The 52,039-nt window shown below is 34.5% G+C and carries 40 protein-coding genes and 4 tRNA genes; 11 read left to right on the top strand and 33 right to left on the bottom strand.

The window, feature by feature from the left end; genetic code table 11:
• Positions 1-195 precede the first annotated feature (195 nt).
• Positions 196-705, top strand: coding sequence for a DinB family protein (locus tag ASU02_RS23210; protein ID WP_057767799.1), 510 nt, complete (start codon positions 196-198; stop codon positions 703-705).
• A gap of 238 nt (positions 706-943) precedes the next feature.
• Here the strand turns inward: ASU02_RS23210 and ASU02_RS23205 are convergent, their stop codons facing one another.
• Entirely contained in the window at positions 944-1,405 is a 462-nt protein-coding gene (locus tag ASU02_RS23205) for a VOC family protein (protein ID WP_057767798.1), read from the bottom strand.
• A gap of 477 nt (positions 1,406-1,882) precedes the next feature.
• Between ASU02_RS23205 and ASU02_RS23200 the strand changes: the two genes are divergently transcribed.
• On the top strand, positions 1,883-2,164 hold the full coding sequence (locus tag ASU02_RS23200) for a helix-turn-helix domain-containing protein (RefSeq protein WP_057767797.1): 282 nt from the start codon (positions 1,883-1,885) through the stop codon (positions 2,162-2,164).
• Positions 2,165-2,224: 60 nt separating this feature from the next.
• Positions 2,225-2,662, top strand: a complete 438-nt coding sequence (locus tag ASU02_RS27455; protein WP_082631918.1) for an IS3 family transposase — start codon at positions 2,225-2,227, stop codon at positions 2,660-2,662.
• A gap of 499 nt (positions 2,663-3,161) precedes the next feature.
• Here the strand turns inward: ASU02_RS27455 and ASU02_RS23195 are convergent, their stop codons facing one another.
• The 7 genes from ASU02_RS23195 to ASU02_RS23165 form a co-directional block, all read right to left on the bottom strand.
• On the bottom strand, positions 3,162-3,881 hold the full coding sequence (locus tag ASU02_RS23195; protein WP_057767796.1) for a VOC family protein: 720 nt from the start codon (positions 3,879-3,881) through the stop codon (positions 3,162-3,164).
• Between the two features lie 4 nt (positions 3,882-3,885).
• Positions 3,886-4,731, bottom strand: coding sequence for an AraC family transcriptional regulator (locus ASU02_RS23190; protein ID WP_057767795.1), 846 nt, complete (start codon positions 4,729-4,731; stop codon positions 3,886-3,888).
• 763 nt (positions 4,732-5,494) lie between these two features.
• A complete protein-coding gene (locus ASU02_RS23185; RefSeq protein WP_057767794.1) occupies positions 5,495-7,249 on the bottom strand; it encodes a type I restriction-modification system subunit M in 1,755 nt (584 codons plus the stop codon).
• An 11-nt stretch (positions 7,250-7,260) separates the two neighbouring features.
• Positions 7,261-8,376 (bottom strand): AAA family ATPase, encoded by a 1,116-nt coding sequence (locus ASU02_RS23180; protein ID WP_198317483.1) that lies wholly within the window; start codon positions 8,374-8,376, stop codon positions 7,261-7,263.
• Positions 8,373-9,599: a restriction endonuclease subunit S gene (locus tag ASU02_RS23175; RefSeq protein ID WP_057767793.1), complete on the bottom strand. Its 1,227-nt coding sequence runs from the start codon at positions 9,597-9,599 to the stop codon at positions 8,373-8,375. Before ASU02_RS23175 ends, ASU02_RS23180 begins: the two co-directional genes overlap by 4 nt.
• Complete coding sequence (locus ASU02_RS23170; RefSeq protein ID WP_057767792.1) at positions 9,592-12,600, bottom strand: type I restriction endonuclease subunit R; 3,009 nt, start codon at positions 12,598-12,600, stop codon at positions 9,592-9,594. Before ASU02_RS23170 ends, ASU02_RS23175 begins: the two co-directional genes overlap by 8 nt.
• A gap of 64 nt (positions 12,601-12,664) precedes the next feature.
• Positions 12,665-12,880 carry a helix-turn-helix domain-containing protein gene (locus ASU02_RS23165; protein ID WP_057767791.1) on the bottom strand — a complete coding sequence of 72 codons (216 nt, stop codon included), beginning with the start codon at positions 12,878-12,880 and terminating at the stop codon, positions 12,665-12,667.
• 287 nt (positions 12,881-13,167) lie between these two features.
• Between ASU02_RS23165 and ASU02_RS23160 the strand changes: the two genes are divergently transcribed.
• Entirely contained in the window at positions 13,168-13,662 is a 495-nt protein-coding gene (locus ASU02_RS23160; protein ID WP_057767790.1) for a hypothetical protein, read from the top strand.
• Positions 13,663-14,196: 534 nt separating this feature from the next.
• Here the strand turns inward: ASU02_RS23160 and ASU02_RS26570 are convergent.
• From ASU02_RS26570 to ASU02_RS23115, 10 genes are all read right to left on the bottom strand, one after another.
• Positions 14,197-14,346, bottom strand: coding sequence for a hypothetical protein (locus ASU02_RS26570; RefSeq protein ID WP_157684560.1), 150 nt, complete (start codon positions 14,344-14,346; stop codon positions 14,197-14,199).
• 136 nt (positions 14,347-14,482) lie between these two features.
• Positions 14,483-16,393 carry a TnsD family Tn7-like transposition protein gene (locus tag ASU02_RS23155; protein WP_057767789.1) on the bottom strand — a complete coding sequence of 637 codons (1,911 nt, stop codon included), beginning with the start codon at positions 16,391-16,393 and terminating at the stop codon, positions 14,483-14,485.
• A 104-nt stretch (positions 16,394-16,497) separates the two neighbouring features.
• On the bottom strand, positions 16,498-18,369 hold the full coding sequence (locus tag ASU02_RS23150) for a TnsD family Tn7-like transposition protein (protein ID WP_057767788.1): 1,872 nt from the start codon (positions 18,367-18,369) through the stop codon (positions 16,498-16,500).
• A gap of 8 nt (positions 18,370-18,377) precedes the next feature.
• Positions 18,378-20,045, bottom strand: coding sequence for an ATP-binding protein (locus ASU02_RS23145; protein WP_232426328.1), 1,668 nt, complete (start codon positions 20,043-20,045; stop codon positions 18,378-18,380).
• A 7-nt stretch (positions 20,046-20,052) separates the two neighbouring features.
• Positions 20,053-22,227, bottom strand: coding sequence for a Mu transposase C-terminal domain-containing protein (locus tag ASU02_RS23140; RefSeq protein ID WP_057767786.1), 2,175 nt, complete (start codon positions 22,225-22,227; stop codon positions 20,053-20,055).
• Between the two features lie 4 nt (positions 22,228-22,231).
• Positions 22,232-23,071 (bottom strand): heteromeric transposase endonuclease subunit TnsA, encoded by an 840-nt coding sequence (locus ASU02_RS23135; RefSeq protein WP_057767785.1) that lies wholly within the window; start codon positions 23,069-23,071, stop codon positions 22,232-22,234.
• A 422-nt stretch (positions 23,072-23,493) separates the two neighbouring features.
• Complete coding sequence (locus ASU02_RS23130) at positions 23,494-25,188, bottom strand: TnsD family Tn7-like transposition protein (protein ID WP_057767784.1); 1,695 nt, start codon at positions 25,186-25,188, stop codon at positions 23,494-23,496.
• A gap of 41 nt (positions 25,189-25,229) precedes the next feature.
• A complete protein-coding gene (locus ASU02_RS23125) occupies positions 25,230-26,873 on the bottom strand; it encodes an ATP-binding protein (RefSeq protein WP_057767783.1) in 1,644 nt (547 codons plus the stop codon).
• A complete protein-coding gene (locus ASU02_RS23120) occupies positions 26,863-29,001 on the bottom strand; it encodes a Mu transposase C-terminal domain-containing protein (protein WP_057767782.1) in 2,139 nt (712 codons plus the stop codon). The genes ASU02_RS23125 and ASU02_RS23120 overlap by 11 nt, the downstream gene beginning before the upstream one ends.
• On the bottom strand, positions 28,976-29,815 hold the full coding sequence (locus tag ASU02_RS23115) for a heteromeric transposase endonuclease subunit TnsA (RefSeq protein ID WP_057767781.1): 840 nt from the start codon (positions 29,813-29,815) through the stop codon (positions 28,976-28,978). The genes ASU02_RS23120 and ASU02_RS23115 overlap by 26 nt, the downstream gene beginning before the upstream one ends.
• A gap of 157 nt (positions 29,816-29,972) precedes the next feature.
• Between ASU02_RS23115 and ASU02_RS23110 the strand changes: the two genes are divergently transcribed.
• Positions 29,973-30,173 (top strand): helix-turn-helix domain-containing protein, encoded by a 201-nt coding sequence (locus ASU02_RS23110; RefSeq protein ID WP_082631916.1) that lies wholly within the window; start codon positions 29,973-29,975, stop codon positions 30,171-30,173.
• Positions 30,174-30,262: 89 nt separating this feature from the next.
• Positions 30,263-32,140 carry a TnsD family Tn7-like transposition protein gene (locus ASU02_RS23105; RefSeq protein WP_057767779.1) on the top strand — a complete coding sequence of 626 codons (1,878 nt, stop codon included), beginning with the start codon at positions 30,263-30,265 and terminating at the stop codon, positions 32,138-32,140.
• An 82-nt stretch (positions 32,141-32,222) separates the two neighbouring features.
• Here ASU02_RS23105 and ASU02_RS23100 read toward each other — a convergent pair whose 3' ends face one another.
• Positions 32,223-34,709 (bottom strand): DEAD/DEAH box helicase family protein, encoded by a 2,487-nt coding sequence (locus ASU02_RS23100; RefSeq protein WP_057767778.1) that lies wholly within the window; start codon positions 34,707-34,709, stop codon positions 32,223-32,225.
• Positions 34,710-35,055: 346 nt separating this feature from the next.
• Here ASU02_RS23100 and ASU02_RS23095 point away from each other — a divergent pair, with 346 nt between their 5' ends.
• Both ASU02_RS23095 and ASU02_RS23090 read left to right on the top strand, forming a co-directional pair.
• Complete coding sequence (locus ASU02_RS23095; RefSeq protein WP_057767777.1) at positions 35,056-36,192, top strand: hypothetical protein; 1,137 nt, start codon at positions 35,056-35,058, stop codon at positions 36,190-36,192.
• Positions 36,170-37,132: a hypothetical protein gene (locus ASU02_RS23090; protein WP_057767776.1), complete on the top strand. Its 963-nt coding sequence runs from the start codon at positions 36,170-36,172 to the stop codon at positions 37,130-37,132. The genes ASU02_RS23095 and ASU02_RS23090 overlap by 23 nt, the downstream gene beginning before the upstream one ends.
• 314 nt (positions 37,133-37,446) lie before the next feature.
• Here the strand turns inward: ASU02_RS23090 and ASU02_RS23085 are convergent, their stop codons facing one another.
• Together ASU02_RS23085 and ASU02_RS23080 are read right to left on the bottom strand one after the other, a co-directional pair.
• The gene (locus ASU02_RS23085) at positions 37,447-37,902 is read right to left on the bottom strand and encodes a hypothetical protein (RefSeq protein WP_057767775.1); all 456 of its coding nucleotides are present in this window, start codon (positions 37,900-37,902) and stop codon (positions 37,447-37,449) included.
• Positions 37,903-37,928: 26 nt separating this feature from the next.
• Positions 37,929-38,933: a DUF3231 family protein gene (locus ASU02_RS23080; protein WP_057767774.1), complete on the bottom strand. Its 1,005-nt coding sequence runs from the start codon at positions 38,931-38,933 to the stop codon at positions 37,929-37,931.
• 352 nt (positions 38,934-39,285) lie between these two features.
• Here ASU02_RS23080 and ASU02_RS23075 point away from each other — a divergent pair, with 352 nt between their 5' ends.
• From ASU02_RS23075 to ASU02_RS23065, 3 genes are all read left to right on the top strand, one after another.
• A complete protein-coding gene (locus ASU02_RS23075) occupies positions 39,286-39,576 on the top strand; it encodes a hypothetical protein (RefSeq protein WP_131238100.1) in 291 nt (96 codons plus the stop codon).
• Positions 39,577-39,773: 197 nt separating this feature from the next.
• Positions 39,774-40,718, top strand: coding sequence for an acetyl-CoA carboxylase carboxyltransferase subunit alpha (locus tag ASU02_RS23070; RefSeq protein WP_057767800.1), 945 nt, complete (start codon positions 39,774-39,776; stop codon positions 40,716-40,718).
• Positions 40,719-40,912: 194 nt separating this feature from the next.
• Positions 40,913-41,128, top strand: a complete 216-nt coding sequence (locus ASU02_RS23065) for a hypothetical protein (protein WP_057767772.1) — start codon at positions 40,913-40,915, stop codon at positions 41,126-41,128.
• 232 nt (positions 41,129-41,360) lie between these two features.
• Here the strand turns inward: ASU02_RS23065 and ASU02_RS23060 are convergent, their stop codons facing one another.
• From ASU02_RS23060 to ASU02_RS23005, 12 genes are all read right to left on the bottom strand, one after another.
• Entirely contained in the window at positions 41,361-42,599 is a 1,239-nt protein-coding gene (locus tag ASU02_RS23060) for an IS110 family RNA-guided transposase (RefSeq protein ID WP_057767771.1), read from the bottom strand.
• A gap of 447 nt (positions 42,600-43,046) precedes the next feature.
• On the bottom strand, positions 43,047-44,849 hold the full coding sequence (gene glmS, locus ASU02_RS23055; protein WP_057767770.1) for a glutamine--fructose-6-phosphate transaminase (isomerizing): 1,803 nt from the start codon (positions 44,847-44,849) through the stop codon (positions 43,047-43,049).
• Positions 44,850-45,330: 481 nt separating this feature from the next.
• The gene (glmM, locus tag ASU02_RS23050) at positions 45,331-46,683 is read right to left on the bottom strand and encodes a phosphoglucosamine mutase (protein WP_057767769.1); all 1,353 of its coding nucleotides are present in this window, start codon (positions 46,681-46,683) and stop codon (positions 45,331-45,333) included.
• A gap of 32 nt (positions 46,684-46,715) precedes the next feature.
• Positions 46,716-47,990, bottom strand: a complete 1,275-nt coding sequence (locus tag ASU02_RS23045; protein ID WP_057767768.1) for a CdaR family protein — start codon at positions 47,988-47,990, stop codon at positions 46,716-46,718.
• Positions 47,983-48,813, bottom strand: a complete 831-nt coding sequence (gene cdaA / locus ASU02_RS23040; RefSeq protein ID WP_057767767.1) for a diadenylate cyclase CdaA — start codon at positions 48,811-48,813, stop codon at positions 47,983-47,985. The genes ASU02_RS23045 and cdaA overlap by 8 nt, the downstream gene beginning before the upstream one ends.
• Before the next feature lie 210 nt (positions 48,814-49,023).
• Complete coding sequence (locus ASU02_RS23035) at positions 49,024-49,659, bottom strand: anti-sigma factor family protein (RefSeq protein ID WP_057767766.1); 636 nt, start codon at positions 49,657-49,659, stop codon at positions 49,024-49,026.
• Between the two features lie 18 nt (positions 49,660-49,677).
• Positions 49,678-50,241 carry an RNA polymerase sigma factor SigW gene (gene sigW / locus ASU02_RS23030; protein ID WP_053477963.1) on the bottom strand — a complete coding sequence of 188 codons (564 nt, stop codon included), beginning with the start codon at positions 50,239-50,241 and terminating at the stop codon, positions 49,678-49,680.
• Positions 50,242-50,458: 217 nt separating this feature from the next.
• The gene (gene rocF / locus ASU02_RS23025; RefSeq protein ID WP_057767765.1) at positions 50,459-51,355 is read right to left on the bottom strand and encodes an arginase; all 897 of its coding nucleotides are present in this window, start codon (positions 51,353-51,355) and stop codon (positions 50,459-50,461) included.
• Between the two features lie 260 nt (positions 51,356-51,615).
• Positions 51,616-51,688: transfer RNA gene (locus tag ASU02_RS23020), tRNA-Lys, on the bottom strand.
• Between the two features lies 1 nt (position 51,689).
• Positions 51,690-51,764: transfer RNA gene (locus ASU02_RS23015), tRNA-Gln, on the bottom strand.
• A gap of 99 nt (positions 51,765-51,863) precedes the next feature.
• Positions 51,864-51,947, bottom strand: a tRNA-Tyr gene (locus ASU02_RS23010).
• Positions 51,948-51,956: 9 nt separating this feature from the next.
• A tRNA-Thr gene (locus ASU02_RS23005) sits at positions 51,957-52,029 on the bottom strand.
• Positions 52,030-52,039 lie beyond the last annotated feature (10 nt).

The following is a 52,039-nucleotide window of genomic DNA, read 5'->3' as shown; positions in this document are numbered from 1 at the left end:
TAAAGCATAACCCATATAAAATAGGCCAACCAGTAATCACTACTAGTTGACCTTATAATACGAAAGCGCCCGATTGTTGAATCGCGTTTTCCGAATAACGGTAATGAAATTGAATATCAAAAAAAGGAAATATCTTTTTGCCAGTCGAATATTAGCCTAGAACCATAATTAACTATTCCGATGAGGAGGATTCTTGTGCGTCCACGACCATTATTTATTGAAAATCCAGAGCATGATAGGTATGTTAGTCTTGTGCCAGATGGAGATATTGTAGAAATACTTAGTAAGCAACGAACTAAGACCATTACTCTCTTAAGCAGCGTATCAGAGGAGTCAGCAAGGAAGGCGTACGCACCAGGGAAATGGACTTTAAAAGAAGTGATTGGGCATATGACCGACTCGGAGCGTGTGATGGCGTATCGAATACTTGCCATTGCACGAAATGAAAGTACACCACTCCCAGCAATGGATCAGGATCAATACGTTTCTGCGGCAAACTTCAACAAATTATCCTGGGAGCAGTTACTAGCTGGTTTAGACACGGTACGCTCCAACACGTTAAGCCTTATTTCAACCATTGATGATGCAGCGTGGGTTCGTAATGGAACTGTAATGAACAGCCCCGTTTCGGTAGGTACCATTGCATATGGCATTGTCGGGCACGAGTTACACCATATGAAAGTGATTAGAGATAAATATTTATAAGTCTTTTTCTATTAATGAAAAAAACCTAATTTCTTATTTAATGCTGAGAATTTAGGATTTTTAATATTGAAACTTCCTTAGCGTTGTAAATCAGCGTTTATCTTAACTTTAAAGTGAGAACTATTGAAATATCAATGGTTCTCACTTCATTTACATGTTTTCAATGTAAAGGTTTAAATAAGTTTGACTATTTATGGTGCCTTAAAAAAATTAATGCCCCCATTAGCTTGAAAAACAACTATTTATTTGAATTTAATTTTTCCCACTCACTTAAATACATCCGTTTTGTTATTTTTTTAGGATTTTCGAGTTTACAAATCAATTCCAAACTATTACCATCAGGGTCATTAAAATGAATTTTAGCGTGGGCATAGTTATCATGTGCCATTACAAAAGGTTCTACTGGCTCAAAGCCAAAAGCCTCTCTTGGTTCATATCCTTTACTTTTGAGCCAACTAACTGAATTTTTTAATCCTTCTAACGATACTTGAAATGCTATGTGTCTTATTGAAGGATGATATTCTAGTTCTACTTTATCGGTTTCCCATAAGCCCAACCAACTTTTATCTTTTTCAATCCATAAAAATGCCAATCTATCATCTACACTGTGGTCAAACTCTAAACCAAGTTCTTTATAAAATTCGATAGACCTTTTCAAATTACTTACTGGTAAATGTGCTTCGTATAATCCTTTAATCATTAATAAAACCCCCTTGTATTAATAATACAACCATATAAATTTATCGCCTCAGAGAATAGTTGTAAGATCTCTACAACTTTATGTGTAGAATAAAGAATGTTTATATTTTACTCAACAAAACGGCATCCGTTAGCACACTAAGAATAACCGATACAATAGTAAAATTCTTTATTCTCAAAATTTGTAAAAAACTATACCACGTAATTTCAATAATTCATCCTTCAGCCGTTTATTTTTTTCTTCAAGTTTTTTAATTCGGTTATTTTTAGCTGCGATAAGTGCATTTTTACTGGCATCCGTTATGGATGGTTAAGATAACCGCATTTTCCTGACGCTACCCCTATTTTTTATTTTCTTATTCAATTATATGGCACTTTACATAAAGAAAGAGCGTAATTCTTGCTGTGGTATGCTCCCCTTATAGTAGACACATTTAAAAAGGCGCATTAATCTGTCTACTAGGAGGGGGTATTTTTTATGGAGAAAAAAGCAGAGACTTATGATATATCGTTTAAGAAAAAAGCGGTGGATTTATATCATCAAAGGAAGAATTATTCAGCTGTTTCCAGAGAATTGAACATTCATCGAAAAAACATACAACGGTGGGTTAAACAGTTTAATGAAGATGGAATTGTTGGTCTTAGAGAGAAACGCGGAAGAAAAAGTGGGTCTGGTAAAGTCTCTTCATCTACTAGTGAAAATCCTCAAAAGAAAATAATGCGATTAGAAGCTGAGAACGAACTATTAAAAAGCTTTTAAAGATGTGAAAGGGGGACTTGATTTAGAACCTAGTATTCTATTTCAAATCATTGATGATTTATCAAATTATTCTATACAGCTGCTCTGCCATCAAAGACTTATATAATAACGAAGTTTGCTGCGTACCAAATTAGTAGACGCAATGATTATAAACTAGTCTTGGATACTCTAAAAAAAGCTATTAAAGGAAGGAATGTAAAGGGAATCCTTCTCCATAGTGATCAAGGATACCAATACACGTCCCATAACTATAATCAGCTACTTACAAGAAATAAAATGAAAGCTAGTATATCTAGAAAGGGCAACTGTTGGGATAACGCTAGTATGGAAAATTTTTTTAGTCATTTAAAAACAGAGTGTTTTAACCTGCATTCTTTTAAAACTTCACAAGAGGTTAGAAGGGCTATTAAAGACTATATTCTCTTTTATAGCCACGAAAGATTTCAAAACAAGCTAAACAACCTGACTCCTATCGAATATAGAAGTCAGGCTTTTTAACTGCGCTTATTTTTTGTGTTTACTTGACAGGGGTCAGATCACTTCAAGAATTGCGCCCTTTTGTTGAAGAATTCTATTTTGTAAATTTATGATTCGGTTCACCCTAGCCTAATTAAACGGTGAAAAAGGGACTCGCGGTATCTGTAGCTCTTACGGCGTATACGAAGCCCTACTCGCTTTCCGTGGGTCGGAATGTCCAAACAAAGCTACTCTCTGCTTTCGTGCTTATAGAGGTTCGCTATGCAACTACAATGAGGGCAAGCTAAAGACCGAAGAGTTCGCCTCCACCCGAATTTGTAAGTCTTATTCATTCTCGGCAACGTTCAGCATGTTGAATTTTGGTAGTTTCAAGATGTCCATATATTTGACCTCGTATTGTTCTTCTGGGAAACCTGCTCGACCTCGTAAGCCATTAAGTTAAATCGGAGCTTCCTAAGTCAACCATCGTCTTAAACCGGAGCAAATCGAACAACGTTTCACCAACACAACTATTTCCTAGCTATTCGCCTGACTCGATTCCAGCCCAACTTCGAAGGTGGTGAGATGCTCTTAGTTCCTCTTCAATTCTTTGGAGATCCGAGTCTTGTAGATGAATGCGGGAGACCTTGTCCTCCAAATTGGAGGCGAGATCCAATTCTCCCATAGCGACAGCGATCTCGCCACGAGCTGCCAGCAGTCTTGCATGCCCGATGCCGGATTCGTCCTTCACTTCTTTCAAAGCGCGGTCTAGCGTTTTGGCTGCCACACAATCATTAGCGTAAATATCGCGCAGGAACCAAACCTGATTGAGGATTTCCTCCGTGTGATCTTGGGCTTCAAGGTACAGAGGAGGCGCGTAATACTTGTCCATGTAAACGAGCATGTTGCCAAACGGGTCGAAGACTCGAAACTGACTCCCATCCCGCGAGCGGCGCGTAAGACGGGGGAAGCCACTAAGCGGTACAATTCCGAGGTTGTTCCTAAGATTAACCGCAAAACGATTATGGAATTTTTCCAATTCCGCCACGTTAACGATAAAGGCACCAAATGCTTTCTTGCCCCCGAATTGGGCATAGTTAGACGTCATAAGCCAAAGATCCCCATCTCGAACTTCTGCGAAACGGTATGGAAACATCTCATCACGGACAATTTCAAAACCAAGGGACCTGTAGAAAGCGACGCTTTCGTCAACGCTTTCGCTGGGTAACATAGGTTCTATACTTATTGAAGATTGCTCCATCCCTTTAGTTCCTCCTTTTCACAGGAATCCAGATTTGATTTGCCGAGAGATCTGTTGGATCATTCAAATCACGGACAAATTCGATTGACTCTGCAAGCTCATAGCCTGACGAAGGTAACCATTCCGCATAAATTCGCTCCCAAGTCTTCAACATCGTTTCAGGCTGTGGACCTGAAGTTTTGAAAACAACCCAAGTCACCGCAGGAATCTCTAACGTCGTAAACTCGTGTGTAGCATCCTTTGTTGTTGCAACCGCAATATAATAATCCCGGCTGTTGGCTTTAATATTTGCACTCACGTGCAGAATTTCTGGAAAATCAGTATTTGAGAAGCATTGCAGTCTGTTTAGAAGATCATCATTCTCAAGTTTATTCCAAATCTCAGGATAGAATTCGCCATCCGTTGTATCCACTATCTCCTTGACCCCAACAATTTTGAATGCTTTCTTTTCCACAAAGTGAAAATTCATCTCAGCACCGCCTTTGATTGTTAGTTGGAAGGTCATTGGCGGATACGCTTTTAGCAGACTGCCGTTTTCCTTTGCCATCGAGGGCGTTATTCCGTGTAAATTTTGAAAAGATCTCGAAAAGGAATCTGGCGAACTATAACCGTATTTAATAGCCACATCAATTACTTTAACATCGTTGGTATGAAGCTCTATCGCCGCCAAAGTAAGACGTCTATTCCGAATATACTCCGCTAAGCCAATTCCAGCTAAGAAAGAGAACAATCGATTGAATTGATGTTCCGAACAACACGCAATTCTCGCCACTAACTGAAAGTCGATTTCATCGTCAAGATTGGCCTCAATATAGGCTAATGCTCTGTTCATGTTTTGAATAGAATCCACCTCAATGACCTCCCATCTATTTTATCTTAGCAGGTAGAGAAATTCTTACCCGACAAACTCTGAACTAGTTTTGCAGGGGAATTACCCAGTTACTCATGGTTGGGTTTACCACTATTTATCCTTTACCTTTTGTAAAATCAGCAACTCTTCCTCCACATGTGGAATAAGAAAAAATCCCGCATATCAACACAGGATTTTAAATCAAACTCTATTAAAAATTATTAATCTTTGTTTTATATGATCAATCTTTTTTATAAAACCACAAATATTACAGTAGTTACCAACTTTACTGTATATTTACCAATAATTTTGTTTAGTTACCGACATTAATGTATAGTTACTAACATTAATGTCGGTGAACATCAATTTGTACAGGCAAAAAATAATTGGAATCGTTTAATGTGCTTTTTTCAATAATTGCAATCGACAAATAAACAACTGAAAATAATAAAGTTGGAAACAGACATGATCTCACAAAAATATTTAATACAAAAAAAGTGAGAAACAACATCTTCGCAGTGAGGCCTTTACTTTGAAATGCAGGTTCCCCCCTTATTCAGACCATAGGTTTGCCGCCTGCTTCCTTCAGATTCCACTTCGCTTTAACTCAAATCTATCCTGTGCTACGATGGCACAGATTAATTCCTTGTCGTCAAAGAATCGCAGCAGGGAAAGAAGAGAATAGCTACCATTTTTGATAAGTCCATACTAATATCAAATTTTTCAAATGGCTTTCAGATATAACTGACACAACATTCTTACTTTATGGCAACTCAGGCAAATCAAGCTCTTTTAAAAATTGGTTGTGCTTAGCCTTAGCCTTGCAAATAGTATCTTCTATTGTATCCAAACTCTTTTTTACATCTGCAAGGTCAACAATTTCTTCTTCCGCAGTAGTGCTAACATATCTTGAAATGTTTAAGTTGAAATCATTTTTTTCAATTTCTACCATAGATACACGGCGAGAGTATTTTTTGTCATCTTCTTTTCGATATTGATATGTGTCAACTATTTTGTCGATATGCTCTTGCAATAGGACATTTTGACGTTTACCTCTGATGTAATAATCACTTGCGTTGATAAACAGCACGTCATCAAATTTTTTGCATTTTTTAAGCACAAGAATACAAACCGGAATACCTGTTGAGAAAAACATGTTAGCCGGTAAACCAATAATGGTGTCAATATTCCCATCCTTGAGTAGCTTTGTTCTGATTTTTTCCTCCGCACCACCACGGAACAGAACACCATGAGGCAGGATGATTGCCATTGTTCCCTCATCACTTAAAAAGTGGAACCCATGAAGTAAGAATGCAAAGTCGGCTGCTGATTTTGGTGCAATGCCGTAGCTTTTAAAGCGGAAATCCTCTGCCAGAGTATCGTTAGGCTCCCAGCGGTAGCTGAACGGTGGATTGGCTACTACTGCATCACATTCCAACTTTTTTGCTGGGTTCATTTCAGTGAGAATGTCCCAATCATTTAGCAGTGAATCTCCGTGAAATATTTTAAACTCGGAATCTTTAAGCCCATGTAGAAGCATATTCATACGAGCAAGGTTGTAAGTTGTGATATTCTTTTCCTGTCCGTATATCTGACCGATACTATTAGCACCAAGCTGCTTTCTAACATTAATTAGAAGCGAGCCAGAACCACACGCAAAGTCAAGCACGTTTTTGAGTTGCTTCTTTTTGCCTGTGCTTGGGTCTTGGCTATCAAGCGTGACTATTCTAGAAAGGATGGTTGAAATTTGCTGGGGCGTATAAAACTCTCCTGCTTTTTTGCCTGAGCCCGCCGCAAATTGCCCTATTAAGTATTCATATGCATCACCCAAAATGTCACTTTCATTGGGGAACTCCGATAATTCTTCTGCAATAGCAGTTATTATTGAGCACAGCGTTGTATTGCGTAATTCATAATTCTTTCCAAGTTTATCAGAGTCAAGGTTAACCTCTGAGAATAATCCGCGAAACGTGCTGTCAAAGGATTCGTTTTCTATAAATTTGAAGCCTGCTTGCAAGTTTTTCAAAAGATACTTATTTTGTGTGCGGGCCAATTCATATATATTACTCCAGAGATAGTGTGGCTTAATTACAAAATGAACCTTACGGCGCATTTGCTTTTCAAACGTAGCCACTTGATCTAAATTGTTGATATACCAAACAACGAGAGGGGTCAACTTTTTGCTTTCCAACAACACCTCATGTTCTTCAATTACAGTGTTTTTTTCCTTGCTATCTAATTGCTGTTTATTAAAATAGTCTGTTATCTGTTCTTTCAATACGTTAATAACATCATCCTGATTGGCAGCAACGGTGATTTTTTTTATTTCTTCTTCACATTGTAAATAATCTCTGCCAAGTTCTTTCTTTGCTGCTTCTTCATAATTATCCGAAAGGTAGCGCAGGAATAGGAAAGACAGCATATAATCACGGAAGTCATCCGCATTCATGGCCCCGCGCAATTTGTCAGCAATTCCCCAAAGTGTTGCGCCTAATTGTTTTTGTTGTGTATCATTCATTGTTTTACCCTCTATTCTTCGCTAAATAGGTCAGGATTAAATCGATATAATTCCATGTAACCCTTTAAAATTTTCCTAAAAACCTCTTTATTATCTTCAACCATTTCAATAGGCTCAAACAACGAATAGTTTCCATGGCTTAATATGTTCACATATCTTGCAAATGTGATTCCATCCGGGTCATCTTCATCGCGTTTAATACATTTGGTGAAGTCATCGAATCCATGAAACGATGCTGCCTTTTCAAGAATATTTCGCAAAATATTGAAGTGATAAGTATAGAGCCTACCTGTGTTCGCTGCTTTGCTTAGCTCTTTTATTAATGCAACATGGTTGAAAAATGGAGTATCTTTAGTTTCTTGAATGAGGTATTCGTCTGTTTCCTTATTCTTTGATAAGAGATAGTCCTTTCCTCTTGCCCTTTTAAACTCATTATACATTACATTGAAAAACAACGAATGATGTGAAGATATGACTACTTTTATATCCTCTTGGCTCTTTAGCATCTGCGCTAAATGGCTTGCTACTGCAATGGCGTTATTATCATCCAGTGATGAAATGGGATCATCGATATAGATGTACTTAACCCAACTGTAGGCCGGTTGTTGGTCAACAACTAATTGAACAACCGCGAGAAAAAAACACCATACAAATATATTTTCTTCGCCACGAGAAATCTTTATGTTATCTAGTTTTTCAGTTCCATCATCTTTTCTAACTTCCCGTGAAAAACTAATCGTCCAATTTCCGTAATCAATTGAAAAATCAAAATCAGCATACCGACTTAAAAACGGACGAATACGACTTTCCATTTCAAGCTCTCTTAGGCCATCAAAAAAACGGGAATTTTTATTAATATACAAAATTCTATTGGTGTCTCCCTCTAAGTCGTTATCCCAAGTGAATAAATCTTCTGTGAAAGCATTGTAATATAGTGTATCTCGCGTCTTTTCTTCAGTTTCTGGAATAGGATGCTTTCCTAAGTCCTTAAACACACCTGAAAGTCTTGTTTTGCCTGTTCCATTGTAGGCAAAAAGAAGAACATACTTCTTGCTATGAAGAACCGTTCTAAAATGGGTAGCCAACGCATTTAAATCAGAAAAAGAAGTCATCGGTTGAGAACTCATTCACTCACCTCCTCAATAGAAGGGAACAGCCCTTGCATCAAGCCTTTTTTGTGTAATTTCAGAGTTTTAATTTTTTCTCCTTGTGCGGTTATGAGAGTGTCTATAGCAGAAAGACAGTCAGCAATTTTTTGTTGTTCTTTTTCCTTAGGAAGCGGAATAGGTATAATATCCAGTTTTGCTCTGTTTAGTTTAGGTTGTGCCATACCTGTAAGAAACTCGCCCAAGTCAATGTTATTCAAATAGCTTTCCACTAAAATTTGCGTAAAGTTATTTTCAAATTTAAGCACATGGGCATGATTGTTTACCCAAGTCCTTCCTGAAATGCTAAATGCAATAGGATATGTGCGAGCAACTAAGTTTGCTCCATCTTCCGACACACACAACAATATTTCGTCAAAAATAAAACCATCAACATAATCGATAATACCCGATGCACCAAAATAAGGCGTGGAGCCTTTTTTCCTATCTTTTTCTGCTATTGGAATCCTTTTTGAATCTAAGTTTTCGCACACTTCACTTAATGGGCTGATTTCCCACTCGCCACTACCCCTAAACTCAGGAAATCGCCATTCGGGCACAGTCTCACCTTCTACAGGAAACAACTTTTGCATTAAGCCTTTTTTGTGTGCTTTGAGAGCTACAAACTTTTTATCTTCTGCAGTGATAATGTCATCAAGGGAGGACAGGCAATCAGCAATTTTTTGTTGTTCTTCCTCTGAATGGTGAGGTAAGGGCATTTTCGTAAAATCACCAATTGAAATGCTCATACGATCATGTCTTGCACCAGTATTTGAGACTCTTTTTAAATACGAATGCCACAGATTTGTTTTGAAATACTGCTCATAAAAATCATTATTAGGATTCTCAAACCTGAACACTGTATATAACGGAGACATGACACCTCTTCCGACTTTATTTTTAGATATCGGGCCAACTGGAGCATTTACAGATATACGAGGATTATAAACATAGTCCCCTTCATCTATCACAAAATAATTCTCAAGATTATTTTGGTTTGCAACTTCTCTGTCAAAATAATCACTTTGGTCTACAACTCCCTCAACAGCTGAGTTTGTAAGAACACGATTTATTAAATTATTTTTATTTCTTACTGTTATTTTGCTTGCTAAATTACTTAGCGTACTTATTTTCCATTCTCCCGTTGAGCGAAACTCCGGAAACCTTAGCCTCGGCACCAAAGTCGCTTTCTCTTTTTTATTCATACGCATTCAGCCCCACAATCACACGTCCACCTGCAAGCTTTTTAAGCAGCGGGATTAAATCGTCCATCAATTCTAGTTCCTTTTTTGTCCTGTCTCTCCAGCCAAGATCTAGCGGCTCTAACAAATCGCTTAGTTTTTCACCGTCAAAAATCATGCGCCCTATAATTTCATCTACAAAGGCTTGCAACGATGCAAGTTCAATACCGTGTTTGTTTGCAATCGATTCCATTTCTTTTACGGCCTTTTCTTCCTTGAATTTTTGGTATACAGCTTTTATTGCCTTTTCATCCAACCCTTTTCCAGATTCCAATGTGCTGATATAAGCAATAATATCTTCACGTTCTTCCATCATATTTGAATTGGAACAAAGTAAACTAATGAGCTGCTCACGGCTCATTTTTTCTTTTTTAGGTACATCGGGTTGTGTATATCTCGAAATTAGTGACATAATGTAGTCATAATCAATAATTGCTGAGGAGAATAGAACGAACTCAAAATCGAGCTGTTCAATCACCGGATCTTTATCCCTAATATCTTTGCCTTGCTGTGCTTTTAACATTTGGGCAGTTTCAATATAGACACCACGGAACGCACGCAAAGTGTCTTCCGGCAACAGTTCTTCAATTTTTGCCGCTTGTTCTTCTTTGATATCTGTATATTGATCAAGCTGTGTTTTAAGGCGCTGCACTTCCTTAAACTTATTGATAAATTCACCTCGTGCGGCATCGCCCTTAAGGTTACTTACTTGCTCTGGCTTACATTCTAACCCTTGTGATTCCATAAATTTCTCAAGATTGGCAACTGCTATATCCAGCTTTTCAACCACAACAGGAGCGGGGTCAACAAGCCAAATTTCTTTTGCCCTGCTACTGTTTTCTTTTCCAGAGAACAGCGCAATTGCTTCATCTACATCTTTTTCTTGCCCTCTAAAGTCAAGAATATTTCCGTAGGGCTTTGTGTCGTTCAAAACACGGTTTGTTCTTGAAAATGCTTGAATTAAGCCATGTTGCTTTAAGTTTTTATCAACATACAAGGTGTTTAGATACTTGGAATCAAATCCTGTTAAAAGCATATCCACCACAATAGTTATATCAATTTTGTTTACATGCGGATAGTCGGAATTAGGGTACTTTTGGTCTTTGATGCGTTTTTGCACATCTTGATAGTATAAATCGAATTCGTTTATGCTGTGATTTGTGCCATACTGCAAGTTATAATCATCAATGATGCTTTTAAGTGCAGCCTTTTTCTTATCGGGCTCTTGTTGGTTATCGGCTTTTTCTTGCTGTAGGTCTTCTTGCAATTGCTTAACATCTTTGTTTCCTTCAGCCGGTGGAGAGAACACACAGGCAATATTTAGTTGTCTAAAGTTTTCGCCTTCATTCTTTTTGCGTTCCTCTTTTAACAACTTGAAGATCTCAAAGTATTCTATTGCATCGTTGATAGAAGCTGTGGCAAAAATTGCATTGTATCGTCTACCATTAGTAACGGTATCGTGTTTTGCTAGTATTGCTTCGGCGATCGCTTTTTTACTGACAGTGTCAGAGGCTTTTGCTGCTCTTTTGACATCTTCCGGCTTAAAGTAATCGATGTGGAAGCGAAGCACATTTCGATCATCAATGGCATTCGTAATGGTATAAGCATGCAGCTCTTTTTCAAAAACATCTTTTGTTGTGATATAAGAACCAACCGTGCCATCAATTTGCTTATATGTCGCATTTTCTTCAAATATTGGTGTTCCGGTAAAGCCGAAAAGCTGTGCTTTCGGGAAAAAATTTTTAATTGCTTCATGATTATCGCCAAACTGTGAGCGATGGCATTCGTCAAAAATAATAGCAATACGCTTATCGGCGAGCTTTGCCAAGCGGTCTTTATAGGTAGGTTCGCCCCTTTTCTTTTTCTCTTGGTTGCGTCTGCTATCTTCATCAAGAGCGAGCCCAAGCTTTTGAATTGTGGTAACAATAACTTTGTCACGATAATCATCCGAAGTAAGCCGTTTAACTAAACTTTCTGTGTTTGTATTCTCTTCAACGCAGCCTTCTTGAAATTTATTAAACTCCAATCGAGTTTGTCTATCAAGGTCTTTTCTGTCAACTACAAATAAACACTTCTCAATTTCAGGATTGTCCTTCAAAAGTGTTGATGTTTTAAATGATGTCAGTGTTTTTCCACTTCCGGTCGTATGCCAAATATACCCATTTCCTCGATTCTGATCGATACAGTCCATTATTGCCTTAACAGCGTAAATCTGATAGGGACGCATAATCATCAATTTCTGCTCACTTACCACAAGTACCATATAACGGCTTATAAGTTCCGCAAGAGTGCATTTTGGCAAAAAATTATCAGAAAAATCATGAAGATGGGTAATTTTGTTATTGTCCTCGTCTGCCATCTGATAAATTGGCAAAAAGCGTTCGTCTGCATTAAAACAAAAGTGCTCCTTGTGATTGTTGGCAAAATAATATGTGTTACTTTCGTTGCTCACAATAAAAAGCTGCATAAAGCAGAGCAAAGAGTTTGCATAACCATTGCCGTGGTCGTTTTTATATTCTACAATTTGCTCCATTGCTTTTTTAGGTGTGATTTGCAGTGACTTCAGCTCAACCTGAACAACTGGAATACCATTAATGAGGATAATAACATCATAACGATGGTTGCTGTTATCTGTGTTTATGCGTAGTTGGTTTATAACTTCAAATTCATTTTTACACCAGTCTTTAATATTAACAAGGGTGTATTGCAGCGGAGTGTCATCATCACGCTTGAAGGTGTTGATTTCTCGTAAAGTTCTTGCAGCAGTGAACACATCTGCAGTGATAATACTATCCCTGAGGCGTGCAAATTCAGAATCGCTTAACTTCACACGATTCAGTCTTTCAAAATGTTCTTTGAAATTAGCTTCAAGTGTCGCCTTATCACGAATTTCTTCCCGATATTTGTATTTTAAATCTCCAAGCTTTTCAATAAACTCTACCTCTATTTGCTTTTCGGATTTCATACATAAATCTCCTCATACTATAAAATAGTAATAGCCAAATCCCTTTTTAAAAACTATGAAACATCTACTTCGTTTTTATGAGCAACTCAATCAATTCAGGACTAATGTTTCTATTCTTACAATACTCTATTAAAGCATGACGGGCTATTTGATTCGGCTTTGTATGATTGTTCTCCCATCGGTTTACAGATGTAAATCCAACATGAAGTTCACGGGCAAGCCCCTCTTGAGACAAACACAATTCCAAACGCACTTTTTTAATCGCTTCGCCTAACTCCATTTAGCATCACCTCGTTATTGTACAGCTAATCATAAAATATTATATCATAAGCTATAGCGTTTATACGAAAAGCTATTGACATATGCACTATAGAAAAACACGCCTTAGGCTTTTTATCTATGGCGTGTTTTCCGTATTCAGCTTGCATTGCTTAAATTGTCCCCGTGAAACCGTACAAACTTTTAAAAAACATTTTTTAGAAAAGTTATTTTATAAAATCTAGTTCTAACTTTTCACACCATAACATATAAATAAAATATATTCTTTATGCTAGGGGGAGCAAAGATATGATTAAAGCAGAAAAAAAATTGGCTGTAGTAGCACTCGGAAATAAAAACGCCGGCAAATCGAATACTTGGTATAAAATATTTAATCAAGAAAACATACCCACCATTAGACGTCTACGTCAACTTCATTTTAATAAAAAAGAATATGTTCATGTATTTCTTTTAAATGGCTCGATGGAAGAACGCAAGAGAGAAATTGATGAGGAATTAATTGATTGTGATATCCTACTATGTTCAGTTCAATACAACGAAAAAGGTAAAAAGACAATTGAATATCTCCATAAACAGGGATATCAATGGTTAAATCCTGGTTGCGAAGATAAACAGCAATATACAGATTATCTTTCTATCATTCAAATGATTAATTCTTACCCGAACTCAACTGTGAAACAGTGTAAAGCTATTAAAGATGACTCGGATACAAAGGTACGTAGCGATGAAATCATACAATTTATCTATGAATGGGCACGTAAAGAAGATATAATTCTATCCTAGTGTTCTTGACTATTTTTAGACATAGAAATATATATCTTTTTTTAAAAATCCAAGTAAATCATTGTATTTATAAAATGAACCTGATTGATTCAATTTCTGTTTTTCTAGGTAAGTGAACAATTAGGTTGAAATTAGATGTATTTATAGTATAGTGAACATCTCCACCCAAATCCTAGATTTTAAATGGAACTGGTATATGGTGGTTTCACTTAAGTCAAACGTAAAGTTAAACCTTATAAATAAACTTTTGAGTCATTGTTCTAACCAATATTGGTTACCAAGGGCTCTATCTAGAATAGGGCTTTTTACAACTCCCATCAAATAAAAGCTACAAATATGCTCTAGTATATCCTTAACCACTTTTAGCCCCTTGTTCGGCGGATATTCATAATTGCGAAGAACCTTCTTTATAACTGTAGAATACGTGCATGAGCTTGTTCTTTTTTTCCCACTCATGTGTACGATGTTCTTTTTCTGTCTTCGTTAAGTCTTTGAATAGCGAATACACCATTTAAAATCAAACTTCCACATTAATCAATTGGTATTCTTTTTTGGAGAGTACGGGTCAGCTTTATAGCTAGCTTTTCTTTTGTAAACAATCACTCCTATTTCTTCACCATTTTTAGTAGGGATTATTGCTGGTATGTTATTAACAGTCTCACCAATTTTAAAGTCCTTCTTCATTTATTTTTAATCTCCCTCATTATTTTTTAAATAGGCGATACTACAAACTTCTTTTACGCCCTCTAAAAAAAATCAACAGCTTCTTTTTGAGCACCCCTTTCTAGCATATTATTTTCAGGCTTTTATAAAAACTTGCTTATTGATTATTAAGCTTATCTTGGATAAGCCTTTCTAAAGCAGCAGATGTTTCTCTATAGGCTGGTAACGCTTTAAGAGTTGCAAGTGTCACTTTATTGTGATTTTTCTTTAATAGATTAATCGTATAATCTAGTTTTCTGATTTGATAATCATCCATACTTTCTTTATATTGTTCTAAAGTCTCAATGCTTTTAACTAGTTTTTCCGTATTATTTTGTATTAAACATTTATTGGATGGAGAAATTGATTCTTTTATTCTATTTTTAGTTATACGGAACTTTGGTAAATCCCCTTTTATATTATTCGCAACTTCTTTAATTTCTTGACTTAATTCATTATCTAAATCTCCCCAGTTTCTCCTATTTATATATTTAGGAGGTAGGATTTTTTCCATCCAATTTCTCTCTTCTTTCATTAAGAACTTGTAAATTTCCTCTCCAACCAATTCTCTAACCATTGTTCTCAATGGATTTTCTAAAGAATTTATACCTTCTATGACTTTTTGTTTGTAAACTCTAGTCTTTTCTCCTGTATCTTTATAATGATAGTTTGTTTTAATAATCAGTTCATTCGGTATATACTTCATTAAAGTTTTTCTGTCTATCCCAAGTAATTCAGAGGATTTTCGTATACTTTTTGTTACTTTGAAGGTTTCTACCATTACTTCTGTGTGTTTTTTGCTGTAATGATTTTTGCTTTTTTTTAAAAAATATTCGGATGATAGCTTAGTGAGATATTTTCTAGCAGTCGGGTTTTTAACCCTACAGTGAATAGCAGTTTCCTTTAAAGACATTGTCTCTTTATATTTTAATACTAGTTCTTTTTCCCATAATCGCCCGAACGTTGTTATCTTAAATTCTTCGGTCCCGTCAAATGTATTCTTCACATAAATAAAACCGCAGGAAGGACATTCAAATCTGGCGGTTGGAAAACTACCTTTTCTAAAATTTCTAAGGCATCTTTTAATAACAGGTTGCTTAAAAAATTCGCACAGATGATTTTGACAAACCCATGGACCAGTTCCAAAAGGTATATTCGACACTATAGAGATCGTTTCATCGAATAAAAATTCCTTTGTGGATCCCATTAAGTAATTCATCATTAGTATATGTAAAAATGGATTTGGCTTTTTGTGTTCCAATTTTGCCATTTTCCAAATTCTATTTTTTGTGGTTAAATATTTCTTATCGATCCCTAATTTATTGAAAACAGTACTAAAATTCTTCATCAAATCATTATTAAAAATATCAGTTTTCACTTTCCCTTCTTTTGTTAAATAACCCTTTACAAAGAAAGCAGCTATATATTTAAAGGATAAATCAAAATTGTTATCAAAAAAAATATCATTATTCAAAATATACTCAATTTCCTTCAAAATAGGTTCTAGCAATAATATGTCTTGATAGGTGATATCGGAAACCTTTATATGGTTTTCATATTCAAGATAATTGTGATGTTTTATACAAAAATCAAACCCAATTAATTGGTGTATTCTTCTAGCGTAGAATACTCCATATTTTTCGATGTCATTTTTTTTGCAAACTGGACAATACCTTAAATTCTCCGAAACAAATTCTTTTAAATACATGCTTGAAGAATGTTTTGAGTCCTTTATATAATGAATGTCTTCAATTAAAGATTTTTTCTTATCTCTACCAAAAAAAAGATAAATTATAGGTAATAAAGTATTTTGAAATATCGTCTCCTCTATACTAAAGGTCCTTGGTAACCTCTTAAAAAGAAAATCAATATTTCTAGGTAAAATTGTATTGGTCGTATTATTAAACAGTTCTTTCCTTGAAATCGATTCAAATTTGTTTCCACTTCTACAATGGTATCTCTTTATCACACTTCTAAAGTCCTCATCTTTATATGGCCGTGGAAAAAATGAGAGTTCCTCTCCTATCATTTCAAAGCTCCTGTTCTAATTTTATCTTTATAATTAAAGCACACTTATTACATGCGGCATTAAGATTAATTCCGATTTTTAATGTACCAAACTAGCATTATTTTCTATACTATGTAACTTAATTCTTCGACAAGAACATTTTCCACCTTTTTTGAGAGGTTCTTATTCAATCTAGCACCTCTTGCTAAGCTGGATTTTGTATATGGAGTATTTTCCCTTCTGAATTTTTCACCTATAAATATTATCCTTCTTATTTGAAAATCCTCGACAGTCTCTGTTACATCAGTAAATATGTTTTTGCACATTGGTAATTTATTCATATAATTTTCAAACCTTGCCTGGAGATCCAATCTTTTTGCTAACCTTGTTTTAGTTACCCTTATTAATGGGATTTCTGTAAAGATATTAACAGCCTCTTTAATAAGTAAAATTGAATATTCCTCATCTCGTTTAGCCCAATTTATTTTAGTTACCGGTTTATAAGATCTCTTAGAAAGCGGAAGATTACTCAATAACCAATCCTTATCTTTTCTGTATAACCATGTGTAAACAGCAGGGTTTGCTCTTCTCAATTCTGTTCTATTAAAATCAGGATTATTATTTTTTAATGTAATTAAATCTCTTCTATATTTTTCTTCTATCCTGTTCTTATCACTTTCTTCACTCTCTGTTTTCTTCGGATCAACATAATTTTTTCCTTTATTATTTTCAAGATGTCTTTTAACAGTTTTGGAGTCTACACCCATCATGAAAGAAATATTTCGGATAGAATGTTTACCTAAAGAATTTAGTTCATTAAGTTTATTTTCCCATTGATCTCCAAAGTTCTTTACTCTTCCAATTTTATACCTATCATGCTCTGTAATGTCAGGACCCCTTCTTGAATAGCTAAAATAGCATTGATTACAAACAAATGTACCAACAGGTTGTTTTGTCTTCGAATCAGTAGTCACTATACAATCAGATATTATAGGATCTTTGAAATGATCAACTGCCTTATTTAAACAAGGCCATGGTCCTTTTCCAAATGGATGATATTCCATATCATCCTTGAAAAAAACATTTGGCATATCTTCTTTTAAAAAGAGTAAAAGTAATAAGTGTCTTAATGGATGGCAAGCAACCCGAGGTTTTCTTAAAACTTTATGAAACCATGTATCATCTTCATCAGCGCTAAAATTACTGTCCAAGGTTTCTAAAAAACCTGGTTCGAATGAGCTTAAAAATGATGATATTATTTCCTTCATTCTTAATCGCTTGGATGGAGTAAGATATCCTTTTGTTTTTAACTTTTCTAGATAAAAATTTCGAATATCTTCTATGCCAATCAACAACTGGCTTTCATTTAATAAACGATAAGATTGAACAGCAATAAATTCAAAGTACTTATAGAAATTTTTCTGAATTGATATTTTTTTACTATACCTAACAGAATTTTTATCAAGAGAAAAAAAACTATGTTTATTTTGTTTATTTCTGTAGGGAACGTGAGAAACAAATAATGTTTCTTTATGTTTTGGACAAATTACTACACCCGGAAGCTGGTGTGTCCTATGCCAGTATGGTTCTCCATAAATGGCGATTTCTTCATTAAAACAACTAATACAGAACCTGAAGAAATTTGTTTCTTTAATTTTGCTTGCTGCCAATCCAAGAGTCACAGAAATTGCAGTGGAATTATCATTAACCATTTGATGTTTAATCTTATTTCCATGATCCTCTCTAATAAAATGCAAATAATATGGAAGTAAAGTATGGTTATTAATTAAATGCAGCGGATTAAGTTTCTCGAAACCAATATTCTCACATAGCACACTAATGTCTCCCGGAAAATCCGAAATGGCGCTTGTAGTTGACTTATTAAAGAGATCAAACAAAGATTCTTTATAGGTTACGTTACCACTTCTTTGGTGATAACGAGCAAAAACACTATACAATAACTCATCTTGAAATATGGGTGGGAAATAACTAGTCATTTATTCTCCTAATTCAAAAATTCATTAAATGGAGCAATCACATTTACCTTATTTAACTCTTCCACCAATGACTTTTTTTCATTCAATGCTTTTAAACCAATAACATGTAAGAGATTTTTAGAAGTTACATCTTTTCTCTTTCTTTGATTTTTTTTAGCATCGTTAGATATATTCAATATTTTTTCAGCAATTTTTTTATTTATTACTAAACTGTCTGAAGGAACTTCCGCTTCCTCCTCAAGGAGTTGGGAGACCAATTCTACCGCTTCTTTTTTTGATAAGCCCAGACTTTGTGCAAAGCCAACATATTGGACAAATTCTTTTGCACCCAATATAGCTTTCTCATGTTCCTTCGAGATAGCACCTTCAATTTTCACTTTACCTGGTAAGGATTTGATGAAAGAATTTACATCAAGCCAATCTGGTTTTAAATCATCAAATTTTTTTAACTTCTCATAATCACTTGTCTTAAGTGCTGTAAGCATGGGTTGCAATAGCTTTAAATTTTTCTTCGCAGCATTTTTAATCAATGCTTCAGTTAGTTTCTCCTTGCCCAAAGAAATCGCTAAATACTGTGCTTGCATAAATAAATTAATAACTAAGTCTGTAATTCCTAAGGTTTCTTGATAAAACAACTCATTAATTTCTTTCGTTAAAGGGATAGGTTCTTTTAACCATTGGAACTTCCAGAGCTGAGTTAAAAAGTAATCCCACTTTTTATCCTTTTCCATTCTGTCAAAAAATTCAGCCCCCATCCCACTTGCTCGTCTGGCATTTGCCAGCAATGGAGTAAACAGATCTACTGCTTTATATGTACCTACAAAGATCAATGGCACACCTAGTTTATTATGTAGCTCTACGAAAAAGTTCATTGTTTGTTGGCCTTCTAGCCCTTTCTGCATTCTTTGAACTTCATCAAATACTAGGACTCCAATACAGTGAAGTGCAGCAACATGAGCCATCTTATCAATCAAGTCAGACTCATTCATTCTTGGTTTAACAAATTTTTGATAGTAGCTAGTCCCTAAAATATTATCTACTGCTTCAAAGAAGTTTTTACATAGTGTACCTCTCGAAGCGTTAAAAGGGCACTCAATAACAAGCCAAACAATTTGCTTTAAGTAACCAATCGATAGCCCATTATACTCATATTCAGAATGAATTATTACCTGAGGATATAGTAATAGAATTTTCTCAATTGCTGTTGACTTTCCAATTCCGCTTATACCAATTAACGCAAAGCTACTTGCTGTTGAACGATTACCAATAATATTTCCTTTTTCATCATCATAATCTCCTTTTAATATATTATGGATCCCTACCGCAAACTGCCTAGCATATAAAGGGCTAACCGGATTTCTTCCTTGGTACCCAGCCCTAAGCATCAAAGATACTTTAGATTGTATTTCCAAATGAATTGGTAATGGCTGCATGAAAACATGCTTTATCTGTTGTATAAGATGAATCCTAAGTTCTGCTGATTCATTTAATTCTTCAGTATTAAAATTAGGTACACTTGTTAAATATTTAACTACCTGTTGTTGAGTGTATATAACTGGTAAGGCTTCTATAAGAGGGTTATGTTTATAATTTACTACCTTCTGTGCTTTGTACTTCGCCACCTCTTGTCTTCCCATTAGAACGGTCGTAGGTTTTTTATGATTATTTTCATTCATATTCAATTTACATTTCACCATCTCTACCTTGATGAATAATAAAATTTAACAAATAGTCAGATTCCTCGAGTTCTTCCTCATTTCTATTATTAAAATCTTTATGATAAATCACACTGGAATCATTTTTTTCTCTATTATCATCTAAAGTATTTGCCCAATTTTCTTGTTCTCTCATATAATTTTTTTCATTTGTTCTATTCTGTTTTATTTCCTTTAACTTTTCTGATTTACTTTTTAAACCTGTTTGATTCTCATTACTACTTGTAGTTTCTTCATTAATAATCTTCTTAATTTGTGCATTTGTATCTACCTCTAGTTGCTTCTGAGAAGTTCCCATAATTTGATTTTGGGTTTCTATAACAAATTGCTGTTCTAGAACTTCCTCTAGTCTAGATCCACTATAAGCTTGGTCTCTATCCACTAAATTATATTTTTCTTTACCTATATAAATATGTCCAACATCTCTTGGATCATATTGTATAACTTCTGTCCATCTTTTTTTTCTTGCTTTCTCAAACCATCCTTCATCAATCGCCTTTCCTGACGAATACCTCATTTTTTTAAAGATAATTCCTTCCCCGGTCACAGAAGCTTTTTCAGAAGGCATTAAATTCAAGCGAATTTCATCCCTTGTCACTTGTTTTAATAAACCTGATCTATGTTTATATCCCCAATTCCAAATACTTAATGGAGTTGGGATAATGTTGGAAGTCATCATTTCTTTTTCTAATGGATATCCATTAATAACGGAGTTGTTATGTTCTAAAATTGTAAGAACAATAATTTTCTCAAATGCTTTTAATGTTAATTTGGCATCTAATCGATAATCCTTTCCTCCTCTAACTTTAAAATCTTTGTGCACTATTCCAGGTACCCAATGAAGTTTAATTCTATCGTTAATTATTCGAAAATGGCGCTCAACTATTCCTTTAAGATCAGCCCTGTAAGGGGGAGTATTAATTATTTGAATCCCAAATGAATCAACAAGTTTGTCAACATTTGCACTTTCAAACTCCCCCCTATCTGCTTTAATTTTTTTGGGTAAATGACTGGATGGCCAATCTTCTTCCTCTATATCAATCCCTAATCGCTTACAATACATTCTTTTATTAACTGTTGTATTTTCTAGTGCCATCATTGCAGCAAGCCAAGAAGGACCCTCTAACCCGACGTAAACCCCTGTTACTAATCGAGAGTAAACATCTTTAACTATGTAAACAACTGGTCGACCAATAATCCTTGACCTATCTATTTCACTGACTAAATAAATATCTGCAATTGTTGCATCAACCTCAAATATGTCACCTGGGCCAGTAGCTTTATTTTTTGAGCTACCAATTACTGGGCGGCCAGTCAATTGATATTGACGCTCTCCAATACTATTTATTAATCGGTTTTTAAATGTGTATGTTGTTTTGTACCAATATAAAAATTGATCATATGTAGGAACAACTTCATCCGGTAATAAAGTCGGCACTAGCTCACCAGCAATTTTTTTATATCCACTAATATAATAATGGGCTCGCATTTCTTTATATGCCTTTTTAAGAGTAGTATTTTTCCCTTTATAAAATTGTTTAATTGTAATTTCAAATATTTTTTTATCAGCTTCTAAAACGTTAACCCCTACTCCCTCTTTCCCCAGTAAAATTGACTTTTTCGGAGGTCGCCCAACTTTTTTTTCTTTAAGTCTTTTGGGTTTTCCTTTCCCTCCACTATTTAAATAATTTGGTAGTAGGGAATTTTTTGTTTTCCCCCCCATCCAATATTCTCTTAGAACTGAGTAAATTCTTTTGCTTTTTTTTCCAGTTTTAGTTTTTATTTCTCTTACGATCTCCTCGAGTCTTTGTGTGTCATAAATGTATGGCTCATATTCAATGTAATCTTCTATGAGGCTCCATTTTGCATCCCGAATATGTTTATGCTTTTCTAAATATTCGTCGCTTGGGATATTTAAATCTGTATAAGGATCGACTTCTAATTTTATCGCAAAAGGAGTTGTTAAGATTTCAGTAATCTCATCGTATTTTTTATATTGAGGAAGTGGTGATTTTTCCTTTTCATCTATTCTAATTACAATCACGATATCTAGGTCCTCTGATACCCACAGTACTCTTTCTATAGAAATCATCTTAAGTTCTTCATCCCGATATTCGATTAATGAATTAATGTAGATACCCATTTTTTCACCCTTGCAGTTTATTTGTTTTTACTTCTAAATCATAAACTTGTAACGGAAGTGATGGATTAATAATATTATTCATATCAGTTTCCCAGATTTTATTAGCAAGTAGGTATTTAACAATAAATAGACATGATCCTTTTTCCAGCCCAAATACGTCATCATATTTTATAGCAAGAGTTGATAAACCTAAACCTTCCGTTTTGACAGCATTATATAAAATAGGTGAAACAGAACTAATAAGTTCCGAACTGATATTGGGTCTGTTGTCAATAAATTTACAATCATAAAACCAGTCCATATTTTGTATGAAATTATGTGGTAAATCCACATCCGTAACCAACTTCCAATCCTCAATTCCTAAATCCTGATAAAACTTCTTTTCTATATCAAACTTTTCAAGTTCCCTTGTATCTAGATGATTCACAGGCTTAATAGTACGAATACAAGTTTTTAATCCTTTATTTGTTCTTAAAACTATAAAGAAATCAGATGTTATTACCTTATATGATCCATGTGTACCATCCTCTCTTGGGTGTTCAATACCAAATTCTTCTGCGATAGAAAGCGTTTTTTGTAATGGCAGTAATGGATATTGTTCTCTAATATCTTCTACATAAGGACACCAATCAAGAGTATATAAATATTTCAATTCTAAATCTGATAGAAAATGATGTATGCGATCTGTTTTCCACCCTTTTTCTCTAGTCGCGTACCCGTTTGAAGCTACATCTTGGATATTCAACCAAGGTTTATAGTCTTTTCCCTCTCCCAGGCCCCTCCCATCTGCTATCCATTTCTTAATTTTTTCCTCAGTTGAATTTTGCCTTTTTCTTTTCGCCATAACTTCTTCTCCTTTTAAGCATATTAAGGTAGTTACAGTTACTTGCAATTGCTTGCAATTGCAAGCACCCAAAAAAAAGACTGTCCCTTAAGGACAGTCTGCAAAATTAAAATATATTCTTTTTATGAGTGGTTGTATAGAATTCATTATTTTCCACCAAACTTATTTTTAAAAAAATCTTTCCACAATTTCCAACTTTTATTCATGGTTTCGAACTTTATTTGTTTTTTTCCAACTTTTTTTACTGTTTCTATCTTTTTTTCATCTATACACAATTGTTTGTTTAAAACTAAGTTGTACCCTAAAACTGCTCTCGGGCTCTTTAAAATTAAAATACATAACCAAGATTTTAAAAGTAAGTTGTATTCTTGGTTTATAGAAAATCACTTTTCAATTTTTAAAAGTAAGTTATACTCTAAGCTTTATAAAACCGGTGTATTGAATCTCCTGTCCAAAAACTCTTCATATATCTGTGTAATCTTTTCCACATATACGGACGAATTTGGAAGAAGCTCTAATTCCCCCCTTAAATAGTCCTCCCTAATAAAAGGGGCTCTTAACCATTTATTTATTTGACTTCCTTTATATTGATAAATAAAAAGCCGATGCATGCTGCTTCGAAGGTATTCTTTAATAAAAAAGTCTCTCTTTCGTAGAAAATTTGCATCAATTTCATTGTAACGTGATTCTTCAATTGATTCTATTAACCAGTTGCCATCATTCCTATATAGCCACGTGAAAATTTCCAAATTTTCATATTTCAAATGTAAGTAGTGTTTCCTAGGGTTAGAATTTATATAATTACTCCATGTTTCTCTATAATATTGGATTAATATTTGATCAACTTCTTCATTCAAACTTTCGTGTAAGATAATCTCTACGTCAAGCTCATGGAGATTATATACCTTTGCCACATCTGAAATTGATAATTTAGAAATATATATCTTTTCTCGTATATCCTTGTAAAAGTTATGTGATTTATTCCAGGCATACAAGTTATGTTCCGATTGTTTAAAAATTTCCTCATCCCCCAATACATACCTAGAAGTTTTCCCACATGTACAGTTATAAGAAAGGGTAGTAATTTTTCTTCTCATGTTATCTTCAAATCTTGGGAAAATATCTAATCTTAAAGGCCTCTTACAACTGTTATTCCTACACCTAGGATTCCGAATAAATTTGTACATGGAATCATTTATTGGTACAACTGAAATAAAATTTTCAATATTCCCAGCTAGAAATATTATGAATATTAACTGTTCAATATAACTTAATAGATTTAATTCATAATCTATTTCTTCACAGTACCTTTCTACAACTTTGATTAGATTTAAATCAATAATCTCAAAAAAATCTAATCCATAAAATTGGAAAAGCCTTTGAAATAGTTCAGTTTTCTTAACAACGCCATATCTATCTAAAAGACCTTTTTGTTTTAAGTGAAGAATGGTAAGCGCCTTACTTTTAAAATAAAAGTTCAACTCTTCTTTTGCTAATCTATCGCTTTCTTTTGCTAACAGTAACAAAAAGGTTATGGTCTTTTTGTTAACCGTTCTTTGATTTTGCTTTGATTTGCTAATACAATTTTCCCTAGAAGCTGGGATAAGACCATTTGTATATATAGACACCATACTCTCCTCTAAAAGAGTCTTATGTTTTTGGCAAATATAAACCGTCGGTATTTGAAAAGAAGTTCTCCAGTACGTTTCACCGTATTTTTCTATGTCTTCATCCGTGCATGTTGGGCAAAAACGAAAATTTTTGTGACTATAATATAACGTCATTCCATTTAGAGCTTTTTGCTCTCGCTTAATACTTCCATACAACAACATTTCATATTTTTCATTCTTGAGAACTGTGGAGATGAAATTGATATAATAATAAAATAAAGTGTGATTCTTTATCATTTCATTTTCTGAAGGAAATTCAAAAACCTTTAATTGTTCTAAGATAGTACTAATCCCATAGGGAATACTCTTTCCTAGATTGCTCATTTTTTTGTCAAATAAAGATTGAATAACATTTGTATCATTCGTTTCTGGTGTCCTTTTTGAATATCTTGCAATAATACTATAAAAGAGTTCATCAGGATAAGGTTGAGGAAAATGAAATAACATTTTATCACCTATTAGACTTTTCTATATTTCCGGAAGTAAATTTATACAATTCCCAAATCTTCTTTAGAAGATTTTATATACCCTGCATTTAATATTGACTCCCACGCTGACATTTCGTCTTTTCTTCCTTTGTCCACTATTAGTTGCAATTTATTTCGTGACTCATTTCCAGCTAATTTTACTACTTTCTTACTTTCTGTCTCTTTTAGTTCATCTATCTCTTGCATACATAAAAATAGTGCACTTTTAGCATCTAAACAGCTATTTTCACTAACAATTTTTTTTGCTACCTTTTCTGCAAGCTGTTCATCTATATCGAAATTAATCAAAGTTAGAATTACCTTTTCAAGAATAGATAAATCCTTTTCCATTCTTTTCTTAGCCTGCTTTTCTTTCTCGATCAATACTTTTTGTCTCATGTTCACAACAGACATTCTGGCAGTTAAAAATTCTTCAATATCTAATGGCGTAATATCTTCATATTTGATAAGGTCATCTTTTTTGCCAGATTCTAGCGCCTTCAACATGGGTTGAATAAGTTTTAAATATTCTTTCTTCACATACTTAATAATATCAAAGGTTAATTTCTCTACCCCTGACTCGATTGCATATGATTGACCAAGTAAATACAACTTTAGAGCAACATCGGTAATACCTTGGCTCTCCTTATATAGATAGTAAATCCATTCATCAGTTAACTCTGTTTCAAACTTTGTCCACTGATAATCCCACATGGCAGAGATTAAAACCTTCCAATTATCATCATTCTGCATCTGCTGCCATACCATATCTCCATGACCACTACTTCTTCGTGCCTGCCTAAAATCTTGTTGTAGAATTGATTTGGCTTTCATGGTACCGATCAACATGACTGGAACCCCTACTTCATTCACCAAAGTTACAAAAAAGTTCATTAGTTCTTCAGAATCACTCTTTTTACCGATCATTAAATGTTGGATTTCATCAATAATTATTGCTCCAATACAATGCAATCTAGCTACTTGTGCCATTCTGACTACCATTGAGCTATTTGAGTTTCGCTTTTTCCCGTATTTCTCCAAATAATTTGTTCCAAGTAGTTCGTCTACCTTCAAAAAGAAATCCATACATAAGGTTTTGATGGAACCATCATGAGGTGAATTTAACTTTAGCCATGTTATTTGGAATATGCTTAGTGGGTATTTATGTATAATTACTTGGGGATATAAAGACAATACGCGTTCAACTGCCGAAGTCTTACCTATTCCTGAAAATCCCATTAACGTAAAACTTGAAGATGTCGTCCGTATATCATGTGATATTCCCAATTCATATTTATTAATTAATCTATCTTTAAGCTCATTTAATACCATTGTATGTTCCTTATTTTTGGGATTCCGATTTACATACCCATATCTTAAGAATCTTGAAAACTTAAGCTCAAGCTCAATTGTTTTATTTGTTGGCTGATAAAACCTTGTTAATCTCAATAAAGCATGATACCTATGATGTATAGATAAATTTCTTTCCTTTGGATCGTACTCTGGTAAAAAAGCCAGTTTATTGTATGCGTCTTCGAATGATAATATAGGAGGGAGTGCCTCAATTAATGGATTACCTTTGAAATCCTCAAGTTCTTGAGAAGTATAAATAGCATATGGTACATTTTTTCCATTAGGTAACTGAACATAATTTTCATTTTCCATTACTTTTTTTCTCCCTTTGTTTTTTAAACAGCTCTATTATTGAATAGGAGACTGTACCCGAAAGATTTTCATTTACTGGATCTTCAATAGTATTTTGAACAGTTGATGAATCTAATACTATAGCGTCTTCAGTATTCCTCTCATTTATTTCCTCTAATTTTACTGCCTTTACCTGATTTAATTTTTTACTCTTACTAATACTAGAGTCGTGTTCTTCCTTTTTTCTTTTATTTGCCTTTTTAACTACTTCTTCAACATCCAAGAATAGATTTAACTGATTCTCAAGTTTTTCATGTTTAAAGCTATTTTTCATATCTTTTTCAATTACTATGAACTGGTCAATTTCATCGATACTTTTATTTCTATATCTTTGCTGATGGTCCAAAAGTGTGCAGGTGTGATATATAGTCTCATTTGAGGAATGTAAGTAAATGTAATCCATATTCCTTGGATCGTATGAAAAATCTACTTTCCATTTCTTTTTCCTAGCTTTTGCAAACCAGCCCTCTTTCAAAGCAACCTCACAAGAATATAACATATCCTTATATCGAATTCCTTCTGCTGTAATAGTAGCTTTGTCGCTAGGTAATAGGTGGAAATTAACTACCTTCTCATTTAACGTTCTTAGAGCTCCGTTTGTTCTTATTCCCCAATTCCATAACTGTATAGGTATTGGACGAACATCTTCAGCTATCATCTCAGGTGATCTTATATAATCTTTCATATAGTGGTTGTGATTATAGTAGTTTATAAAATAGACAATTACTTTAATATAATCATCCAATGTAAGAGTTGCTTCTGTTCTAAAATCTTTAGAACCTCTACCTTTTGAATCTTTATGTAAATAACCTGGCAATAATGGTCGAATTCCTTCATGGGAGGAATGAAATAATTGTTCAACTATACCCTTCCAATCTGGACGATAAGGTGGATTATTATTAATCTCTACACCAACTCCATATACTAATCCGTCCGCAAATTTACTTTCTAATTCGCCTCTGTCACCAATAATAGCGCTAGGCAATCCTTTAACTGGCCATTGGTCTTCACTAATATCAATTCCAAGATTTCTACAGTATTCTTTTTTTTCACTAAATGCATTTTTTAATGCAGAAGCCATACTAATCCAAGAGGCATTATTTAAGCTAATATAAAAGCCCGTTATCATCCGGCTAAATACATCTATAACAAAATACAGTGTAGGTTTTCCAACCATCCAATTTGTACTTATACGATTTAATAAGTATATGTCAGCAGGTGTAGCATCAATTTGATATAGCCAACCTGGACCAAAAGAGTCAAACTCTGTTGATCCGAGCATTTCTCTATGATTTCTTTCATATGCTGAATCACCTTCTCTTTTTTTTGTAATCACATCTTGTTTGTACATCTTCTTAAACCAATAATAAAACTGAGCGTACGTAGGAATGTTTTCTTCATCTTCCAACCTTAGACGTTTTTTTCCATTTTCATCAAATATATAACCTTTATTAAATTTCTCTTTCAACATCATGTTATAAGCAAAAGAGAGTGAGGGTTTTTTCTTATTAAGGTAATGTTTATTAATATACTTTTTAAACAGTTCACTTAGCTTATCGGTTATATTTATTCCACCGCCACGATTCCTAGGGCGACCTGTTTTCTTCTTATAATCATAATCACCTCTGTTTCCACAATTAACATAGTCAGGCAATAAACAATTTATTACCATTCCTCTTTGCCAATATTTCCTCAGATACTTAAGAATAGTTTTTTTAGTAGCAACTCCTGTTTCTTCAACCTGATTAATCAATTTACCTCGTTTATGCTTTTCATAGATATCAGGCTCTACCTTAACAATGTCTTTTATGGTATCCCAGGCATTATTCCTCAATTGTTCATCCTTTTCATTAATTCCTTTTCGGGCCAGTCTCCAAGAAAGAAAATTGTCTTCAACATATATAAATTGTTCATTCAACAGCTCCTCTATCACATTATCTAGCCTATATCTAAAAGGAGTTGGTTTCTCGTCATCGATATTAATTAAATAGCAGTAACCTAATTGCTTGTCTATCCATAATATTCTGAATCTATCGTTTGTCTGTGTATCCTTAATGACATCATTAACCACTATTTCCGGCTTTCTCATCCGTTCCACCTACCACGTTATTAAATGAGAGTTCTTGTATAAAGATACTTCTAAGGTTAATTTTTATATCCATATTCAATAAAATAAATTTGTTTGCTAGCAAATATCGTAGAAAATTCACCGCAGTTCCCGGGTCAAGTAAATAATCCTCTTCAAATTTATTAAATACATCAAATAGGGTATTTGATACTTCCTGATTTCCTACATAGCTTAATAACCTATAAGCAAGCTTCTTATCATCAGGATTTTCTAGTGAGATAAAAGGGTGGAACCATTGAATATTATTAGCATAGTATTTTGGAATCTCTTTTTCAGTTACAAGAGCCCATTCAACACCTTTCTTTTCCCAGTATTCTCTCTCGATTTCTAACTTTTCTATTGTTCTTTCGTCTTCTAATTTAGAAAAAGGTTTAATAGATCGAGCAACAATAATTAACTTATTTTCTCTTTTAATTGTTACAAGGAAATCAGTAGTCATGGGGATAAATGTATCAGTTTTGGGGTCTTTTGGATGTTCAATTCCTTTTTTATTGGCAATATCAACGGTCTCAACCCTATCAAGAGGGAATTGCTCTCTGATATCAAGAACCTTTTCACTCCATTCAAGGAGATAGAAATAACTTCTTTCAATATTTGAAAGAAGATGATGAATCCTTCCTGTTTTCCATCCTTTGATTCGACTACTATTACCTTTACTAGCAACATCATGTATAGTAAGCCACGGTTTATAGTTCCTTAATTCACCACTTCCTCTTCCTTCTTTTTGATACCTAACGATTTTCTCTTCTGTCCACGAATAGCTTCTTTTGGCCATTTTCCTCCACCTTTTTAAATATTTCTAGTTCTAATCATCTAGGTTAAAATAAACGATAAAGAATTAAAGCTGTGGATATAATTGTAAGAAATTATATCGCTCTTCCGATAATTATACAATATTCTGGTTTTATCACCGAATTTAGAGAAGGGGAATAATGATGAAAATAGGGGAAAGATTTAAATCACTTAGGATTAAGAATAACCTTAAACAAATAGAATTTGCTCAGAGGGTTGGCATCTCCCAGAGTACGTTAAGCGAAATTGAGAAGGGAAAATCTAAACCTTCAGTGGATACTGTCGTTTCGACAAGTAATTCTTTCAACGTAACAACCGATTGGCTTTTGAAAGGGGAATAGATACTTTTAATAAAGAAAGAGGTTAGTACTCTTTTCTATACATATTTTTACACCTACCACCTAAACTACAAAATAGGTAGGTGATAAAGTTGATTACATATTTCCCAAAATTATATCCTGGAGAATTACTGTATAGTTGGTTTGCTAGATATCATTTGCATTCTGGAAATTTGAGTTATAAAAGTACAACAAATGATTTATTTGAAAAACCCTCATATATTTCCACTCCTGATTTACCTTGTAGTTTAGAAAGATTGTATAAAAACATACAGCATTTTACTCCTTTGGAACCAAAAGAATGGATCAAGAAACACACTTTTTATAACTACTACACGGCATTTGCTTCAACAAAAATCAGAGAGACTGTGTTTAATTCTATGCTATATGGAGAATCAAATAACGCCCTGCACATGTTAACTGGTAACATGGCTAGTACAGTCAAAGATATACAATACTTTCGTTATTGCCCAACATGTGTTTATGAAAACATTAAGCTTTATGGTGAACCATATCTTCATACAGTTCACCAGACACCTAGCAGTTTCATATGTCCTGTTCATAAAGAAATATTATGTAATACATCAATTTCTTTCAGGGGTTTCAACAAACACGAATTTAAAGCATTAAAGTTATCGAATTGTACTGGAATAAAAATAATTAACAACTTTGATGAAAAAGTTTTAAATCTATTATTACTTGTCTCGGAAAAAAGTAAGAAGTTGATCGAAGAGGATCTAAGTTTCATACCCGATGTACTCCTGAATCAATATAAATACTTGCTGAATAAGAAAGAATTAATAACTCCCAACGGAAATGTAAGACAAAAGGACCTTGCAGAGCAGTTTCTTAATTTCTTTGGTGAAAAGTTTTTGCAATTGTTACAATCACATATCGGTACTGACCATGAATCTTGTTGGTTAAAAACTATTACAAGAAAGCACAGAAAAACATTCCATCCAGTTAGGCATATTTTGCTAATTGCATTTTTGGGTGAAACCTTTGCAAGTATAAATTCTCTTAAAGAGATAGTGGAGGATTCAACAATGCAATTTGGAAAAGGACCTTTTCCATGCTTAAATAAAGCAGCTCCACATTACAAAGAAGTTATTATTAATAAAATTAATGTTACAAGATGCAATAAGACGAAGTTTCCAATTGGAACATTTACATGTAACTGTGGATTTGTTTATACCAGAAGGGGTCCAGATCGACAAGGATTAAATAGATTTAAAATTGGAAGGGTAAAGCAATTCGGTGATATCTGGATAGAGAAACTAAATCAGATGATAGGTGTGGGTTCTTATAGCTACCGTGAAATCGGAAAAATGTTAAATGTTGATACCCAAACAGTAATAAAGTATTCCAAAATACAGATGGACATTAATAAGACAGAAGAAACGCCTAATAAGAATCATCGGGATTACAGAACATCATGGCTTAAACTTCGGAACGAATACCCTGAACTAAGCAAAACCGAATTAAGAGAAAAGAATCCCTCTGTTTACATGTGGTTGTATCGCAATGACCGGGATTGGCTAAATACTAATTCTCCTAGTAGAAAAGAGACCTCATCACCTATCCCACGAATAGATTGGGATAAGAAAGACAAGGAGATTGCAAAAGATGTTATTCCAACTACTATAAATTTACTAACTAAGAACAAACCAAAGAGAATTACCATTTCTGCTATTGGTAAACAATTAGGTAATTTATCTATCCTTGAAAGGCATATTGATAAATTACCAATAACAAAATTCATCCTAAAAGACGTAACTGAATCAACTGAGGATTTTCAAAAAAGAAGAATAGTATGGGCAGTTGAACAACTAAAATTAAGAGGAGACTCATTGGATTCTTGGAAGATCAAAAAGCTTGCTGGGTTAAAAACTAAAATTTCTCCTGACTTAATAAATACTATAGAAATAATCCGAAAAAATAGTAGCCGTGGAATTAAAATAAAGAACTGAGAAAGTTTATCTCAGTTCTTATAGATAAATAACAATCCTCTTAATTTAACTTTCAATACAATAATACGGACTGTTATATCACTTATTTAAAATCAACAGTATACTCCCTAACAAATAAATCTGACTCTAATTTAAATAATTTTAATAATCCAGCAACAGTACTAAGATCATAATTTGACTGTGCAACTTGGCTTCCAAATTCTCTTAATCGACCTCGTAGTAGCTCTAATTTCTCTTTATTTATTATCCTAATACGAGAGTCAGGGCTTGCTGCAAATTCAAATTTGGTATTAGGATGAATCATAATAGGTGTAAATGTATTTATCGCTGGATATGTTTTCTCAAACCAAACAATTGATCCATTTAATTGATTACAATAATCTTTACAGATTGTACTAGAAGTAGCTTCATTTTTACATTCAATAACAAAACAGTTATTAAAACTTGCCCATAAATTATCAGGACCTCTCCTAAATTCATTTTCTGGCCTTTGAGAAATAAAGCCTAAATGCTCGCCTAGATCTTTTATCGCTTGTTCAAAAATATTGGAAGAGAAATCTTCAAAATGAAGTTTATCAATCAAAGCATTGAAACCTAATAAATACTCATTAGTATCACTATAATTATTAATGTTAAATTGACATATTTTATTAACTTGTGGTATATTATCAAACTGCATTTTTTGATAAACAATACCATTAACCGGGTGGAGTAGCTGACTATTAACCCTTTTTGCAGACATTAAAGTTTGTTGTGCTGCAACTTGATTAACAAAGTTTTCATACTTAGCATACTTATACTTTAAAAATCCTTTATGATTATTATTTGGTGTAATATTGATAAGCTCTTGAATTTTCCCCATCGCACCATTATAATCCCTACTCAAAGCATCATTGAATGCTTGTCTTTGTTTTACTACAACCTCATCGAATATGTTTTTAGAATTATATTTTAATTTTAAAATTGTAGCTTTACTCAATTTTACCCATTCAGGATTTCTATTTAAACAATTCGAAATAGCACTATCTATTTCCTTTATTGTTGCCCCTTTTAATTGTTTATCTAAACTTTTCGATAATTGCAGTTGCATTTGAGTTGCCTCAGTAAACATCTCTTTTGCTTCTTTTGAGTATAGGAATCGAACCAAGGAATTTCCCATTAAAAAAACAACACAATAATCTTCTTTTGATCTAATTCCACGCCCCATTCCTTGTTCTATTCTTTGTATAGTATCTTTTAAAACTTCCCTACTCCCTCTTAAAGCAATTTGTTCATATTTTTCAAACTCACTTCTAACATCAGGCATCCCATCAATTATCAATACCTCACATGCCGTTTTGGGTAAATCGATTCCATCATATTTATTAATTAAAACAACAAGACCAACGTGTTTATTTTTTAACTTTTCTATAGTCCCGATCATTTCTGTTTGATTTGAAACTATAACATCCGCTACATCTTTCCAATATTTAGACCTAAGAGTGGATGGAACTAATATTACAACATTTACTCTAGTAGAAAGGTACTTATAGTAATATTTTAACTCATCTTCTGTTATATTTGGATTTAACTCTTGCGGAATTAGAATCATTCTTTCACCAATATCATTAGCGTTACCAGGTGTTATGCAATTTTTGATTTGTTCACTATCAATATTAAAATGAGAAACTAAGATTGAGTCGTCTTCTATCGTAGCACTCATAAAAATTCTATGAGGACAGTCATCAAAACTTGGAATTACTTCAATTGGTAGATAGTCAAGATTAATAATTAATTCCTGACCTGTAATAATACATTCCGCAAGTTCTAAATTGTCTTTTAATAAAGGCCAGTTAAAAAATAAACTTTTATTTTCTTCACTATTATCATTACGTTTCTCATGAAGTATACCTAAAACCTTTGAATAATTATTATTCCATTCCCAAAAAGGAATTAACTGCTGAGAATTCTTATCTCCATCTTTTATTTCTAAATATTTGCTTACTGATTGTTGTTTCATACAATCAGTAAATATATTTAAAAGCTTTTCATAGATATCATTTGTCTTTGGTATATTTATTGAAAATTGGGACTTTGCTACTTTCATACATGCATGTGCATCATCTATAACAATTGAGCCTATAGATTTTTTTATCTCACCAACTCCAAATACTGTTCTCCCATTAATCAATTTGTGCATGTTTGTAACTAAGATACTTTCTCCGTTTAAAAATTCATTTGCATTACTGTCTTTAGTAACTTTAATTCCTAAATCATTAGCTTCATTAATAATTTGTTCAATCAAGTAGTTATCTGGAACAATATATATAGCTGGACCTTTTCCTTCATTTAAGTATGATTGCAACATAAGTAATCCGACAACAGTTTTTCCACTTCCTGTATTCATTTTTATCACTGTATTTGGATTTTCTCTAAATTCATTAAACCAAGTCTCAAGTACTTTTTCTTGAGCAGGTCTTAGTAATTCTTCATATTTTTCATCTTTTTCTGGTAGCAAATCAAAAATTTCAATGGGACTTAGGACATCACTACTTAGTGTATCTTCTAATAACTTATTGAAATCCAACATATTAAATCCCCCCTATTAAATCTATATTTGGTTACAGGTAAAGTATACCAAATATACAGGATAGATTACCTATTGGTTTTTAAAAGAAAATACCTCACTTTGTTAACACATCAATAATAAGGGAAACTGAAAGTAAAATAGCACGTTATCTAAAAGAAGGTAAAGGTGTTGGGGGCCTCCCAGTACAAACTATGGAAAAAGTTCCTAAACAACAAAAAGAAATTTTTGAATTCATGACTCACAATCAAACACAAATAATTCATAAAATAAAAAAAAACCCCCAATAGTGGTGAGAAATATAATAAAATTGGAGTATAAATCTATAGTACAAAAGGAGGGATAGATTATGGTTAAAAATAGAAGCGAAATGATTTCTAAATTTGATGAGGTTTTAATTAAAAACTTTGAACGTTTTAAGGATGAAAAAAAGAATGAAACTAACCAATTAAAATCCTATATTATTGAAAACCATGTTGCTCATAATTCTACCCCTTCCCATGATAGTGTAGCTGCCTTTCTTCAGGAAATTTTTAAAAACCAACGGAAGATATCAATAAAATTAAAAGAAACTGAGGATGAGCAACTTTTTGTCATTGACTCAAATGTTGGAGAAATGTATTTAGATATATCACAAAAACGCTTTTGGGTACTTCATGCTTCTGTAAAAGCTAAACATAGCGATCTTGTCCATAAAATTATTTTAAAGGACAGAAAAATAGATAATATCTGGCTTCCAATACCGTTTTTAAAGGGTTTAAAAAGGTTTGGGGATATATATGGGATGGGGATATCTTTTACGGAATATCTAAAAAAAGATGAAATGGATGATTTTTTATTTCCAAACCAAAACACTCTAAATTTAGATATTAGACGACTTTATGTAAATCAGATGTTAACACTATTAGAGACTTCAGATTTAAAAGAGGTTATTGGTATAAATAAAGTTACCCTTTTAGATAGCACGATTGAAAGCCAAGATTTTATAGTTGATGATATAACTTATTTTGGAAAGATTACCGGAAGAGGGACATCTTTTTCCAAACACCATTCAATAATACAAAACATCCTAATGAACTATAGTTCTAAAATTATAAATTTAGAAGAGAAATTTTCATATAGCTTTGATCCAAATACTCATAGTCTTAAAGGACAACCCATTGAGATACATATTAATCGAACCAATATTAATTTAAAAAAATTGGTAGACACAATATTCTCTGGTAAAAAACCCTATTATTTGTGGGGAGTACCTGATTGGAGAGATGAAACATATTGTAGAGTGAACTCAGTTGATTTACATTCCGGAAATTTTGGAAATAGTTTGGAGTTTGAAATAATGCCAAACTTAATAAGAGTTCTACTACCAAAGGATTCTTGTGGAAACACTATTTCACGTTTATTAACAAATATTCACCAGTCAATTGACGCTACTTCTTACTTTAAGGAGGGAGCAGGGGAACATGAATTCTTTTCAATTATATAGTGAATTAGATTTATTAAATTTAATTATTACTATGAGCTTAGAATCAAAAACGGGTGATATTGATAATATCTTTTTTAAAGAAGGATATAAAATCGTCTCTATTGATCGATCTGTTTTAACAAATATGGGAACAATAAAGTATGATATATACCTATCTAATCAGGTTAAAGACATATCTTTAGGCTTTGAACTCAAAGGCTTTAAAGCAAGCAATTTAACTTCAGACCAATTAAACAAATATCAAAGTCTTCCTATTAAACAATACCTATTGTTAGGAGGAGCATTTTATCAAGATTTGGATAATCATCGTCTACAAACAATAATTGGAATAAACAAAAGCAGAGAGTCTTTAGTAAAAGAATTCATTCAACTTAATGGCTTTACCTTTCCTTTACTTTTGGTTGATCAGAAAACAAGTTCAATTGAAATATCTACTGAACAATTAATTGATAATGAGCTTTACTTAAAACTTAAAAATATTCTTTTTGATACTTTAAAAATCCCTACATTTATATTTTATGATAAAGAATCCAAACTCCATCATATTGCTCCACGAATAATAAATAAGATTTTCCAGTATGCAAAGTTAGACATGATGGAATTTTCAGTAGATAAGATTACAGAAGAAACCTATTGTGGTATTCCCGGGCTAAATAACGTAATTGGGATTGATATAAAGAAATCTGTCGTTGGGAAAATTAAGAAAATTTTAAAAGAAATGGCTTCTAATGAATTTTCTAGCTACATTGTTTGGAACAGCTCAAACAAAAAGTGGGAAATTAAAAGGATTAACAGTAAATCACACCCTAATACAGATACTGCTTTTCTCCAACTAGGTAAGCAATATGTCGATAGACTACGCAATGGTATGAACTTACCGACTATAGGGTTTGAGCAGTTAACACTTTTTGATTATGACGAAGTTTTAGAAGAAATTTAAATCTTAAAATAAGGGGCATACAAAATAAATCAGTCCCTAAAATAACTATTAACCCGCATTTGCGATTTAATAGTTATTTTTTTGCCTTTTATCTTATCTGAAAGGCCACATGTAAAGCAGGTTAGTTGAGTAACATGTTTTACTATAGTTTTATAAAAAGGATTGATCATTTATAACAAAAATTTGATTAAAAATCCTGTGTTGATATTCAGGATGGATTTTTCTTATTCTACAAACGGACCATTTAATGAAGTACTTCTTGCTTATTCACATAATAACCATCCTCTTTTAAATAGTAGATAGAGGATGGTTTTTTAAGAAGTGTTATTTATGATTTTTTTAATAATAAATCCGATTATTATTCCAGGAAAAACAAACAATATTGGGAGCCATACAGGACCCAATAAAACTCCAAATATCGTTAAGCTTGAGGAAAAAATCAATCCTACTGTTACAAAAAATGCAGCGAACACATACGGAAGAAAAGAATAAATGTCTTTTCCTCCACCTGCATCTTTTACTGCATCCCAAATAGAAAAAAAGTACAAACAAGGATAAAACATCAACCACTGATAATCTGCATGTTTTATGGCATCAACAATTTCCCCATGAAAACTAAGAATTATGACCTGATTAAAATTTGCTTGTACATTAATCAGAAATTCCAGTATCAATAATGCTGTGCCTTTAAATTGTTTTCCGTTTAAAAACTGCCCTAACCCTGGAAGTGCAATGCTCCACATTAGTTTTTCAAATGGATTCCTATTCATTTATAAATACTCATATTGCATTTCTATTACTTTTCTTTTGCAATTTCTTTTCTATTAGGAGCAAGTGGAGGCTGTTCTAACCATTTATTTTGCACCATAATATTAAACCATTTCTTCGTTACCATAAGATTTTGTAGAATAGTGCTTTCGTAAGTGGCTACAAGGTCTGTTCGCATTGCGGATGCTAAACCTGCTCCGTGATACGCTTGTGCAGCTTGGAATAAGAAACCAATATGATACAACATTAACTTATCTGAAAATGGAGAGTCCGTTGAAGTTGTCACTTCTGTTTCCAAAGATTTCGGAGCTGGTAAATTATCGGTTTGCATTATTTTTGTAAATGATTTTATTTGTCCATCAGCCGTTTTCTCGGAGTCCATTAAAAACTTTCTTACTTCTTTTGTTTGTGCGACTTGGCTGAATGCGATTGAAAGAGTTTTTGCCATAATACTTTTTTTTAGGTTGAAAGAAATGCTTATGATTTCTGTCGCTGCTAACATTCTACCCTTTCCGAAAATTCCATCTTTGAAATCTTGGCTAGAAACATATTCAGGGTTTTTAGCCGGATAAAATAAAGGGTCTCTCTGAAAACTTCCTTTCGCAAGCAATAGATCAATTGTTTGATGATACATCCTTTTCCCATCATTATCACAGGAGTCGTAAAAATACCGTAAGTCCTCTCTTACAGAAACGCCCAATGAAGTTGTGTGTCCTAGTAAACCATGTAATGTCATGATATGTAAATAATTTAGGCAAAATATATCTGTGAACAACCTCTGTTTACCCTTAAAGAGGTCTGATTCAGTAAATCCAATTGGAACTGGAAACCCCTCATTTTTCATAAAAGTAACGATTTGTTGTTTTTGCTTTTCGAATGTCTTGATAGCATCCTCAAAAACAGCTTTAATTTGCTCATCCTCAATAATAGAGACCATATATCTATTAACAATATCAACAGCTGTTCCATTTACATACTCTCCCCACAAACTTCCTATTTCGGATGATGTGAGTTTTAGATTTTCCTTTTCCATCTTGTCACCCTTTTCGATTTTTCTACATCCTGAATATTATTTGATAACTTGGTAATAAATATGAGCTTATTTTGATAAAGGGTGATTTTAGTAAAATAATTTGGAAACCATTTTTGCAGTACTTATGGATTTTACAGTATTAAGCAATCGGGCGCGTTTATTTAGGACGCGTCTTTTTATTAAAGGGCCATTTAATGGAGGATTATTAACAAGAAATATTTAATACTTATGGTATTGATAGTAAGGTGTTGTGAAGAAATTTACTTAAACTACCTAATCAGGATAGTTTAATAAAATATATCTAGAAAGGGGGAAATTAGTAACTATGTTTTTAGAAGAAGAGGTTTACGGAATGTTGAATTGGGGATTTGGAATTGTAATGGCAATACAGTTTATTTTTTTGGTTGTTCTTTGGACAAATCGTAAATTTGATGTACGTTCATTTGTTTACCTTTTAATTTACTTAGTCTTATTCGCATTTGCGGGATATCATCTACTGATATCAATGAATACGTTTGAATATCCAACGGGTATGGGTTCAGAGAAGGCATCATTTAATATTGCTATCGCAGGTATCCTATGGACATTAAGTATATTGTTTTTATTACTAAGTATATTTCGTCTTGTAAGAACCAGAAATTAGTTTATTCTTCAACAAATTGGGGTTTTAGTAAGATAACGTTCTTCAACAATCTGGCCATTTAGTGGAAGAACTCTTTATAGAAAAGTTGAAATTGTGAAGAACTGTACCTAGCTAACGGGGCAGTTTAGCTTAATAAGAAGGGAATTTTGAATAACTATCGAAAATAAAGATAATTATTATTATCGGAGGTGTCTAAAATCAATAATTATTTAGAATTTGAAAAACCATTAGTGGAGCTTAGGGATAAGCTGTCGGAACTACAAAATTTTATGGTTGATAATAATGTTGACTTATCAAATGAGATGTTAAAATTTGAACAAAGAATTGAAAAATTAGAAAGTGAAATATACAATAATTTGACACCTTGGCAAAGAGTTCAAATTGCTCGGCATCCAAAACGACCAACTACTCTTGATTATATTCCATTATTGTTTGAAAACTTTATGGAATTACATGGTGACCGTTATTATGGCGACGATAAAGCGATTGTTGGTGGGATAGCAAAGTTTGAAGGATTGCCTGTTACTTTAATAGGTCAGCAAAGAGGAAGAGATACCAAGGAAAACATATTAAGAAATTTTGGAATGCCAAATCCAGAAGGGTACCGAAAAGCCCTAAGATTAATGAAACAAGCTGAAAAATTTAATCGACCTATTATAACATTCATAGATACAAAAGGTGCCTTTCCGGGTAAGGATGCAGAAGAAAGAGGACAATCCAGAGCAATTGCTGAAAATATTTTTGAGATGTCAGGATTAAAAGTCCCAATCATCTGTATCATTATTGGTGAAGGAGCAAGTGGAGGGGCTTTAGCAATAGGGGTAGGAAATCACATACATATGTTAGAGAATACTTGGTTCTCTGTAATAGCCCCTGAGTCCGCAGCAAATATACTTTGGAAAGATAGTTTAAAAGGGCAACTTGCGGCCAATTTAATGAAGATAACCGCACCAGATTTAAAGGAATTAGGAGTTATAGATGAAGTAATTCCAGAGGTTAAAGGTGGGGCACATAATAATCATAATGAGCAAGCCTTGGCTCTAAAGAATATTATTAAAAACTCACTAATTGAGCTTTCCACATATTCCGCTGAAAGCATAGTCGAACATAGACACAAGAAATATCGAGTAATTGGTGAGTAAAATTACAGTAACAACCTTTTTAATCACCATTTAATGTTTGCTATTTCATGGATTTATCATTATTGAGAAGAGAAAAAACTTTATTCATCTAGCAGTTGGTTATATTCAAGATCAGCTGCCAATTCAGGCGGCTTTTCTTATGTAACAAATGGGCAGGTTTATCACATAGATACAAAAGTGAAAGGGGTTATTAAATGCGATTACAGAACCAGATTATTATTGAATGGACAATTCGAAATTACTATAGTGATTTCTCCTTTGAAAAACACCTTGAAGATGTAATAAATGAAACTAAACCACTCAGAGAAGGTGAAGCACTGGAAATTCATCAAGTAGTCTATGTAGGTGAATTCAACAATGATAAAGTGTATTTAATTATTTTAAATATAGTACCAGAAAAAGTGAATTGATTGAGTAGATTAGAATACAACAAAAGAAAGTACCACGTTTATGTGAAGTATTTTACTTAAACTATAGGGAGCTTTAGTTCAATAACGTTCTTCAACAAAACCAGCTAATAGTTGTCAACATTTTTCAATAAAAAAATGAAAAATTAGATGATATACTAAAAATGAGTATGCCAAATAACCTTCCTGATTTTCTTTGTTGGAAGGTTTTGTTTAATGTTGTTAAATATAGTTTTTATGCTAACTCTTGGAAAGTAGTTTTGCTCTTTAAAAGTGCATAAATCAAGTGTAAAAGCTTATTAACACAAGCAATTATCGCTACTCTATAGGGTTTACCTTCATCGCGTTTTTTATCGTAAAACTCTCTTAATTTTTTGTTCCGAGGTATAACGGTGTCGCTCGTCTTTTGTTTACGGGCATCTCGAATTCCACAGTACACAGCCATATATAATGCTTGCCTTAACCTTCTAGATCCTCTTTTCGTTATGCGATTGTTGGTCGCTGTAAACCTTCCAGAAGAGTAAACACTAGGATCTATTCCTGCAAAGGCAACTAACTTTTTAGGGTGATTAAACCGATCTATTTCTCCAACTTCGGAAATGATTGTTGCCGCAATCTTTTCTCCGATACCAGGGATAGACTGGATAATCTTATATTCTTCAATTTCTTTAGCGAGGGCATCTATTTTAGTTTCTAGTTGTGATAGATGCTCTTGATATTGAAGAACGATAGTAATTAACATCTTTAGGTTAAAAATATGGCTTTCATACAAATTGTTTTGAAATGGATTTCGTCGTGCAGCCTCAATAAGTTTTTGTGCTTTTTCTTTTGCCCACTTTTCTGAACGTCTGGTACATAGCGATACAATCTTGTCAGTTAATACGGATTCTGTAGTATTTAGTACATGTTCAGAAGTAGGAAATAAGGAAAGAGTTTGTAAAGAGACTTTTGAATATAAATTACCAAAGACACCTCTATATTCGGGAAATACTTGATCTAACACTGTTAGAAGCTGTAGCTTGGTTTGTGTAGAGATACCTGAAATTGTTTCTTGTTGCCTTGTCAGATTACGAAGGTTTAAGAGTTGAATACCTCTTTTCTTATACGGCTCAATTTCTTCATTGTAGTATAGTTCGCAAAGAAGATAGGCATCGACAGCGTCTGTTTTTACCTTTCTTAAACTTGCGCTTCTTGCTCGATGAGAGATAAGGGGATTCACAATAATATAAACATATTGCTGTTCCTCCAAAAATTGAATTACAGGAGAGTGGTAATGTCCTGTTGATTCTAATATAACCGAAGGTTGCTTACCATCAGCTACTCTTTCAATCTCTTTTAAGAATCCTAATAAATTTTCAAAGCCCTCCACTGTATGCTTTACACTAAAACTTTTACGAAAAGGTAGACCCTTATCCAAGAATGCTTGTACCTGACTTTCCCCTTTAGAAACATCCAGACCTACTACTGGATTCATCATCATCTCCTCCTTAGAAATTAAAATTAGTCGGTTGTCCCTAGAGCTGCTTGTACTATCATAGGTTCGCTTGTTAAACGGGATCATTGTCCCAACCAGCCTGAAACATGCTTATACAAGTAGGGAGTGAACAGTTTTGCTGACGGGATCAAGTCCCACGGGCGCTACGTTCTACTCCGACTACCGCTATAATAAAACCAAATAAAAAAAGTTCAACCAGTAAAAACTGGCTAAACTTATATTACGAACGGGCGCGATTGCGGAATAAGGAATTAAATATTTTTAATTAGAAAAAAGGAATGTCTCCAAAATCGAGACATTCCTTTAGATTCTCTAGAGTACAACTTATTTTTAAAGAGTACAACTTACTTTTAATAGAGTATAACTTACTTTTAACAGCGTATAACTTACTTTTTAAAAAACACAATTAACTAAAACTTTTCCTGCCTACTCCACCGTCACACTCTTAGCCAAGTTTCTCGGTTTATCAACATCGCATTCACGGTGCAGGGCAGCGTAGTAAGAAATCAGTTGTAATGGTAAAACAGAGATAAGGGGTGTTAATAATTCGTGCACTTCTGGGATAACGAAGGTGTCGCCTTCAGATTCCAGTCCTTTCATGGAAATGATGCACGGATAAGCACCGCGGGCAACGACTTCTTTCACGTTTCCGCGAATACCTAAATTAACATTTTCTTGTGTTGCTATTGCGATAACAGGTGTGCCTTCTTCAATTAAAGCGATTGTTCCATGCTTTAGCTCGCCTCCAGCAAATCCTTCCGCCTGAATATAAGAAATTTCTTTCAGCTTAAGCGCACCTTCTAGGCCAACATAGAAATCAATGCCACGGCCGATGAAGAAGGCGTTGCGGGTAACAGTTAGAAACTCGCGGGCAATCGATTCAAATTCTTCCTTTTCATCACAAAGCACTTCCATCGCATTGGCGATAATGCCCAGCTCCCGAACAAGATTGAAATTCGGTTCCATGCCACGGCTTTTCGCAGTCACTTCAGCTAAGATAACTAATACTGCTAGCTGTGCTGTATATGCTTTTGTCGAAGCAACGGCAATCTCAGGACCAGCATGGAGCAACAGCGTATAATCTGCTTCGCGTGACAGAGTAGAGCCTTGTACATTGGTGATTGTAATGGCTTTATAACCCATTTCCTTCACCTGAACAAGAACCGCACGGCTGTCAGCTGTTTCTCCGCTTTGTGTGATGAAGATGAACAATGGCTTTTCAGAAAGCATTGGCATGTTATAGCCAAATTCACTTGAGATGTGTACCTCTACTGGAATTTTTGCTAGTTTTTCAATGAACTGCTTTCCAACAAGCCCAGCATGATAGGAAGTACCTGCTGCAATAATGTAAATACGGTCTGCATCATTCATGGCAGCTATAATTTCTGGATCGATCGTTAGCTCGCCATTGCCATTTTGATACTTCTGAATAATTTTGCGCATCACTAAAGGCTGCTCATCAATTTCTTTAAGCATATAGTGAGGGTATGTGCCTTTTTCAATATCACTTGCATCAAGTTCAGCTGTATACGCCTCACGGGTAATAACATCCCCGTCAAGATTTTTAATCGTAACGGCATTTCTTGTCACGATTACCATTTCTTTATCCATCAGCTCTACATATTGATCTGTCACTTGCAGCATCGCCATCGCATCAGAAGCAACTACATTAAAGGAGTCACCCAAACCGACTAAAAGCGGGCTCTTGTTCTTTGCCACAAAAATTGTTTCCTCATTTTGTTCATCCAAAAGTGCAAGTGCATAAGACCCTTTTAGCAGCTTAAGCGTTTTGCGGAATGCTTCTTCAGTACCTAGCCCTTCACCAGCAAATACTTCGATTAGCTGAACGATAACCTCTGTATCTGTTTCGCTCGTAAAGTTCACATCCTGAAGGTATTCACGCTTTAAGATTTCGTAGTTCTCAATGACCCCATTATGCACTAGTGTAAAACGGCCAGATGCACTTTGATGGGGGTGGGAATTGATCGTGCTTGGTACTCCATGAGTTGCCCAGCGAGTGTGACCTATTCCAGTCTGTGCAAGCACATCTAAGTCAACAGTATTTCGTAAATCCGCTATACGGCCTTTTTCTTTAAAAACATGAACGCCTTTGTCATTGATTACAGCAATTCCCGCTGAGTCATAGCCTCTATATTCAAGCTTTTCTAAGCCTCTTAATAAAATTTCCTTCGTATCACTTAATCCAATATATCCTACAATTCCGCACATACTTCTTTCCTCCTGATGAGAAGGGGCAAGAAGCCAATTAGGGCATACTTGCCCCTTATCTCTATAGTTAAGTTTATATTCGTATGATGTCAGACAACTCCACACGATAGTTTTATGCTTTGTAAATTAGCATTCCCTACTCTTTGTCCATTAAGTTACCTTAATGCTTTAAAGCAGAGATGACGGTTCGCTTTAACCGGGAGGCATCCGCCGATTGTTCGATAAACCTCCTCCTCGTCAACTAATCCCCAGTCCGATCGGAATTAGTCCAGGCGCTTCTATTTCATTTTCATTCTATTTGTCTACTGCCCACCTTTCCTTTTTTTAAACACTATTTTGTAAAAAAGTTTACAAAGCACGATAATCATACAATATAGGCAGAAACTAGTCAACCAAAAACGAAAGGGGAGATCCTTGAACACCCCTTTAAAATAAAATATGCATAAGGGAGTCCTTTCGTTCCCTTATGCATATCCTTATCTTATTCTTCGTCTAAACCCATTTCTTGCTTTACAACTGCTGCAATACGTTCAACATAGTCATTGCACAGCTCTTCTGTTGCCGCTTCCGCCATCACACGTACAAGTGGCTCCGTTCCCGAAGGGCGTACTAATATCCGGCCGTTTCCATTCATTTCATTTTCAACCTCAGTAATAATCGCACGTACTTTCTCATTGTCTGTTACATGATGCTTATCAGTTACTCGAATATTAACAAGCTTTTGCGGAAACTTTTGCATTTCTTTTGCCAGCTCTGATAATGGTTTCTTCGTCATTTTCATAATATTTACGAGCTGCAATCCTGATAAGAGCCCGTCCCCTGTTGTAACATAATCCAGGAAGATAATATGGCCAGATTGTTCACCGCCAAGATTATACCCATTCTTCTTCATTTCTTCGACCACATATCTGTCGCCAACCGCTGTTTGAATACTTTCGATCTCATTTGCTTCAAGTGCCTTGTAGAAGCCTAGGTTGCTCATAACTGTTGAAACAACTGTACTATGCTTTAAACGTCCTTGTTCCTTCAAATACTTTCCGCAAATGTACATAATTTGATCACCATCAACAATGTCGCCATTCTCGTCAATGGCAATCAAACGATCTCCATCTCCATCAAAGGCAAGTCCAATATCTGCTTCTTTTTCTTTCACAAATGCAGCCAGTGTTTCTGGATGTGTAGAACCAACACCCTCATTAATATTTATCCCATTTGGGGAAGCCCCAATCATGGATAAATCCGCATCTAGGTCAGCAAACAGGTGAGAAGCTAGTGAAGATGTTGCTCCATGTGCACAATCTAACGCAATATGTATGCCTGAGAAGTCCTCATCCACAGTCTGCTTCAAATATTGAAGGTATTTCTGTCCGCCTTCGAAATAATCATTTACTTGTCCTAGATCACCGCCAACTGGTCTAGGCAGCTGATCCTCTTCCATATCCATTAAGCTTTCAATCTCAAGCTCCTGCTCATCTGAAAGTTTAAATCCATCTGGACCGAAAAATTTAATCCCATTATCAGCCACAGGGTTATGAGAGGCAGAAATCATTACTCCCGCTTCTGCACCAAGTGCCTTCGTTAAATAGGCAACACCTGGAGTTGAGAGAACACCTAAACGCATTACCTCCGCTCCAATGGATAATAAGCCTGCTACTAAAGCACCTTCAAGCATATGGCCTGAAATTCGTGTATCACGACCAATTAAAACCTTTGGATGATTTTTATCCTTGGTTAAAACATATCCTCCACATCGGCCTAATTTAAAGGCCAATTCAGGGGTTAATTCACTATTTGCGACCCCGCGTACTCCATCCGTACCGAAATATTTACCCATACCTGTATCGCTCCTTCTTTCATTATTCTAGCTTATACTTCTTTTTGAGTAATTGATATTTTTGCCGTTTCCGTCGCCAGTTTCCAATCCACATCTGCCGGACCTTTGACACTAATTTTCACTTCATGGTCCCCTACAGTTAAATTAGCTAAATCAAGAAAGACATTAAAGTCACTCGCCTGCAGTTCTGCAATCTTATCGCTTTTCCCCGTAACAGTTAAACTAGCCCCATTTGCTGGTGCCTGAAGAGACGCTTCAAGTTCGCTGGCTAGTCCAGTTAGATGAATCTGGAGATTTGAGAACATCTTGTGTTCATCTGCCTCTTCATCATTTTTACTTGTTTCACTATTCTTTTCACTCGTCTTTATTGTTGTTTTTACAGTCTTAGGATTAACTTCTTTTATATCATCCGAAATAATGACTGGCAAAGTGATTTCTGTATTTCCATTAATTTGGCTAAGGTCCACTTCCACTCTTACATTTTCCGTTTTATCTAGCACCTCTTGACTGCCATAAATCTTTGCCTCGTTTACATCAAGTGATATCGATTCAACAGAAATATTCTCTGGCGGACTTCCCTTTTCAACGATTTTAATTGGTACGACCTTACTCAAGCTTTTAACAGGAATAATTACATCCACCGTTTGCTGATCGATTATCACATCAAGCTTATTCATGTTCTTATCTAATACAAGAACTTGAGCTTCTCTTCGAACAGTTTCCCTTATCGGATCTTTTATATTGACAGCGGCTTTTACATAGGTGATTCTTTCCATTACATCTTTCGCACCAGTAATCTTCACTCTCTTTGGCTCTGCCTCAGGAGCTTCTGAAATATAGCCATCTTCAATCAATGACTGATCAAAATCAACATCAACTTTATATTCCTTTGTAACCTTCTCTTGTATACTTACATTGACATATGCTGGATCTATGGTCACATCTAATTTATCCGAAATATCCCTAATTTTGATTGGGACCCTTTCCGTTCCTATCTCAGCATCAGATAAATCCACATACACTTCAAAATTCCTTTGTACTTTTGCTTGCAGAAGTACATTTTTTGGTCCTTTTATAGTAAGTTCAACCGTATCTGGTATACCAGTAACAATTAAGTTCTCTGTATCATAATACGTCTTTACAGGAACATCAGTTAGAACCTCTGAGTCTTGTTCTCCTGGGACATTTACATTGGATACATTTTTAATTGGATCATATACGGATTGGAAAAGAAGTAATGCAAGAATTAAAGCAACTATTTTCATAAACCAGCGTGTATCAACAAGCTTATCAATAAATTTATCCATTTTTCTTCACCCTCCAGTTCCAACGCCCTGAAGAAGTTTGTTTTACATTATTTTTAAAGATTAATTCATTAGTAAGCAATTCTTTAAATGCCTCTGATTTCAAATCCCTGTGCAGCTCGCCATTTTTCGTTAGCGAAACACTGCCGGTCTCCTCTGATACGATTACGGTTAAACTATCTGTTACTTCACTTATTCCAAGAGCAGCGCGATGTCGTGTTCCAAGCTCTTTTGAAATAAACGGACTTTCTGACAATGGCAGATAGCATGCAGCAGCAGCCACCGTATTCTTTTGTAAAATAACAGCCCCATCATGTAATGGAGTGTTTGGAATAAAGATATTTATTAGCAATTCAGAGGATATCTTTGATTCAAGAGGAATACCTGTTTCAATATAATCCCCCATTCCCGTTTCGCGCTCTACGGAAATAAGCGCACCAATACGGCGCTTTGCCATATAATCAACAGCTTTAACAATCGCCTCAACCATTTTCTCCTGATCTTCGCCCTCTTGATTGCCGCTTCTGGAAAAAAGGCGTCCTCTTCCTAATTGTTCAAGTGCCCTTCTAAGCTCGGGCTGGAAAATGATTGCGATTGCCAAAAATCCCCAAATAAGTACTTGTTCCATCATCCATCCCAATGTTTGCAGGTGGAAAGTATCGCTGATAATTTTCACGAGGAGTATCACAAATATTCCTTTTACTAATTGAACAGCTTTTGTCCCACGTACGATGGTAATGAGCTTATAGATGACGAACCATACAAGGAGAATGTCAACAGTATTAGCCAAAAATTTCAGTATAGAGAAATCTGAAAACAACGACATTATCCTTCCTCCAAAAATATATTAATACAGCACATGCGTCTTGCCCTTATTGAATGAACTCTTCGGGCTAGAGACAGACTGTTCAAAATACGATTAGTTCTATTCCTTTCGTAACTTCCATATTATATCACTGAAAGCAATCCCATTCCAATGAGGAACATGTTTGAAATAAAAAATAAGAACACTGCATACATGCAGTGTTCCTTCATTTTACTTCGCTGCTTCTGGTTCTTCTTGATCAAAGATAGTAACGACCTCTGTTGCAGTTTTTTTGATGTGATACCACAGCCAATCAAAAATGGCATTTACTTCTTTAATTTCCCCCGTCACTTGACCTGCAGAAGCAAGGTACTTTTCTCCATTGATAACAGTAACATTGCCCTCAACCTGTCCCTCTATCTGGATTTTCCCATTCTTCACAGTCACGTCGCCTTTAACAACTTCTCCTTTTGGAACAATGACTGTATCATTTTGGACGATGAGATTTGGCTGCTTGGATACTGAAAATTCATGATCCTGCTCCCATGAAGAAAATAAACTCCCTGCCATAAGCACGATGAATAAAGAAGCTGCCGTAAATAAAGGATGATGCCTGACCCAACGCTGGAAACCAACCTTGCGCTTTTCTTTAGGCAGTTTAGCCATCACCTTTGCAGTAAAATCAGATGGCACATTTATATGTGAAGTACTCTGAACAAGAGCAATAGTCTTTCTTAACTCATGAAAATGGGTTTGGCACTCCTTACAGCTTTGGAGATGCACTCTTAATTCTTGTTCATTTTCGGCTGAGATCTCTTCATCTAAATATTCATGCATATAAATGATCATTTCTGCTGGACACTTCAAAGTTCTCACCCTCTTTTATTATACATGCCGTAATTGGTTTCTTAATGCTTCTCTTCCTCGGTGTATTCTAGTCTTAACCGTACCTAAGGGCAAATCCAGAATCTTACTTATCTCATTTAAGGATAGCTCTTCGATATACTTCAATACAATAACAGTACGGTATTTTTCAGGAAGCTTAGAAATCTCTCTTTGGATAGTTTCCTGCAGCTCTAAGCTCTCTACATCGTCTTCAGGCAAGCTTGTATCTGATGCAATTTGTGAATACATGGTCAGCCCGTCTGTTCCTGCCACCTCTGCATCTAAATAATAATCAGGTTTCTTCTTCCTGATTCGGTCAATACAGAGATTTGTTGCTATTCGATAAAGCCATGAAGAGAACTTAAGATTAATATTAAAGCTATGAATATTGACGTATGCCCTCAAAAAAGCCTCTTGAGCTATATCTTCCGCCTCATGTCTATTTCCTAGCATTCTATAACAGATTTGAAATACCTTTTCTCCGTATATTTCAACCACTTCTGCATAAGCATCCTGATCGCCCTTTAATACTTGTTTAATCCTTTTCTTTACGATTGCTTCCATTTTCTTTACCTCCGCTCAAAGTGCGGCTATTCGACATTACGAATCGATAGCGGAAAAGGTTTCACTTTTTTTAAAAAAATAATCATCATATCTATATTAACAAATTTTTACTTACTTGGATGATTTTTTTCTAATGATACAAAAGAATATAATCATAGGGGTTCATCATAATACCTAATAAAAAAACAAGAACATTATGTCCTTGTTTTCAGTGAACCTATAATAACTTTTCCCCAAAAAGTGACCCCATTAAGGCTACAGCAACAGTTGCTGTTTTATTTTTATCGTCGAGAATCGGATTCACTTCTACAAATTCAGCTGATGTAATAATTTCAGATTCAGCAAGCATCTCCATAGCTAAGTGGCTTTCTCGGTAGCTTATGCCTCCTAGCACCGGAGTTCCTACACCTGGTGCATCATTAGGATCAAGTCCATCTAAATCTAAAGAAAGATGTACACCATCCGTTTTGCCCTTTAAATAAGAGATTGAGTCTTCCATCACTTTCGTCATACCAATGCGGTCAATCTCATGCATCGTATAAACCTTAATGCCTTTTTCCTTAATCAACGCTCTTTCTCCATCATCTAATGAACGTGCACCAATGATCACTATATTTTCCGGCTTAATCTTCGGTGCATATCCAGCAACATTCGTTAATAACGGATGTCCCATTCCGAGGCTTACCGCAAGAGGCATCCCATGTATATTCCCAGTTGGTGACGTTTCTGCTGTATTTAAATCTCCATGTGCATCATACCAAATGACACCAAGATTATTATAATGCTTTGCCACCCCAGCTAATGTACCAATCGCTATGCTATGATCTCCCCCAAGAACTAACGGAAATGAACCAGCCTCAATTGCCTGATCGACTTCCTTAGCAAGCATTTCTGTCTTTTCAGCAATTAAATGCAAATTCCTTAGATTCGATTCTGGATCAACCTCTACTTCAGGTCTTCCAATGGCAATATCTCCACGATCATGAACTTCATCAAATAATTTTTTTAACCTTTCATTTATACCAGCGTAACGGATAGCACTTGGCCCCATATCTACCCCGCGTCTCATTTGTCCTAAATCCATAGGCATCCCAATAATAGCAAGTTTCTTCATGAAAAAAATCTCCCTTCATCCCTGTATCTAACTCTATTTTAACCATATTAAAAGAAATGACTCAACTCGACAAAAGTATGTATATATATACGGAAAATGAGTAAGATTCTAAAAATTAATACAGTTAGTCGCTTAAGTATGCAGCATTTACACTGGGCTTCATGAATTTATTTCAGAATCTATTTCTTTTATTACAATATATAAGAGAAAAAAGACCAAAAAGGATAAATCCCTTAAGGTCTTTTCTTCTTTCATATAAATGAGCCATGAAGGACTCGAACCTTCGACCCTCTGATTAAAAGTCAGATGCTCTACCGACTGAGCTAATGGCTCNTGGCTGGGCTAGCTGGATTCGAACCAACGCATGTCGCAGTCAAAGTGCGATGCCTTACCGCTTGGCTATAGCCCAATGATTCTAATATCATTTACATAAAGAACAATTATTATTCTTAAAAATAAAAAGGACTAGTTTCATCTTGTCCATTTTTAATATTGCTATTAAAAATAATGGTGGAGGGGGGCGGATTCGAACCGCCGAACCCGAAGGAGCGGATTTACAGTCCGCCGCGTTTAGCCACTTCGCTACCCCTCCGAAAGTTNATGCCGGCCAGAGGACTTGAACCCCCAACCTACTGATTACAAGTCAGTTGCTCTACCAATTGAGCTAGGCCGGCATAATAAAAT

The sequence above is a fragment of the Cytobacillus praedii genome (assembly GCF_001439605.1).
GTDB classification, from domain to species: domain Bacteria; phylum Bacillota; class Bacilli; order Bacillales; family Cytobacillaceae; genus Cytobacillus; species Cytobacillus praedii.
The sequence above is the reverse complement of the archived record's forward strand: the minus strand, read 5'-3'. Positions and strand labels throughout refer to the sequence as shown.

Excerpts from the sequence above, each read along its gene's own strand:
- ASU02_RS23205 (WP_057767798.1), bottom strand. The coding sequence starts at position 1,405 with ATGATTAAAGGATTATACGAAGCACATTTACCAGTAAGTAATTTGAAA.
- ASU02_RS23200 (WP_057767797.1), top strand. The coding sequence starts at position 1,883 with ATGGAGAAAAAAGCAGAGACTTATGATATATCGTTTAAGAAAAAAGCG.
- ASU02_RS23195 (WP_057767796.1), bottom strand. The coding sequence starts at position 3,881 with ATGGAGCAATCTTCAATAAGTATAGAACCTATGTTACCCAGCGAAAGC.
- ASU02_RS23185 (WP_057767794.1), bottom strand. The coding sequence starts at position 7,249 with ATGAATGATACACAACAAAAACAATTAGGCGCAACACTTTGGGGAATT.
- ASU02_RS23180 (WP_198317483.1), bottom strand. The coding sequence starts at position 8,376 with ATGAGTTCTCAACCGATGACTTCTTTTTCTGATTTAAATGCGTTGGCT.
- ASU02_RS23175 (WP_057767793.1), bottom strand. The coding sequence starts at position 9,599 with ATGAATAAAAAAGAGAAAGCGACTTTGGTGCCGAGGCTAAGGTTTCCG.
- ASU02_RS23170 (WP_057767792.1), bottom strand. The coding sequence starts at position 12,600 with ATGAAATCCGAAAAGCAAATAGAGGTAGAGTTTATTGAAAAGCTTGGA.
- ASU02_RS23165 (WP_057767791.1), bottom strand. The coding sequence starts at position 12,880 with ATGGAGTTAGGCGAAGCGATTAAAAAAGTGCGTTTGGAATTGTGTTTG.
- ASU02_RS23160 (WP_057767790.1), top strand. The coding sequence starts at position 13,168 with ATGATTAAAGCAGAAAAAAAATTGGCTGTAGTAGCACTCGGAAATAAA.
- ASU02_RS26570 (WP_157684560.1), bottom strand. The coding sequence starts at position 14,346 with ATGAAGAAGGACTTTAAAATTGGTGAGACTGTTAATAACATACCAGCA.
- ASU02_RS23155 (WP_057767789.1), bottom strand. The coding sequence starts at position 16,393 with ATGATAGGAGAGGAACTCTCATTTTTTCCACGGCCATATAAAGATGAG.
- ASU02_RS23150 (WP_057767788.1), bottom strand. The coding sequence starts at position 18,369 with ATGACTAGTTATTTCCCACCCATATTTCAAGATGAGTTATTGTATAGT.
- ASU02_RS23145 (WP_232426328.1), bottom strand. The coding sequence starts at position 20,045 with ATGAATGAAAATAATCATAAAAAACCTACGACCGTTCTAATGGGAAGA.
- ASU02_RS23140 (WP_057767786.1), bottom strand. The coding sequence starts at position 22,227 with ATGGGTATCTACATTAATTCATTAATCGAATATCGGGATGAAGAACTT.
- ASU02_RS23135 (WP_057767785.1), bottom strand. The coding sequence starts at position 23,071 with ATGGCGAAAAGAAAAAGGCAAAATTCAACTGAGGAAAAAATTAAGAAA.
- ASU02_RS23130 (WP_057767784.1), bottom strand. The coding sequence starts at position 25,188 with ATGTTATTTCATTTTCCTCAACCTTATCCTGATGAACTCTTTTATAGT.
- ASU02_RS23125 (WP_057767783.1), bottom strand. The coding sequence starts at position 26,873 with ATGGAAAATGAAAATTATGTTCAGTTACCTAATGGAAAAAATGTACCA.
- ASU02_RS23120 (WP_057767782.1), bottom strand. The coding sequence starts at position 29,001 with ATGAGAAAGCCGGAAATAGTGGTTAATGATGTCATTAAGGATACACAG.
- ASU02_RS23115 (WP_057767781.1), bottom strand. The coding sequence starts at position 29,815 with ATGGCCAAAAGAAGCTATTCGTGGACAGAAGAGAAAATCGTTAGGTAT.
- ASU02_RS23110 (WP_082631916.1), top strand. The coding sequence starts at position 29,973 with ATGATGAAAATAGGGGAAAGATTTAAATCACTTAGGATTAAGAATAAC.
- ASU02_RS23100 (WP_057767778.1), bottom strand. The coding sequence starts at position 34,709 with ATGTTGGATTTCAATAAGTTATTAGAAGATACACTAAGTAGTGATGTC.
- ASU02_RS23095 (WP_057767777.1), top strand. The coding sequence starts at position 35,056 with ATGGTTAAAAATAGAAGCGAAATGATTTCTAAATTTGATGAGGTTTTA.
- ASU02_RS23090 (WP_057767776.1), top strand. The coding sequence starts at position 36,170 with ATGAATTCTTTTCAATTATATAGTGAATTAGATTTATTAAATTTAATT.
- ASU02_RS23085 (WP_057767775.1), bottom strand. The coding sequence starts at position 37,902 with ATGAATAGGAATCCATTTGAAAAACTAATGTGGAGCATTGCACTTCCA.
- ASU02_RS23080 (WP_057767774.1), bottom strand. The coding sequence starts at position 38,933 with ATGGAAAAGGAAAATCTAAAACTCACATCATCCGAAATAGGAAGTTTG.
- ASU02_RS23075 (WP_131238100.1), top strand. The coding sequence starts at position 39,286 with ATGTTGAATTGGGGATTTGGAATTGTAATGGCAATACAGTTTATTTTT.
- ASU02_RS23065 (WP_057767772.1), top strand. The coding sequence starts at position 40,913 with ATGCGATTACAGAACCAGATTATTATTGAATGGACAATTCGAAATTAC.
- ASU02_RS23060 (WP_057767771.1), bottom strand. The coding sequence starts at position 42,599 with ATGAATCCAGTAGTAGGTCTGGATGTTTCTAAAGGGGAAAGTCAGGTA.
- glmS (WP_057767770.1), bottom strand. The coding sequence starts at position 44,849 with ATGTGCGGAATTGTAGGATATATTGGATTAAGTGATACGAAGGAAATT.
- glmM (WP_057767769.1), bottom strand. The coding sequence starts at position 46,683 with ATGGGTAAATATTTCGGTACGGATGGAGTACGCGGGGTCGCAAATAGT.
- ASU02_RS23045 (WP_057767768.1), bottom strand. The coding sequence starts at position 47,990 with ATGGATAAATTTATTGATAAGCTTGTTGATACACGCTGGTTTATGAAA.
- cdaA (WP_057767767.1), bottom strand. The coding sequence starts at position 48,813 with ATGTCGTTGTTTTCAGATTTCTCTATACTGAAATTTTTGGCTAATACT.
- sigW (WP_053477963.1), bottom strand. The coding sequence starts at position 50,241 with ATGGAAGCAATCGTAAAGAAAAGGATTAAACAAGTATTAAAGGGCGAT.
- rocF (WP_057767765.1), bottom strand. The coding sequence starts at position 51,355 with ATGAAGAAACTTGCTATTATTGGGATGCCTATGGATTTAGGACAAATG.